This window comes from Arthrobacter pigmenti (assembly GCF_011927905.1).
Taxonomy (GTDB): domain Bacteria; phylum Actinomycetota; class Actinomycetes; order Actinomycetales; family Micrococcaceae; genus Arthrobacter_D; species Arthrobacter_D pigmenti.
Genome location: NZ_JAATJL010000001.1, coordinates 2,749,572 through 2,805,728, shown reverse-complemented (window position 1 = coordinate 2,805,728; position 56,157 = coordinate 2,749,572). Strand labels below are relative to the sequence as shown.

The window sequence follows — 56,157 nt, the reverse complement described above, 5'->3', positions numbered from 1 at the left end:
TCGGTGACCCTGGTGCGTTGACCCGCTGGGGTCTTCCACTGTCCAAGGCCGTGCACAACGTGTCAGTTGCCGCCGTCATCGGTTCACTGATCTTTGCGGTGATCATCCTGCCGAGGCAGGCAGGGAAGCCGGGCCGCAATAGCCGGGACTCGGACGAGCCTGAGCATCCAGCCTTCGCACGGACCATGGCACTGGCTTCGGGAGCAGCGGTTACCTGGACCCTGGCCGCCCTGGCCGTACTGGTGCTCACCTATTCGGACGCGGCGGGCCTGCCGCTGAGCAGCGACCCCTCGTACACGCAGGGACTGGCCTCCTACCTCACTGACTTCGACACCGGGCGCGCGTGGCTGTCCACGACCATGATCGCGGCTGTCGTCGCAACCATGACCTTCGGGGCCCGCTCCAGCGTCTGGCTAGCCCTCACAACTGTTCTCGCCATCGGGGGGCTGGTGCCGATGTCGCTGATCGGTCACTCGGCCAGCGGTGACGACCACAACGCCGCCGTCAACTCGATCGCGCTGCACCTCGTCGGTGTCTGCCTGTGGGTGGGTGGAATCATTGTCCTCGCTGTGATCGGCGGAAAGCTGGGAACGCAGACCTCCACGGTGCTCAAACGCTTCTCGGCCCTGGCCGGGTTTGCGTTTGCGCTCGTGTTCCTCTCGGGCATCATCAATGCGAGCCTGCGCATCGGCAACCTCTCCCAGCTGAGCTCCGAGTGGGGCCTGCTGGTGACTTTCAAGGCGATCGCCACCATCCTGCTTGGCGGGATCGGCCTCATGCACCGGCAGTGGATCATCCCGCAGCTGGACACCAACATGTCCGCGCGGCGCGTGCTGTGGCAGCTCATCGCCGTCGAACTGGCCATCATGGGCGCTGTCTCGGGTGTCGCCGTCGCACTCGCACGGACCGCGCCGCCACGCTCCGAAGAGCTTCAACCCGATGCCACTCCCGCCCGCATCCTGACCGGGTACGAACTTCCACCGGAGCCGACGGCGATGCGCTGGCTTACAGAATGGCGCCCCGACTGGCTGTGGATCGCTTTCGCCGTAACCGTGGCCGTGGCCTACATCCTCGGCATGGTCAAACTCCGGCAGCGCGGCGATTCGTGGCCCGTGCTGCGGCTGGTCTGCTGGCTCGTTGGCCTCATAGCACTCACGTACTTCACCTCCGGCGCTCCGGCGATCTATGGCATGGTGCTGTTCAGCGCCCACATGATCGATCACATGGCCCTCACCATGGTGGTGCCCCTCTTCCTGGTGCTCGGAGCCCCGGTCACACTCGCGCTGAAAGCCCTGGTCCCACGCCGGGACGGCACCCGGGGTATCCGTGAGTGGATCCTCGTCATCGTGCATTCGCGTTTCTCGGCGATCGTTACGCACCCGCTCTTTGCGGCAGCGAACTTCGCCGGGTCTATCGTGGTGTTCTACTACTCGCCGCTCTTCGGCTTCGCCCTCCGCGAGCATGTTGGCCACGAGCTGATGAACCTGCACTTCCTGTTGACCGGCTACATCTTTGTCCTGACGATGATCGGCACGGATCCCATTCCCCGACGCGCGGCCTACCCGCTCCGCCTGCTGCTGTTGTTCGCCACTATGGCCTTCCATGCCTTCTTCGGCGTGGCGCTGACCGGCAGCACCTCGTTGCTCCAGGCCTCCTGGTTCGGCAACATGGGCAGGGAGTGGGGGCCGTCCGCGATCGAGGACCAGCAGATCGGCGGTGCCGTGACCTGGGGAATCGGCGAGGTGCCAACGCTCCTGCTCGCGATCGGCGTCGCCATCATGTGGTCTCGAAGCGATGCACGGGAGTCCCGGCGCAAGGACCGCGCGGCTGACCGGAATAATGACGCCGAGCTTGTCGCTTACAACGACATGTTTGCCTCGCTCGCCGCACGCGACGGGTCGCATTCTGCAGGACATCAGCCGGAAGCTGGACGGCAGGCGAAATCAGACCGGTCAACGAAATCCGGACCGCACAATCCTTCGACAGGAGATCCTGAATGACCGAAACCCCGCTCCGCGTCGGCTACCGGGTCCGCGCCTCCGAACTTGTCGGACGCAACTGGCTCAATACCGGCGGCAAGCAGCTCCAGCTTGAGGACCTGCGGGGCAAGATCGTTCTTCTGGACTTCTGGACCTTCTGCTGCATCAACTGCCTGCACGTCCTGGATGAACTCCGCCCACTCGAAGAGAAGTATGCGGATGTCTTCGTCACGGTCGGCGTCCACTCGCCCAAGTTTGAACATGAAGCAGACCCCGAGGCCCTGGCCGCTGCCGTGGAACGGTACGAGATCCATCACCCCGTCCTGGACGATCCTGACCTCACCACGTGGCAGGCATACACGGCCCGCGCGTGGCCCACCCTCGTGGTCATCGATCCCGAGGGCTATATCGTGGCGCATCTGTCCGGTGAGGGCCACGCAGCGGGACTTGAGTCCCTGGTCGAAGAACTGGTAGCGGAGCACGAAGCCAAGGGCACGCTGCATCGTGGTGACGGCCCCTACGTACCCGCCGAACCCTCCGCCGGCGACCTGCGGTTCCCCGGCAAGGTGCTCGCGCTGCCGTCAAGCGGCACGTTCCTGGTCGGCGACAGCGGACACCACCGGCTGGTCGAGCTCGAAGCCGACCTGACCACGGTCCGCCGCACCATCGGATCCGGTACACGTGGTTTCGCGGACGGCAGTGCTGCAGATGCCCAGTTCAACGAACCGCAGGGGCTGGCGCTCCTCCCGGCCCAGGTGGCCCGGAGGGTTGGGTACGACGTCGTTGTCGCGGACACCGTCAACCACCGGCTGCGCGGTGTGGCGCTGGAAAGCGGCACCGTGAGGACCATCGCCGGAAACGGCATCCAACGGCTGCTCGACGCGGAAAACCAGGTGAAGGCCCGCCCGGTCGAGTTGCAGGAGACCTCGCACGATCTTGGCGGCACCTCCGAGGACATCCCCGACGACGCCGCGCCCCGCCTTGAGGACACCCACCTCGGCATGGACGCCGTCAACATCTCCCTCTCTTCACCCTGGGACGTGGTGTGGTCCACCACCCTGCAGCGCATCGTCATTGCGATGGCCGGCACCCATCAGATCTTCACAGTTGACCCGGTCAGCGGATCGGTGGACATCCTTGCCGGCACCGGGCTGGAGGGACTGCTCGACGGCGATTCCACCGCAGCCTGGTTTGCCCAGTCCTCAGGGCTCACCGAAGACGACCACGGCAACCTGTGGATTGCGGATTCCGAAACGTCGGCTGTACGGGTGCTGAGCTTCCTCACGGTCAACGGCCGCAACCGCACCCAGGTGCAGACCGCCATCGGTACCGGCCTGTTCGACTTCGGCTTCCGTGACGGCGAGGCCGGCCAGGCACGCCTGCAGCATCCCCTCGGGGTGACGGCCCTCCCGGACGGTTCAATTGCCATCGCCGATACGTACAACGGTGCGGTACGGCGCTACGATCCTGCCACCCGCCAGGTTTCCACCCTCATGCGCGGGCTTTCGGAGCCCTCCGACGTGCTGGTCGATACGGCTCCGGTGGAATCCGGCGGCGAACCGCTGCTCATCGTGGTTGAGACCAACAAGCACCAACTGGTCCGTCTGCCCATCCCCAAGGAAGCGCTCGCCGTCGATGAAGGTGCGTCGCAGACGCAGCGGCCGAAGACCGCCGTCGTACCCGGCGATCTGGCCGTAACCGTACGATTCAGTGCGCCGAAGGGCCAGAAGCTCGACGACCGGTGGGGCGACCCGACCCAGCTGAAGGTCTCCTCCTCGCCGGAGTCGCTGCTGGTTTCCGGCGGTGGCACCGGTATGGGCCTTCAGCGGCAGCTTGTCCTCGCCGGTGACGTGCCCGAGGGTGTCCTGCACATCACCGCGCGGGCTGCGGCGTGCGACGGGGAACCGGGCGGGGAGATCCCCGATCATGCCGCATGCCACCTGTATCAGCAGGATTGGGGCATTCCGGTGACGCTCAGTGCCGACGGCGAAACGGAACTGACGCTCGACCTCCGCGGCCTGGACTGACGCTACCTCCGCGGCCCGGACTAGGGCTGCCGGGGGAAGGCCCGCCGCGAGCGAAGCGAGCATTGGGAGCCAGGTAGGCCCTAGCGCGCTGAACGTGAGCAAGCTGGACACGAGCCGGCCCAACTTGGGCCCAGGTGAGGGAAATTCTGCTCACCGGCGTCTGGTTTGCTCCATGTGCACGATCGCGCCTAGTACTCCACAACCGGCGTGACGACGATTTCCTCGTCAGTGACCGCGAGGCGTGCAGCGAATTCGAAGTCCTGCGGCACGCTGATGGGCTCGATGGCGCCCGTGAAGAGGTCCTGCAGGCTCGTCTCCAGCAGAACCGTGCCACGCAGCGTGGAGATGACCCAGTTGCCGTTGTACGGCTCGATGCTGGCTGAGGGGTATTCGGCGATGGACCAGTTGATCGGCGCGGCAACCCGGTTCTCGGTCTGGAAACCGAACGGGCAGTTGGTCGGCTGGAAAACTGCCTGTTCCGCGCAGGAGTCGAGGAAGCTCTTCAGTTGTGCGTTGACCGCTTCGACCAGGGCAGGCGTAGCTTCGGTCGCCAGGTTCAGGCTCACGGCGCCCTGTTGCCGATTGGTCACGGCAACGGTCTGGGCGGGTGCGGCGAAGTACTCGCTCGTGTAATGGGCTTCGACTTCGGCCGGATAGAACACTGCGAACTGGCTTCGGCCTTCCGGCACCACCACGCGGGTTCCGTTGAGCGTTGCCTCGTTCTCATTGATGACGGACACCTCAAGCGTGGGCAACGCTGCCGGCACAAATTCCCACCGATTGAAGAACAGCCACTCCGTGCCGGTCTTCTCAAGCACGTACGAGGACGTGTGCTCCATGTCCCGGATGGTGTACGTGACGTCGACCTGCATGCGGTTCTCGCCCGAGCGTTGCGGATCACCGACCTCAACATTCTCCATCCCGTCCACTGAACGCTGGAGCGCCGGCCCGTCGAGAAGAGCCGCATTCACATCCGGAACCGTGGCGTTGAGGAGCCCCAGCGCCCGCTCTCCGTCACCCTCCCTGAGTGCCTCCAGGTAGCTCTCCACCTGCTGATGCGGCCCGAACACATGGGTGTTCACGAGGATCACCGTTGCGATTGCCGCGACCACCGCGAGCATGAGCCCAAGCAGCCAGGCAGCCAGGACTCGTATCACGCGGGAAGAATGCACCCTCTTACGTTACCCAATGGGGGTACTGGTTCTACTAACGGCGCTTAGCACCATGACGCCGCGCCGCCGGCGTCAGCCCGAACTACCAACGACGACGGCGCCGCTTGCGTTGGGTGCCGAACAGTCCCCGGACGAGTTCCACGCCGATCGTGCCCGCGACCTTCAGGGCAGCGTCAACCATCTCGCGGTTCTCCTGACGCTGCTGGCTGGCCGGAGGAGCCGGCGGTTGTGTCCCGGTGCGCTGTGACTGCCCCTCGCCGGAGTGGGAGCGTTGCGGGGCCGAGTCGCCGCGCGGCGCAGTGGGAGGCCGCATACTGGGTCGTCCGAGAATTTCTTCCTCGATCCGTCTCGCCTCGGCGTCGATCTCCGCCTGCGAAGGGGCCCGGCGCTCGGAAGGAGCCCCGCGTCCGGGATCTTGCTCCGAACCGGCACCCTCGTCTGTGCCGGCACTCCGGTCTGTGCCGGCGCGCGGGCCGGACGTCGTCGTCGTGCGTGGCACCGGTCCGCTGTCCCGCGACCCGGAAAGCTTTTCGTACGCCGAGTGGCTGTCGATCGGTGTTCCGTACTCGGCGAGCAGCGGGGAGGCGGCCACAATCCCCTCGACCACAGTGGCGGGAGAGGGGCCCATGGTGGAGGTCGGGGAGAACATGCGCGTCCAGGCGACGGGCGTCGGGGCACCGTTCTCGTTCATCACCGTGACTACCGCTTCGCCGATGCCCGCTGAGGTCAGGACCTCCTCAAGGTCGTACGGGCTCGTGGGGAACGTCGACACTGTGGACTTGAGTGCTTTCGCGTCATCAGGCGTGAAGGCACGCAGCGCATGCTGAACCCGGTTCGCCAGCTGTCCCAGCACCTCCGCCGGAACGTCGCGCGGCGTCTGGGTGACGAAGAAGATCCCGACGCCCTTCGAGCGGATGAGCCGGACGGTTGTCTGGATGGACTGCAGGAACGCCTTCGACGCACCGTTGAAGAGCAGGTGCGCCTCATCGAGGAAGAAGACCAGCTTGGGTTTCTCGATGTCGCCAACTTCCGGTAGATCGGCGAAGAGATCGGCGACCAGCCACATCAGGAAGGTCGAGAACAACTGCGGTTTCTGCTGAAGGGTGGGCAGCTCGAGACAGTTGATCACGCCGCGCCCCTCGGTGTCGGTGCGGAGCAGGTCATCCGTGTCGAACTCCGGTTCACCGAAGAACCGGTCCATTCCCTGTGCCTCGAGCGTGATGAGTTCCCGCAGGATGACGCCGGCCGTGGCCTTCGACAGCCCGCCTAGTTCCTGCAGCGCCGGCTTGCCGTCGTCGGAGATGAGGAACCCGATGACCGCGCGCAGATCCGCCAGGTTGAACAGTTCCAAGCCAGCCCGGTCCGCATAGTGGAATACCAGTTGCAGGCTGGATTCCTGCGTTTCGTTCAGGTCCAGGACACGCGCCAGCAGCAGCGGCCCGAAGTCCGAAATGGTGGCGCGGACGGGCACACCCACACCGTCACCGCCGAGGGAAAAGTACTCCACCGGGAAGCTTGCCGGTTCCCACTTCTGGCCCACCGACGTCGTGCGCTTGCCAAGCTTCTCGGATGCTGTCCCGGGCGTGGAGAGTCCGGTGAGGTCTCCCTTGATATCGGCCAGGAAGACCGGGACGCCCTGCGCGCTGAGCTGTTCGGCCATGACCTGCAGGGTGATGGTCTTGCCGGTGCCGGTCGCGCCGGAGACCAGCCCGTGCCGGTTCATCATCGCGAGCGGCAACCGCACGGCCGCGCCCTGGTGCAGTTCACCTCCCACCAGCGCTGCGCCCAACTGGATCGAGGGCCCCTCGAAGGTGTAACCCGCAGTTATCCGTGCCGCATGATCCGCATCGTTGCCCGCCATGGTCACAGCGTACACACGTAGTTCAAGGGGCGTCTGGAACTACAAACAAACGACGACGCCGGCACCCAGGTTGGGTGCCGGCGTCGTCGTTTGTTTGGCGCTGGTCTCGCGCCCCGCGTTCCTAGCGCGTCGGAACTTCCCCCCACTCGCTCCGCTCGCGCGGGTACCCCGCGTTCCTAGCGCGTCGGAAATTCCCCGCACTCGCTCCGCTCGTGCGGGTACCCCGCGTTCCTCAGCTGGCGGCGGCGTGGCTCCCGCCGTCGGCGGCGCTGTTGCCGGCGCGGGCTTCGTCGTCGGCCGCTCGTGCGTTCGCGATCTCCTCAGCCCGTTCCTCATTGGCCTCAGCCGTCAGCGCGGCGCCCGCTTCGGCGTCCCGCGTGAGGTTCTCACCGGTTTCGGCATCGAACAGGTGGAGCTTGCGGGTGTCCACCCAGATCTCCGACTCCCGTCCGCCACGGATACGGCTTGCGGCGTCGAGCGTGACCACCACCTGGGGCCTGAGCTCGTCGGCATCCATTTCGCGCGCGAGGTTGTTGAGGAGCTCCCGGACCTCGGGCGACGGGTCGAAATTGATGTACCCGTACTGCTCGTTGCCCAGCCACTCGGTGTGGGTGAGCGTAGCCGTGAAGGTGGATCCGTGCGGCTTCTTCGCATCATCCACCAGTTTCGCGTCCTCGAAGAACTCCGGCCTGACACCCACCAGGACCACCTTGCGGCCCTCAGCCTTTGCAGCGCGATCCTCGGGAATGTCCAGTTCGCCGAGGGACGTCTGCAGCTTCCCGTTCTCGATCGTCGCGGGGAGGAAGTTCATCGAAGGCGATCCGATGAACCCGGCAACAAACAGGTTCACGGGCTGTTCGTAGAGTTCCCGCGGAGAGGCAATCTGTTGGAGCTCGCCCTTCTTCAGGACAGCAACGCGGTCACCAAGGGTCATGGCCTCGGTCTGGTCGTGAGTAACGTAAACCGAGGTGGTGCCCAGGCGGCGCTGCATCTGCGAGATCTCCGAACGCATCTGCCCGCGCAGCTTCGCGTCCAGGTTGGAAAGCGGCTCGTCGAAGAGGAACGCGTCCGCCTGCCGCACAATCGCCCGGCCCATCGCCACGCGCTGCCGCTGGCCGCCGGAAAGGTTGGCGGGTTTCCGCTGCAGGTGATCGGTCAATTCCAGTGTGGCAGCCGCCTCCGTGACGAGCTTCTGCACCTGGTCCTCGCTGTGCTTGCCCTTCGCGAGGCGCAACGGGAACGCGATGTTCTCGAACACCGTCAAATGCGGGTACAGCGCATAGTTCTGGAACACCATGGCCAGGTTGCGGTCACGTGGTGCCTTGGAGTTGACCCGCTCCTCATTGATGTAGAGGTCACCGGAGGTGATGTCCTCCAGGCCTACGATCATGCGCAGCAGGGTGGACTTTCCGCAGCCGGACGGGCCGACCAGGATGATGAACTCGCCGTCCTCAATGTCGATACTGATGTCATTGACGGCAGGAAAACCGTCACCGTACTTCTTGACGAGGTTCTTCAGCGTTATCGAAGCCATGTTCTTCTGGTCCTCTTCCTTCAGTTTCTTCGGGTCTCAGCCCTTGACTGCGCCCTGGGTAAGGCCTGAAACGATCTGCCGCTGGAACAGCAACACCAGCAGCACAACCGGTATGGTCACAATGATTGCCGCCGCCGAGATGGCGCCGGTTGGAGACTCGAACTGCGAGGCCCCGGTGAAGAACGCAAGGGCCGCAGGAACCGGCCGGGCGGCTTCCGTAGACGTGAGCGAAATGCCGTACACGAAGTCGTTCCAGGCGATGAAGAAGGCGATAATCGCCGTCGTAAATACGCCCGGTGCGGCAAGCGGCACGATCGCCTTCCGGAACGCCTGCCAGGTGGTGGCGCCGTCAACCTGTGCGGCTTGCTCGAGTTCCCAGGGGATCTGGCGGAAGAACGCCGCCAGCGTCCAGATGGAGATCGGCAGGGTCAGCGATAGGTACGGAATGATGAGGCCGATCCACGTGTCGTAGAGACCGATGTTCCGCCACAGGTTGAACAGCGGCGTCACGATGGAGATGACCGGGAAGATCGACACGGCCAGCGCCGTCGTCAGGATGACTTTTTTGCCGGGAAATTCGAGCCGCGCAATCGCGTAGGCGCACAGGGTGGCCAGCACGACGGCGATGGCCGTTGCGATCAGCGAGATACCTATCGAGTTCCAGAGCGCGGTGAGGAACAGTTCCTGTGCGTCACCGACCAGGATCTGCTCGTAATTGTCCAGCGTGGCAGCGCCGGGGGAGGGGAGGAAGTTGCCGTTGGTGAGATCGCCCGCCGATTTGAACGAGGTGGCGAAGATCGATGCCACAGGGAAGAGCGCGTAGATCAGAACCGCAATGGAGATGATTGTCCACCAGAGCTTTTCGCGGCCGGTCGATTTCATCGCTTTCCTCCTGTCGTTCCGGCGAGGTCAACCTTGAACACCTTGATCGCTACGAAGCTGATCAAGAGCACGCAGACGAAGAGCAGAACCGAAACCGCTGAACCGAGGCCTATTTCCAACCTGGTGATGGACGTCCGATAGGCGAGTAATGAGAGCACTTCGGTGCCATATTGGCCATTGGTCATGATGAACACGTTGTCGAATATTCGGAACGCGTCCAGGGCCCTGAACAGGACAGCGACCATGATCGCCGCCTTCATGTTCGGGATGATGACCTTGCGCATCTGCTCCCACCATGTGGCGCCGTCCACCTTGGCGGCTTCCGTCAGTTCATCCGGAACCTGTGCGAGGCCAGCCAGCAGAAGGAGCGAGATGAAGGGCGTGGTCTTCCAGATCTCAGAGGCCATAATCACCGGTAACGCGGTGCTCGCCTGGGCGAACCAGTTAAGGTCCTGGTCAATCCCGGGGACCCAGTCGAACCAGCTATTCACATAGCCCGAGCTGATGTCGAAGGCGTAGAACCATGCATATGCCGAGACCACGGTGATGATGCCGTAGGGCACCAGGATGGCGGTCCGTAGCCAGCCGCGCACTGCCTTGAGTGCCCGGTGCATCACCAGCGCCAGCGCGAAGCCGAGCACCAGTTCGACGGCGACGGTCACGATGGTGATCAGGACAGTGGTCCAGAGGTCGCGCCACCACACCGGGTCGCTGAGGATTGTCACGTAGTTCTGCAGGAGGATGAATTCGCGCTCATCCGGTGCCGTCAGACGGAACGCGTAGAGCGAATCGAAGAATGCCTGCAGGATCGGATACAGGGTCACCGCGAGCATAATGATGAATGCCGGACCGGCGAGCATCCAGCCCAGCCGGCGTTCCGCCCTGGCACGGTCGCTGTAGTCGTTGTTGCGGTTGTTCTTGCCGTTGGCTTTCATGGCCTTCGGGTTTTTGGTGATCGTGCTGGTCACAGCAGTCTCTCCCCTCTCAGCACAGCGGTGATGAACTCCGCCGATTCCTCCGGTGTGGTTTCCGGATCCACCTCATCGGGCGGAGTCCAGGTTTGCTGCAGGCCGCTGGAGATCTCGTTGTAGAAGGGGGTCTGCGGACGGGGTGCTGCGATTTCGAGCGATTCGCGGATGGTGTCAGCCATGGGGAACTGTTCTTCAATCCGCGGATCCTCGTATGCTTCCGAGTTCGAGGGCGGGTTTCCGTTGGTGAGGAAGTACTCCGTCTGGTTCTCGGGCTGCACGATGCACTCGATGGCCTGGTACGCCAGTTCGGGGTTGTCACTTCCCGCGCCGACCCCGAGGTTGATCCCACCCAGCGGCGGGGCTGTCTCCGTATCCTCGGAGACCCGCGGATACAGGGCCCAACCGATGTCGTCCAGGACCGACTGGTCCAATGTGCCGTCCTCCACAGCTCCCTGCGTTGCAGGCCAGACGAACGGATAGTTGACCATGAAGGATCCGCTCTCGCCCTGGAAGAGGGTCAGCGACGTATTCTCCGTGGACGTCGCGAGGCCTGGGCCGCCAAGGCCCTCGTCGCCAATGGTTCCGATGATGCGTGCCGCCTCGCGGCCGGCGTCGCTCACCAGGCCAAGCTCGATCTCATCAGCCTCCGCTTCAGGGTTCTCGAGGATGGTGCCGCCAGCCGATTCGATCAACGAGTTGATCCAGACCGTCATTGACTCCGCCTGCGAGCCCTGCACACCCAATTCCACATCCTGTGCGGCGGCAACTTCCATCAGCTGATCCCAGGTCACAGGCTGCGACATGTCCAGTCCTGCTTCCTCGGCAACGGACTCCCGGTACCAGAGGATCTGCGTGTTCGCCCAGAACGGTACGGTGACCAATTCGTCTTCGTACATCGCACCCTGCAGTGCGCCCTCGAGGGTGTTCTCCGTGGTGGCCTGAGCCGTTTCCTCGGGAACGGGCGCAAGGAACGTTGCCAGCTCGGGTACGAACGGCGGGTCGATGCTCATGATGTCCAGCGAGTCATCGCCGGCCGCGAGCCTACGCGCCAGTTGTTCGCGCTGCGCTGCGGCGTCGTTCGGAAGGAGGGACGTTTCGATCCGGTATTCGCCATTGGCCTGCTCGGTGCAGAGCTGGGCAATCGCAGCCTGCCCGCCGGCGTCGGGATTGATATACCAGGTGAGCGTCGGGACACCGGAATTCGCTGGTCCGCATCCGCTCAGCAGGAGCGAAGCGAGCCCGAGCGACGCCGCCGCAACCGCACCCGGCCGCCTCCTGGTCCGGTTCTTTTCCTGCCTCATACCCTTGCGGGTCCCGCGATTTCCCGGCATACGTACCTCGCCTCCACATCGAGCCTTGCCAGCCTGCGGCCCTGGGACTGATGCAGTCGCTGGGACCGGAAGCATACTTGTCTTCCTGACCATATGCCTTGAGTGGACAATTCGCTAGGACGTGGTTGGCGCGCCTGGGAAGCGTTCGGCGGGAGGTATAACGAAGACAAGCGAGTCCGCAGTATGCGCGGACCCGCTTGTGCAGGAAGGTGGTTGCGGGAGCTAGAGAAGCGCTGCGTTGTTCAGCGCGAACGGTGGACGTTCAAGGCCCTCCGTGAGGCCCTCAGCGGGATCATTACCGAGTTCGATGATCCGGTTGTTCGAATCCACGTGCACGATCGTGGGTGTGTACGCGTGTGCCTCTTCGGTGGTCATTGCCGCATAGGTGATCAGGATGACCGTGTCACCCTGATGGACCAGATGGGCTGCCGGCCCGTTGATGCCAAGGACGCCCGAGCCGCGCTCACCCGCGATGGTGTACGTTTCCAGCCGCGCGCCGTTGGTGACGTCCACAATCGAGACCATCTCGCCGGGCAGGATATCCGCTGCCTCAAGCAGGTCCAGGTCAACGGTTACTGAACCCACGTAGTGCAGATCTGCGTGGGTGACCGTTGCGCGGTGGATTTTGGACTTGAACATTGTGCGATTCATCAGCGTCCAGTCTACGCTTGCCCCTCCCGTGCTGCCATGTGGGGTTGAGCACGCCAATCCGCCTACGCGTCCGGTGCCTTTCGCAGCGCCCGGCCGAGGATCGCCGAGCTCAGCGCCTCGACCAGTTCCTGGTTAGCCAGCGGGTTGCTGAGCAGCGTGAAGTCGACGTCGCCGAGGGTCGGCAGGTCAAACCGGTTGGTGACCTGCACCAGGTCCTCGGGGATGAGTGATTGCGGAAAGACCGCCAGCCCGATTCCCGCCCGCGCAGCAGCGAGGACCCCGTTGATTTCACGGGTGTTGCAGGTGATCCGCCAGGTCCTGCCCGCCCGCTCGAGCGCATCGATCGCCATCTGCCGGCTCAGGCTCGGCGCCTGGTAGGCGATCAGGGGGACCGGGGCGCCGTCGTCGAGCGTTGTTTTTCCGTGGCCCGCCCAGACGAGACGATCGCGCTGGACAAGGGTGCCTTCGCCCGTGCCGGTCATGTACTTGATGAAAATAAGGTCGAGCTGCCCCGCCCGCAGCCTGCGCAGGAGGGGAGGGCTCTGGGAGACGGTGAGTTCGAGGTTGATCTGTGGATAGAGCTGCCGGAAGTGGCGGAGGATGCGGGGGAGTTGCGTGATGGCGAGGTCATCGGCCACACCGAATCGCAGCCGGCCGCGCATTGCGGAGCCGGAGAAATAGCTGAGTGCCTGTTCCTGCGCGGCGAGGATGGTCCGTGCGAAACCTGCCATGGCATCGCCGTTGTCGGTCAGGCGAACCTCACGGGTGTCGCGCGCAATCAGCATCCGTCCGGCTGCCTTCTCCAGTTTGCGCACATGCTGGCTGACGGTCGGCTGACTGAGGCCCAGTTGGGTCGCCGCACCGGTGAAGCTCTGGGTCTCAGCGACGGCAAGGAACGTCTTGAGCTGTAGGGAATCGAACACTTACTGTCCTTCGACGGGAGTCATTACGTTCTTCAATAGTACTTATAGTCTCAATAGGCTTCGTGAATGCGCACGGTGATGGCTAGCGTTGAAGGTGCATCTCAATCAGGTAACAGTCCCATCAATTCAGGAAGACACCTTGGCACCCCCACCCCCCTCCGCGCCCGCCGGAGATCCCACACTGACCGCACCGATCCCCGTAACCACACAGCGCCCAGCCTGGCGCGACACCTTCATCTCCCTACGAATCCCCAACTTCCGTCTCTTCGCAATCTCCCACCTGGTTGCTGTCGTCGCACTCTGGATGCAGCGCATTGCCCAGGATTGGATGGTTCTGCAGCTCTCCGGCTCCGTCACGGCCGTTGGAATCACTGTGGCGTTGCAGTTCGCTCCCATGCTTCTGCTTGGTCCGTGGGGCGGGGTGGTGGCCGATCGCTATCCGAAGCGGCTGCTCCTCATCATCACCCAAAGCATCGCCGCGCTCATGGCAACGGCAATGGCCGTCCTGGCCCTCACCGGACTCATCCAGGTGTGGCACGTCTACGTCATCGCTTTTGTGATCGGCCTCGTTACCGTCGTGGATGCTCCGGCAAGGCAGGTCTTCGTCAATGACCTGGTTGGTCCCACCTACCTGCGCAACGCGATCAGCCTCAACTCCTCGGTCTTCCAGCTCGGCGCCATGGTCGGACCTGCTGTCAGCGGCATCCTCATCGTGGCGGTTGGCGGCGGCTGGGCGTTCGCCATCAACGCGCTTGCCTGCACCTATACGGTGTTCACCCTGTACAGGCTTCGCACCGACCAGCTGAACACCGTGGCACCTGCGCCGAGGACCAAGGGGCAGCTCCGGCAGGGCGCCCGCTATCTGGTCAGCAAGCCGCCCATCCTCTGGTGCACGGTCGCCGCCGGTTTCGTGGCCATTTTCGCGTTGAGCACGCCAGTGCTCATGGCAGCTTTTGCCGACAGCGTGTTTCATTCCGGCGCCGGAGGTTACGGGCTGCTCAACACGGCGCTGGCAACCGGAGCCCTTGTGGGTGCACTCGCCTCCACCCGGCGCACACAACTTCGGCTTCGCGGCGTGCTGGGCGGTATGACGGCCTTCGGCGGATTCATGGCACTGGCTGCGTACGTTCCGAACCAGTTCGCCTTCACCGTGCTGATGTTCTTCGCCGGAGTCGGAAGTCTCTGGTTCGTCACCGGCGCCAACCAGTTGGTCCAGGTTTCCACGAACGTGGCGATCAGGGGCCGGGTGATGAGCCTCTACATGATGGTCCTCATCGGAGGGCAGGCCGTGGGCGGACCGATGATTGGCTGGCTGGCCGAGAACATCGGGGCGCAGACTACCCTGCTGATCGCGGGAGGCGTGCCTGTACTCGCAGCAGGGGCTATCGCCGTCGTGCTTGCCCGGCGCGGCCAACTCACCGTGCGCTTCCGGTGGACTCCGGCACCACACGAACGACGCCGGCTGGTTGCCATCGTGCCGAAGGTGCAGGCCGGTTAGTTCGGGCCCATTCCTGCGAACTTGATGGATATCCCGTCGAACCCGGATTCTCAATGGGACTGTCCGGACTATCCCGGTGAACCGCCGATTTCGCTGGGATATCCCGCTGGCGCGGGTTCGGTGGATGTCCCGTCGCCGCGTACGGTGAGCTGCATGAGTGTGCTCCTGGTTGTGGTTCTGTTCGCCGTTGCCGCGCTGGCTGAGATTGGTGGCGCCTGGCTCATCTGGCAGAGCGTCCGCGAGGGCCAGCCGTGGTGGTGGGCGGGACTCGGCGTCATGGCCCTCGGCGCGTACGGTTTCGTGGCTACGCTGCAGCCGGATGCGAATTTTGGCCGCATTCTCGCAGCCTACGGCGGCGTCTTCGTGGTCGGATCGCTGGTGTGGGGGATGGTGCTCGACGGCTTCCGCCCCGACCGCTGGGACGTGATCGGGTGCGCCATCTGTGTGGCGGGTGTTGCGGTGATCATGTTTGGGCCGCGCTCAGGAGTTGAGTGAGTGCCTGAGCTGATGCAAGTAATCGTGGAGCGGGCGACGGGAATCGAACCCGCGTATCGAGCTTGGGAAGCTAGCGCTCTACCATTGAGCTACGCCCGCACAGCGGCCTGAACCGCTCCATAAACACTACAACATCCCAACGGCACTCACGCTCCATGACCGACGAGCACGACCGGCGAACATAACCGGCCAAACGGCAGGCCGCTACTACTCGTCATCCCGCCAGTCCGCACCCTGTGACCCTGCAACGGATTCATCCTTGACGCGCTCAACTAGCTCCTTCCACGGCCCCTGAACGGCGCTTTCGGTCACCGTGACTTCCCGGTACCCGACGCTGATCCGGTACACGTAGCGGTCACGTTGGGCATCATCGTCGAAGTCCTCCACCTGGTCCAGCAGCGGCAGCCACCGCTCCTGCGCTTCGTCGCTGCTCACGTCAACGCTCCAGGTCCGGGTGATGCCCGCAAATCCGCCGGAACGCGAGACCACAATCCGGGTCACAGCACGCCCACCTCCCGCCATGCGTAGTCCACAACCTCAGCTTCGGACGAGCCGTCGCCGTAGCGCTGCACCGCGGCATCGACCGTTACCTGCGCGAACAGTGCGAAATCACAGTCCACTGGCACTTGTCCCCCGGTCGCGGCGTCGTACCAGACCCGGCCAACGCCCTCCCAGGCGCGCCCGCCGAGCCGCGTCGCAGCGATGTAGAAAGCGTGGTTCGGAATGCCGGAGTTGATGTGCACGCCACCGTTGTCCGAGGTTGTCTCCACGTAATCGGCCATTGTGCCGGGTTGAGGATCCTTGCCCAGCACGTCGTCGTCGTACGCTGTGCCCGGCGCCTTGAGCGAGCGAAGCGCGCGGCCCTGCACCTTGTCCGTGAAAATTCCTTCACCCACGAGCCAGCTCGCGGCATCAGCCGACTGGCCCAGCTCGCGCTGCTCCACCAGCACGCCGAAGACATCCGAAATGGACTCGTTCAAAGCCCCCGCCTGGCCCTGGTACCGCAGGTTGGACGTGTACTGGGTGAACCCGTGCGTGAGTTCGTGGCTGATCACGGTGATCGAGGAGGTGAAGCGGCCAAACACCTCTCCGTCGCCGTCCCCGAAGACCATGCGGGAACCGTCCCAGAACGCGTTGTCGTACGCTTCGCCATAGTGCACAGTGGCGTTCAGCGGATGCCCGGCGTCGTCGATCGAGGACCTTCCGTACACCTCGCCGAACAGGTCATAGGTGGCGCCCAGGCCAGAGTAGGCCTCGTCCACCGCGACATCGCCGGTGGGTGGATCCCCCTCCCGCCGCACAGCCTCGCCCGGCAGCGTCTGGGTGCCGCCGGCGTCGGAAATAGTGCGGCGAAGGGCGAGGACGACGGCGGTGCCCGCTCCGCGCGGAGGCTCAGTGGGCGCGGCCGCACGGGCGGCACGCAACGGATCAAGCTGTACCAGTGCCCGCCGCGCCGCGGCAGCCGCCGCCTGATGATCGGGATCCTCCAGACTTGCCAGCCTCGCCAGCAAATACGGTGGAACGATGCTGCAATGCACCTGCTGTGGTTCTGTTCGGCCTTCGCCCATGCGTCCTCCTGAGGTTGGGTCAAACGTAGTGGCCGCCACTGACGGTTTCAATGGACCCCGCTAAACCGGCCGGGTCGCTACGCTGATAACCATGAGCGTCGAACGGAACACCAGAGAACTCGAAGAGGGCATCGAGAAGGATTTCTCAGGGAAGATGACCTACGGCTCCTACCTCGCGCTCGATCAACTGCTCAGCGCGCAGCATCCCGTGAGCCGGCCCGAGCACCACGACGAGATGCTGTTCATCATCCAGCACCAGACCTCCGAGCTCTGGCTGAAACTGGTGCTGCATGAGCTGGGTGCCGTGCGGAAGCGCCTGCGGGAGGACGATCTGCGGGCAGCGATGAAGGGCATCGCCCGGATCAAGCACATCCAGCGCTCCCTCACCGAGCAATGGTCAGTGCTGGCGACGCTGACGCCGTCGGAATACGCGGATTTCCGCGGTTCGCTGCAGGCGGCCAGCGGTTTCCAGTCCTACCAGTACCGCGCGGTGGAGTTCCTGCTGGGTAACAAGAACGCCGGGATGCTGCAGGTGTTCGAGAGCGATCCCCAGGCACTTGAGCTCCTGTCCGGCCTGCTGGGTGAGACAAGTATCTACGACGAGTTCGTCCGCTACCTGCACCGCCGCGGGTACGCTGTTCCGGACGAACTGCTCCACCGCGACGTCACACAGGCTCACGAGTTCAACCCCGGTCTGGTCCAGGTGTACAAGCTGGTGTATGAGCACGCCGCCGAGCACTGGGACGTCTACGAGGCGTGCGAAGAACTGGTGGACCTGGAGGACAACTTCCAGCTCTGGCGGTTCCGCCATCTCAAAACCGTGGAGCGCACCATCGGCCACAAGAGCGGCACCGGCGGATCATCCGGCGTCGGATTCCTGCAGCGGGCGCTGGAGCTGACCTTCTTCCCGGAGCTGTTCGCCGTAAGAACGGAGATCGGGAAGTAGCCGGTGCGGTATTTTTAGACGGTGCTGATCTCCGACCGCGACATCCGAACCGAAATTGTCAACCGGCGCATCGCGCTCGATCCGTTCGATCCCGAGATGGTCCAGCCCTCGAGCGTGGACGTGCGCATCGACCGGTTTTTCCGCCTGTTCGACAATCACAAGTACGCGCACATCGACCCGGCAGAGGACCAGCCGGAACTGACCAGGCTCGTGGAGGTCGCCGCGGACGAGCCCTTCATCCTGCACCCGGGCGAGTTTGTCCTCGGCTCCACCTATGAGCAGGTGACACTTCCCGACGACGTCGCCGCCCGCCTTGAGGGCAAATCATCCCTTGGGCGGCTCGGCCTGCTGACCCACTCCACCGCCGGTTTCATTGACCCGGGGTTCTCCGGCCACGTCACGCTCGAGCTTTCCAACATGGCAACCCTCCCCATCAAGCTGTGGCCGGGCTCGAAAATCGGGCAGCTCTGCTTCTTCAAGCTCACCTCACCGGCTGAGCACTCCTACGGCACGGGTGCGTACGGCAACCGTTACCAGGGGCAGCGTGGCCCGACGGCGTCGCGGAGCCACCTGAACTTCCACCGGACCTCTATCCGCGACGAGGAGGCCGGCGCCGAGGTACCCGCGTCAGTGCCTCACGCCTAGATTCCTCACGTTCCGCCGTCGCCGTGGGGGAGTAATCTGGACAAAGGTGAGGGGCATTTCCCTCACCCTTTTCCAGGTTACTCCCGGGCCTGTCCAGCTTGTTCCCGTGTAGTCAGGGCGCGGGTACGACGGCGGGCGCCACCTTCGCGGGCGGCTTCACCGGGAGCAGCACCAGCAGTCCGGCGAACAGCACCACGAGGATGCCGATAATCCCGAAGCGCTGTTCACCGTAGATCCCGATGAAGAGCGAGAACAGGGCCGGCGCGAGGAAGCTGACGGCGCGGCCGGTGGTCGCGTAGAGCCCGAACATTTCACCCTCCTCGCCCCGCGGGGAGAGTCGGGCCAGGTATGCCCGGGAGGACGCTTGCGCCGGACCCACAAACAGGGTCAGCATCAACCCGAACACCCAGAACGTGGTGTCGCCGGTCCACTGGACGCCAAACACCTCGTAAGTCGATGCGCCCAGCACCAAGACCGCGGTCCCGGCGATGAGCAGCCCGATCAGCGAGACGATGATGACCAGCTTGGGGCCGACGCGGTCATCGAAGAATCCGCCGATCACCGCACCGATTGCGGCAATCACATTTCCCACGATGGCGAAGAGGATCACCTCGCTGAGCTCGAATCCGAAGGTCCCCGCAGCGATGATCCCGCCGAAGGTGAAGACTGCCGCCAGGCCGTCGCGGAAGATCGCACTCGCGAGCAGGAAGAAGATGGTGTGCGGGCTGGTGCGGTAGATCGCCTTGATGCGGCGGAAGAGCAGCTCATAGGAGGCGAGGAACCCCAGTTTGTCCGCACGTTCCTGGCGCGGAATCTCGGGCACCGCAAACATGACCGGAAGCGCGAACGCAAGGAACCAGAGCGCGGAGAACACGGCAACCAGGCGGATGTTCAGGCCGTCGGCAGTGTTCGATCCGAACCAGTCAACCACCGGCTGCACAAACGCGATCAGCACAATAATCAGCGCAACAATCCCGCCGACGTAACCCATCGCCCAACCGAACCCGCTGATTCGCCCCACGCTGTGCGGTGTGGAGATCTGGGCGAGCATGGCGTTGTAGTTCACGCCGGCAAACTCGAAGAAGATGTTTGCGGCCGCGATGAGGGCAACGCCGAAGATAAGCAGTTCGGGCCTCGGGAAGACAAAGAAACACATCGCGGTCAGGAGCGCGACGACGAGGCTGTTGACTCCCAGCCAAAGCTTCCGGCGGCCTCCGACGTCTGAGCGTTGACCGGTCACCGGCGCAAGCAGGGCAATCAGCAGGCCGGCAACCGCAAGACCCCAGCCCAGAACTTCGGAAGCGTAGGTCTCGCCGCCGAAGGCGTCCGAGGTCAGGTACACGGTGAAGACGAAGGTGGTCATTACGGCGTTGAACGCGGCCGATCCCCAATCCCAGGATGCCCAGGCGAGCACAGGCTTGGTGAGAAGACGTGCCGTGGGCTTTCGCGATGCCGTGCTCATAGGCTGCATGCTATCTGCTGCAGGCGTACAACAGGTTGAGATTCGGCTTTATTCCCCGTACCTACCTCATCAGCGATGGGCGGAACCGGCCGCGGCACAGCGTATTCCCCGGGTAGAATAGACGCAAGCCCTTGACCGTCAGCTGACCGTCTCGTCTTGAAGAGAGATCAGGAGATCATCGTGCTCATCGTACTCGTCGCGTTGTTTGCGATGGCTACGATCGCGCCCTTGATCTTCCGCCGGCTGGGCCGCTCGGCGTTCTACATCCTGGCCGCAGTGCCGGCCGCCGGATTCGCCTGGCTCATTGCCACCTTCCCTAATTACACCGCGGCGGTCCAAACTGCCGCTAACGGCCAGCCCAACGCGCCGCCGTCCGTCGTCGTTCCCTGGATTCCGCAGCTGCAATTGGAACTGGCCTTTCGGATGGACGCCCTGTCCGCTGTACTCAGCATCCTCGTCCTCGGTGTCGGCGCGCTGGTCCTTTTCTACTGCGCGCGCTACTTCAAGCAGGATGAACCGAACATCGGTCCGTTCGGCGCGCAACTGCTTGCCTTCGCCGGCGCCATGTTTGGCCTGGTCATCGCCGACGACCTCATCCTGCTCTTCATCTTCTGGGAACTGACCACCGTGCTGTCCTACCTGCTGATCGGGTACTCAAGGCACCGTCTGGCCGCCAGGCGGGCAGCACTGCAGGCCCTGATAGTGACAACCCTCGGCGGGCTGACCATGCTGGTGGGGCTCATCCTGCTAGGCCAGTCTGCGGGAACCTACCGGCTCTCGGACATCCTTGCCCGCGCGGAGACGCTCACCGGAACGGCTGTGGATGTCGCGATCGTGCTGATACTGGTCGGTGCCGTGTCCAAGTCCGCGCTCGTGCCGTTCCACTTCTGGCTTCCCGGAGCCATGGCGGCGCCCACCCCGGTCAGCGCCTATTTGCACGCCGCGGCCATGGTCAAGGCCGGCATCTACCTGATTGCCCGTCTCGCGCCCGGATTCTCGGACAGCACGGTGTGGTTCGTCCTCGTGATGACGCTCGGACTGGCCACCATGATCCTCGGCGGTTGGCGGGCCCTGCGCCAACACGATCTCAAGCTGCTGCTCGCCTACGGGACAGTGAGCCAGTTGGGCTTCCTGACCATGGTGGTAGGGCTCGGCGGGCAGGACGGCGCGCTGGCCGGCCTTGGCCTCCTTCTTGCCCACGGATTCTTCAAGGCCACCCTGTTCCTGGTGGTCGGCATCATTGACCACCAGTCGGGCACCCGTGACATCCGCGGACTGTCGGGGCTTGCCAGGTCAGCCCCCATACTCGCCGTCGTCGCTGCCATAGCCGCAGCATCAATGGCCGGCATTCCACCGCTGCTGGGCTTCGTCGCCAAGGAATCGGTCCTCGAAGCGTTTGTCCATCGAGCTGAGGAAGGCCCGGTGGGTGTAGTGCTGCTGGTCGGCATTGTGCTCGGTTCCATCCTGACCTTCGCCTATAGCGCGCGCTTCGTGTGGGGAGGCTTCGGCGCCAAAGGCGGCGAGCCTACGCCGTTCAAGCGGGTCGAGCCGTCCTTCCTGTTCGCGCCGGCACTGCTTGCTCTCGCATCAGTGGTTTTCGGGCTCTGGCCCGCATTGCTCGACGCCGCAGTCCAGCCTTACCTCACAGCCTTCCCGCCGGGGGAGCAGACGCCGCACCTGTTGCTCTGGCACGGCCTGAGCCCGGCGTTGTTCCTCTCGCTCGGGACCATCGCCGGCGGCACCGTCCTGTTCCTGCTGCGTGAGCGGTTCGAAGCAGTACAGCTTCGGCTGGCCCGGAAGACCGACGCGGAGAAGACCTACAAGGACGTCATCGGGGTGCTTGACGATGTCGCGGTGTGGATCACGGGCCGCACCCAGCGAGGTTCGCTGGCGTTCTACCTGTTCGTCATCCTGTCCATGGCGATCGTCACGCCACTCTCGGCACTGATCTTCTTCGACGCGCCTGTGCCCGATCAGTGGCACCTGGCTGACTCGCCCGCCCAGGCCATTGCCGGCGTCGTTATTGTTCTCGGTGCCTTCGCCGCACTCCGCGCGACCAAGCGGTTCATGGCCGTCATCATGGTGGGGCTGACCGGCTACGGAATTGCCCTGATCTTCGCGCTGCAGGGCGCACCGGATCTTGCGCTGACCCAGTTGCTGGTCGAGACCATTGTGATGGTGGCGTTCGTGCTCGCCCTGCGCTCGCTGCCGGCGCGGCTCTGGCAACGCGAGCCGGGGCGGAAGTACCGGGTGCTGCGCGCGGTGCTCGGGATCTCGTTCGGCCTGGTGATGGCGGCAATTGCGATGTCGGCGATGGCCTCCCGCGTTGCCGAGCCCATCTCCCTGAGTTTTCCGCAGTTGGCGTACGACGACGGCGGCGGCGCGAACATTGTTAACGTCACCCTGGTGGACATCCGGGCCTGGGACACCTTCGGGGAGATCAGCGTCCTCGCCATTGCTGCGACCGGCGTTGCCAGCCTCATCTTCGTGCGCGGCCGTAGCGACGGGCGGGTGCGTGCGGACAACATCGAGACCGGTTCGGTGGACCGGAACCAGGAACCGATCGCCGAGTACGGCCGGGAGGCGGCGGCACTCGAGTTGGCCAAGAAGTTCGCGACGTCGGCCAGGGACGCCTGGCTGGTCGCGGGCCGGACACTGGCGCCTGAACGACGCTCCATCATCTTCGAAGTGGTCACACGGCTGCTGTTCCATTCTGTGATCATCTTCTCGATCTACCTGCTGCTGGCAGGGCACAACCTGCCCGGTGGAGGCTTCGCCGGCGGGCTGATGGCCGGGCTCGCGCTCACCATCCGGTACCTGGCCGGCGGACGGTTCGAATTAGCCGAGGCCACGCCGATCAGCGCCGGGCTGCTGCTCGGTGCGGGGCTGGCAACCGCGTCCCTGACGGCGATTGTTCCGGTCTTCCTGGGCGGCGAGGTGTTCCAGAGCGCGATCATCGAGACAACCTGGCCGGTCTTCGGCGACATCAAGTTCGTGACCTCCACCATCTTCGACATCGGTGTGTACATGGTGGTGGTGGGACTGGTGCTGGACGTTCTGCGCAGCCTTGGATCCGAGATTGACGAGCGCAGCGAAGGCAAGAACATGACCAGGCCGGTAGGCATCGACGCCCTCAAGGAAGAACAGCATTCCGAGCCGGGAGAAGAGGTGGCCCGGTGAGCGTCAACATCACCTTGCTGGTAGTCATGGCAGCACTCTTCGCCGCAGGCATCTACCTGCTTCTCGAACGCAGCCTCACCCGGGTACTGCTCGGGCTGATCCTGCTGGCGAACGGTGCCAACATGCTGCTGCTCTCAGCCGGCGGATTTGCCGGGAAAGCGCCGCTGTACGCCGCCGATATTCCGGCCGAGGAATACAATGACCCGCTACCGCAGGCCCTCATCCTCACCTCGATCGTGATCTCCTTCGCGGTCACAGCGTTCATGCTCGGCATCATCTACCGGTCCTGGGTCCTCGGCCGCCAGGACGAAGTCCAGGACGACATCGAAGACCGGCGCGTTGCATCCCAGAGCAGCTTCGATGCTGAGGACGACGCCGAGGTCCCCCTGGAAACCACAGAATTCACGCCGGTCGAAGAAGCAGAGGAAGCGCCCGGCGCGCAGAGGCACCTGACCACGAGCACCGAGGAGGAGCGATGAACATAGCGAACCTCGCGCCGCTCGCGGTGGTCCTGCCGTTCCTCGGTGCGGCGCTGGCCTTCGTGCTTATCCGCCACTCCCGCTCACAGCGGGCCGTCAGCATCACCACGCTCAGCGTCACCCTGCTGATTGAAGTATTCCTTCTCGTGAATACCAGCACTCAGGGCACCACCGCGGTGTTCGTGGGGAACTGGGCAGCGCCGTTCGGCATCACTATGGTCGTGGACCAGTTCTCGGCCCTGATGCTTGTGGTGTCCTCCGCGGTGAGCCTGGCGGTCCTCATCTACGCAACGGGTCAGGGCATGACAGATGGGGATGAAGACGGTCCCATTTCGATCTTTCACCCGACATATCTGATCCTGGTGGCAGGTGTTTCCAACGCTTTCCTCGCCGGGGACCTGTTCAATTTGTATGTCGGGTTCGAGATCCTTCTGACCGCGAGCTACGTCCTCATGACCCTTGGCGGCACCACCCCGCGCATCCGCGCGGGGGTGACGTACGTCGTCGTCAGTGTGGTCTCCTCGATGCTGTTCCTGATCAGCATCGGCATGATCTATGCGGCGACGGGCACCATCAACATGGCAGACCTTTCGCTGAAACTGGCGGACATCGACCACGGCACCCAAATGATCCTGCACCTGATGCTGCTGGTCGCGTTCGGCATCAAGGCCGCGGTGTTCCCGTTGTCCTTCTGGCTGCCGGACTCCTACCCAACGGCGCCTGCACCGGTGACCGCGGTGTTCGCCGGACTGCTGACGAAGGTGGGCGTCTATGCGATGGTCCGCACCGAGACACTGCTATTCCCCGGTGACCGGATCAACACGCTGCTGATGGTGGTTGCGCTGCTGACCATGGTTGTGGGCATTCTTGGTGCGCTCGCGCAGTCGGATATCAAACGTATGCTTTCCTTCACCCTGGTGAGCCACATCGGGTACATGGTGTTCGGCCTGGCCGTGTCCACCGTGATCGGACTCGGGGCGGCGGTGTATTACGTCGCGCACCACATCACCGTGCAGACCAGCCTCTTCCTCGTCACGGGGCTCATCGAGCGCCGCGGCGGAACCGCCAACATGGACAGGCTCGGTGGCCTCGCAAAGATTTCACCGGTGCTCGCGCTGCTGTTCTTCATTCCGGGAATGAACCTGGCCGGAATACCGCCCTTCTCGGGCTTCCTCGGCAAACTCGGCCTGCTGCAGGCCGGCGTCGAACTCGGAACGCCGATCGCGTACGTGCTTGTCGGAGCGGGTGTCCTCACTAGCCTGATTACGCTGCTGGCCATCGCACGGGTCTGGAACCGTGCCTTCTGGCGCAGGCCGGAGGACGCCACCCACCCCGATCCGATCCTCCTCGTGAAGAAGGAGGACGGCTCCGCGATCAGGACGTCAAGCCGAGTCACTGCGCACAGCACCGGCCGGTTCGCAGGCCGCAAGCCGGTCCACCTCCTGCCGCGCACCATGGTGGGTCCGACGATCGGGCTGGTTGCCTTGGGGGTTGCTCTGACGGTACTGGCCGGGCCGCTGTTCACGCTCAGCGACCAGGCAGCGCAACAGATGCTGGAACGCACGCCCTATGTCGACGCCGTCCTGGGCGAGGGCGCAATGGAAGAAGCCGAGGCGACCCCATGATCCGCCAACGAATACCGCTGCGCGTTGAACTGCCGCTGCTGATCTGGCTGGTTCTGGTCTGGGGCGCGCTGTGGCAGGACTTCAGCCTGGGCAACCTGGTCTTCGGAGCGATCATCGCGTTTGCCGTGGCGAATCTGCTCTACCTGCCTCCGGTGGAGCTGAGCGGCCGGTTCAACCTCTTCTACGCTGCCGGTTTTGCGGGACGGTTCCTGTACCAACTGGTGGTTGCCAGCTTCCAGGTGTTCTGGCTGGCAATTACCAAGGGTCCGCGCCTCAAGAACGCGGTAGTGGCGGTACGGCTACGCAGCCTCTCGGATTTGCTGGTGACGGCAACCGGACACGCGATCTCGCTCATTCCCGGCTCGCTCGTGGTGGAGGTGGACCGATCGACCTCCACCCTCTACCTGCACTGCCTGAACGTGGTCACGGCCGAAGACGCCGAGGAGATCCGCCGGAACGTCCAACGGACCGAAGAGTGGCTGATCCGCGTCATGGGATCCCGCGAGGACCTCGCGAACCTGCGCGCGGGTAGTGCGCCCGTCAGGGATGGAAGGGAGCATCCGTGAGTGTTGTGGTCGGCATCATCGCCGTCATGCTCGGCGTTGCAGCGCTGTGCGCCATCTACCGGGCGGCCGTGGGCCCGTCGATCCTCGACAGGGTGCTCGCCGTCGATGTTCTCCTCGCGATTGTGGGCGGGGCGCTGGCTGTCGACATGGTGTTCAACCGCCACACGGACAACCTGGTGCTTCTCGTGGCGATCTCGATCATCGGATTCATCGCCTCCGTGACTGTGGCACGGTTCGTGACGGACAGGAAGTAGTGGAACCGATGGATACCCTGCTCAATGTCATCACTGCCATCCTGCTGCTGGGCGGGGCGCTCATGTCCCTGGCCGCCGCCGTCGGGCTGTTGCGTTTTCCGGATCTGATGAGCCGGATGCATGCCGCAACCAAGCCGCAGGTGCTGGGCCTGCTGCTCTTTTTGCTGGCCATCGCGGTGGAACTGCGCAGTTGGGCGCTGGTTCCCGTACTGATTGTGTGCTGGATCTTCCAGCTCCTGACCGCGCCCGTTTCTGCCCACATGGTGGGGCGCGCAGGCTACCGGACCAAGCACCTGCGAAAGGATCTGCTCAGCATGGACGAGCTCGACGAGGTGGTTGAACGCGCAGCCACCCGGCGTCGGGAAGAAAACGGTCCGACGCCGGGGGGCTGATGCCTTCTAGGTGAGGTGGCGGGTGCGCTGGTAGCGGTGGATCGCCTTCTGCGTGGTGCGGTTGGTCAGCACGCGGATAGTGGTGCTGACGGCACCTGAGATCACAGCGAAGACCAGCGCCGAACGAAGACTGTTCTCAAGCCCTTCCTTGTCCTTGGGCGGCTCATTGCCGGTGACGCGCTTCCAGATGAGGTCGACCACCTGGGTACCGATCAGCCCGGAGACAATTCCCAGCCCTACACCCATCAGTTTGAAGATCGAATTCATGGTGCCCTCCTTCAGTAGGCTTAGCTTTTGTCATAAGCGTACTGGCAGGGGCCCGCGCCGAGCGAAGCAAGGAGTCGTTTGGGTAGGCGCAACGACGACGACGGCCAGCGCCGCACGCGTGATGCCCCGTCCGGGTGTAATGTGGGTATCGCTCAAAACAACGACAGGGGAGCGCCGCCACTTGTGGTGGGCGCTGAGAGTGCGGAACACCGCAGACCCTCGAACCTGATCCGGCTAGTACCGGCGAAGGGAGTCGAGTTCTCAGGGCTGCCGGCGGCTTGCCGGGATGCCTTCCCCTCCTGTACTCAGGAGGATTCCACCATGACTACTGCACAGTCATCGAAATCATCATCAACATCCCGCCGGCGCTACGAGTGGCGCGTCGTGGACATCGTCGTCGCCTCAGTGATTGCGGTCGCGGTCGGCGTCGTGTTCTTCGCGTGGTCCGCCGGTTACAGCGGAATTTCCGCCCTGACCCTTGCGTATCCGCCGCTTAATGGGTTGTATTCGGGCGGCTGGCTGATTGCCGGCGTGCTCGGCGGCCTCATCATCCGCAAGCCGGGAGCGGCGATCTACTGCGAGGTTGTCGCCGCTGCGGTCTCTGCTCTGATCGGTACCCAGTTTGGCGTTGCCGTCCTGCTGTCCGGGCTCATCCAGGGCATCGGCGCAGAGCTGATCTTCGCACTCTTCCTCTACAAGCGGTGGAACATCGGGGTGGCGCTGCTGGCCGGGCTGAGCGCGGGCCTCTTCCTCGCAGTGAGCGAGAACATCATGTACAACTCCGTCTGGACGCTGGATCACAAGCTCATGTACGGGGTCTTCGCGGCCATTTCCGGTGTGGTTCTTGCCGGCTTGCTGCCCTGGCTCGCCACGCGCGGCCTCGCGAAGACCGGCGTGCTTTCGTCCTTCGCTTCCGGCCGGACAGCCGACGTCTAAGGTGGGCGCTTCCATCTCAGCCAGCGGGTGGGGCTGGCGGCATCCGGGACGTGCCCGCTGGGCTGTGCGGGACATTGATCTGCGCATCGAGCCCGGCGAGCGCGTCCTGCTGCTCGGTGCTTCCGGCGCCGGGAAATCCACGCTTCTGCATGGTCTGGCCGGTGTGCTGGGAGATCAGGATGAAGGGGAGCAATCGGGCGAGCTGACGATTGATGGCAACAACCCGGCTGATGCGCGCGGTCGGTCAGGCCTCGTGCTGCAGGATCCCGACACCCAGTTGGTCCTCGCACGGGTGGGGGACGAGGTGGCCTTTGGCGCCGAAAACCTGGCCGTACCGCGGGACGAGATCTGGCCGCGCGTCACCCGCGCACTGGACGACGTCGGCCTCGACGTCCCCCTCCACCACCCCACGACGGCGCTCTCCGGGGGACAGAAGCAGCGGCTCGCCCTGGCCGCAGTGCTGGCCATGCAGCCGGGACTGCTGCTGCTCGATGAGCCGACCGCCAACCTGGACCCAGCCGGCGTGCTGGAGGTGAGGGACGCCGTCGTACGCGTCCTTGACCGTACCGGTGCCACGCTCGTGGTGGTGGAACACCGCGTGGAGGTGTGGGCCGACGTCGTTGACCGTATCGTGGTGCTCGACTCGAACGGCGGCATCCTCGCGGACGGAAGTCCCGACGTCGTCCTTCAGCAGCAGGGCACCCGCGACCGCCTCATCGAAGCCGGTGTCTGGGTGCCGGGCCACCATCCCGCCGTGCCGTTGGTGGAAACGAACACCGGTGTGGATCTGCTCGAGGCCCGCAACCTTTCGGTGGCGCGGGCAAAGCGCGGACCGACAGTGCTCGACGGCGTGGACCTCACCCTTCAGGCCGGTGCTGCGCTTAGCGTGCTCGGCCCGAACGGAGCGGGCAAGTCAACGCTCGCGCTCACGCTGGCCGGGCTGCTCCGGCCGCGCGGCGGAACCCTCTCGGCGCTTGATCCGCTTTCACGCGGCGCCGGGCAGAGGCCGCACGCGTGGAAGTCGGCCGAACTCGTCAGCCGGATCGGCACGGTCTTCCAGGAGCCCGAACACCAGTTCCTCACCCACACGGTGCTTGAGGAACTGGAGTTCGGGCCGCGCCGGGTCGCGCGCTCCGATGAGGCAGAGGTACGACGCCGGGTGGACCCGATCGCTGAACGGTTGCGTCTGACCGGGCTGCTCAAGGCCAACCCCTTTACGCTTTCGGGCGGTGAGAAGCGGCGTCTCTCTGTTGCCTCGATGCTCGCCAGCAGCCCCGACATCCTCATCCTCGATGAACCCACCTTCGGCCAGGACGCGAACACGTGGGCGGAACTGGTGGCACTGCTCGCCGAAGAGATAGCGCGCGGAACCAGCGTTGTGTCGGTCACCCACGACCGCGACTTCACAGCCGCGTTGGGGTCCCGCACGTTTGTGGTCGGCGGATCTGCGGCGAAGGTGTCAGCATGAGCACGGACGTCCTCACCCCGGAACTGACCGGGCGGCTGCTTCCGAAAGCCAACCCGCTCTCCAAGTTGTTCGCGGCAACGCTGATCACGGTGGTCGTGATGCTCAGCGTGGACTGGGTGAGCGCCGGCGTCGTACTCCTCAGTGAACTCCTGCTGCTGCCGCTGCTGGGGATCAGCGCGCGGAGGCTGTTCTTCCGCGCCTGGCCGTTTGTGGTTGCAGCGGTTGTCGGGGCGTACGGAACTGCGCTGCTGGCCGAGAAGACCGGCCGCGTGCTGTTCGAAGCCGGTCCAGTCCTGTTCACAGAGGACTCCGTCAACGCCGGGCTGGCGATCGGACTCCGGGCACTGGCCATTGCACTGCCGGGCCTGTTCCTGCTCACCACCACCGATCCCACCGATCTTGCGGACGCCCTGGCACAGCGGCTCAAGGCCCCGCACCGTTTTGTCCTCGGGGCGCTCGCCGGGATGCGGCTCGTCGGGCTTCTGTTCGAGGAATGGCGCACTCTCGGCCTCGCCCGTCATGCCCGCGGTGTGGGCCACGAGGGGAACCCGGCGGCACGGTTCGGGAACTTCCTCGGGCAAGCCTTCGGCCTCATGGTTCAGGCCATCCGAAGAGCCACCCGGTTGGCTGTGGCGATGGAAGCCCGTGGTTTCGGCGCCGGCCCGCGCACGTGGGCGAGGGAGAGTACCTTCAGCAGGATCGACGTCGGAGTTGCACTGTGCGGTCTGCTGATTGCGGCCGTAGCGGTGATCGCTGCGGTGCTGGCAGGCACCTGGAACTTCATCCTCGGCTAGCTCGAGGAGGGCCCGCCCTGTTCGGATGGCCCGTACAGGTGCATCATGAGATGAGGCCGCAGGCTTTTCCCAACCTCGCCGCGCATGAATAGGTTGCGGATGGTCCAGCAGAGTCCAGGGGCGGGAACCGACGATGGGCAATGGTCAGGCAGATTGGCTGAGCAGCATCAACGACAATCACCTGCGCGCCTTGAGGGGGTTCGTCCGGAGGCTCACGGGAGACGCTTTCCTTGTCGACGAGGTGGTGCAGCTGACCCTGCTGCGGGCCTGGGAGCATCCGGTCATGCGGGGTCGCACCGAAATGGAGATCCGCGCATGGTTGTTCGCGGTAGCGCGGAACGCGCTGGTGGATTCCTTTCGTTGTGCCTTCCGCCGGCATGAGTTCGACGTTGACGTGCTGCCGGAAACGGCCTCGAACGACGACGTTGAGCAGTTGCTCACCTCATGGCTCGTCTCGGACGCGCTCAGCGAACTGACGCCCGAGCATCGCGATGTGGTGCTGCACTTCTACTTCCGCGGCGAAACGACGGCCGAGATTTCACGTGCCCTCGCCATTCCTGAGGGCACCGTGAAATCGCGTTTGCACTACGCTCTGCGGTCCATGAAAGCTGCGCTGCTCGCCCGGGACGTGGTGTCGGGAAGCTAGGGCGACTACTGAATCATGGTGCCGTCCGGTGCCACCACGTACCAGACCTCGTTGACGCCCTGGCCGTTGGTGTCTCCGGGGGCCTCGTCGTTGGCGAAGTAGTAGATCGGCATACCGTTGATGGTCACCTGCAGTTCGCCGTCGGGCGTTTCGATGGTGCCGAGTTCGCCGGTGACTCCTTCCGCCTCAGGCGTCTCGCTGTCGGTCAGAACCGGCGGCCACGCCTCCAGGCACCCTCCCTCACAAGCGCTGACGCCGGAGTTCGCCTCATCGTTGGTGAAGTAGTAGACCACCATTCCTTCAGCGTCGACAACCACCTCACCGAGGTCCGTCTCAGCGATTCCGAGCGGCGTGCCCATGGTCCCGCCGGCCTCGCCCCCGCCTTCGGTCGGCTCCTCGCTGGTGGGCTCCTCGGACGGTTCCTCACTGGTGGGTTCCTCCGACGGCTCTTCGCTGGTGGGCTCCTCGGCCGCGGGAGCGCTGGTGGGCTCCTCGGAAGGCGAACCGGAGGAACCACAGCCGGTCAGCGCCAGAAGACAAATGGCGACGACGGCGAACAGGACGCGCATTGCTTTACTCATGTTGATACCTCCCGTGATCACCCCACCGACACCCGGGGGATGGGAGCGGCCACTCGGCCCCTCTGCTCTCTAGACGCGGGCAAGGGCCGAAATGGTTCAACGCTGAGACAAACTCACAGCCGAATCACAGCTTCAGGACGCGGCGAGCGCCTTTCCGAGGTCGTTCTGCAGGTCGGTGACGTCCTCAAGGCCCACCGACAATCGGATCACGCCGTCGGACAGCCCGATCGCGGCGCGTCCTTCCGGGCCCATGGCACGGTGGGTGGTGGTCGCGGGATGGGTGATCAGGCTCTTGGAGTCGCCGAGATTGTTCGAAATATCGATGATGTCGAGGGCATCCAGCAGCGCGAACGCGGTTTCCTTGGCACGGCCAACCGGTGCATTCAGCTCGAACGTGAGCACGGTGCCGCCGCCGGACATCTGCGACGCTGCGAGGATGAATTGCGGGTGCGATTCCAGCAACGGATACCGTACCCAGTTCACAGCGGGCTGCGCCTCAAGCCAGCGTGCAAGCGTCAAAGCTGACGAGGAGGAGTGGTTCACGCGCAGCGACAGCGTTTCCAGCCCCTTCAGCAGCGTCCACGCGTTGAACGAGGACAGCGCGGGCCCGGTATGGCGCATCAGCGTCTTGACCGGACCCTCGATGAACTCTTTCCGGCCGAGGATCGCCCCACCAAGCACACGGCCCTGCCCGTCCATGTGCTTGGTTCCGGAATAGACGACGACGTCGGCACCGAGTTCGGTGCACCGCTGCAGCAGCGGGGTGGCGAAGACGTTGTCCACCACCACCTGCGCGCCGGCGGCATGCCCGAGTTCGACGACGGCGCGGATGTCGACGATCTCCTGCATCGGATTCGACGGCGATTCGAAGAACACCGCCGTGGTGGGAACGCTCAGGGCTTCTTCCCACTGGGCAAGGTCCCAGCCGTCCACGAATACCGTTTCGACGCCCCAGCGCGGGAGAACCTCATTGAGGATCACAAAACAGGACCCGAACAGGCTTCGTGAGGCCACAACGCGGTCGCCGCTGGCCAACAGCGCTCCGAGCGCGGTGAAAACGGCTGACATGCCGCTCGCCGTGGCGAAGCAGGCTTCTGCGCCCTCAAGCAACCGGAGGCGTTCCTGGAACATTGCGACGGTGGGGTTGCCGTACCGGGAGTAGACAAACCGGTCCACATCGCCGGTGAACGCAGCCTCGGCAGCAGCCGCGGAGGAATACACGAAACCTGAGTTCAGGAACAGTGCCTCCGACGTCTCCTCGAAGTTTGAGCGGGCCAGCCCGCCGCGCACGGCGAGGGTGTCGGACGCCCAGGCGGCGACGTCGTCGTCCGGGCGCTGGACAACGGGGTAACCGCCATTGCCGGGGATCGGCTCGGAAGGGGTTGCGGGGGAGAACGACGACGGCGTGGACTCAGTCATCTGCCTTCCCTCCCTTGACCCCGGCGGACTGGGCATGAACCGTGGTCGCCAGGCCGCTGGCGCGCCAGCCGCCGTCAGCCTCGAAACCGTGGAGCACGTTATAAACCGTGTGGCCTGCGGCGGTGGCACTCTTTGCTGCTGCAACCGAGCGGACTCCGGAACGGCAGATGAACAGCAGTTCGCGGCCCTTGAGACCGTCCAGTTGGGAGACGAAGGACTCGTTCCGGGCGCCGTCCGCGCGGTTCCATTCGAGGAACAGGGGAACGGTCCCGGCGTCGGTGAGGTCCGGGACGCCAACCGTGCGCCACTCTTCGGTGGTGCGGACGTCAACCAGGACCGCGCCCTTGCTGACCCGCTCCACCGCCTGACGGGGTGTGACGTCGCCGGCATAACCATTGGCAGGCCGGGGCGTATGTGCTGACTGTTGTGACACTGTGTCTCCTCACGCGTGCACGCTGTTGATCCTTCGAAAGCTGATCCTTGTGCCGAGTATTCACCTGAGGCACCCCGCCGTGATAGAGGGTTGCCGGCCAGCAAGTCAGGGCTTGGCGCTGGCGCTCGTTACTCCCGACTGAACGTAGCACCGGCTCCGGCGACTCTGCCACGCGCCGTCGTAATGTGCAGTAATGCGGCGTCGCGCGTCCGCAAAAGTGCCGCTGTTGCGCGGGTTCGTGGTGACGTCCCCACGATCGTGCGAATCGTCGGCGCGTTTGTGGGGCTAGGAGACGGATTCCACCAGTGCGGACAGCTCGGCCGTGAGGTCCGGCGACATGGTTACAGGTTTACCGTCGAGCGATGCCACTTCCGCCAGGAGCCGCACGCTCGAGATCAGCCACACGCCGTCGGAGGCGAAGAGATCAGCCGGGATGAGCGGCCCGTAGCCGAGTTCCCAGCCCGCATCGCGAGCTGCAGCGAACAGCGCACTCTGCGAGGTTCCAGCCAGGATTCCGCTCTCAAGTTGCGGTGTGATCAGGTGCTTGACGCCGTCGATTACCCGGGCGATGAGGACGGTTGACGTCGGTCCCTCCAGCACCTTGCCGTCCGAGGAGGTGAAGATGACGTCATCCGCACCCTGCGACTTGGCATAACGCAGTGCCGCCATGTTGACGGCGTAGGAGAGGGTCTTCGCGCCTATGAGCAGCCAGGGGGCGCGCTGGGCAGCGGTGCTGTCGTAGCCGCGGTCGAGGAGGAGGACGGCGAGGCGTTTGCCCCGAAGGCCCTTCGGAACGGGAGACACTTGGACCCAGGCGGTGGCTTCCGTGCCGCCCTCGACGCTCTCTTCAACCCCACGGATCGCGACGAGCTTGACCACAAGATCGCCGTCGTCGTCCGCTTCCTGCAGGGCCGTGCCAATGGCACGTTCCCACGCGTCCGAGGCTGGGACGTTCAATGCCAGCGCCTCCGCCGAGGACGCCAGCCGGGCCAGGTGTGCCTGCAGCTTCCGGGGTGCGCCGTTTACCGCGAGCATCGTCTCGAAGATCCCGTCGCCGCGAGTAATGCCGGTGTCGGTAACTTTCAGCTGTGGCTGGGAGGCGTCGGCGATGCGGCCGTCCGGCATTGCGGGGTCGAGGAACACCAGAACTGTCATGCGGTCCAGCCTAGTGCGGCGAGCCCTCATCGAGCGGCCGGATATAGCCGGTTCACGACTGGAAGTCGGTCATAACTGGCCGCTCGATTCGGAAGAATCAGTCCGGGAACGTCGAGCCCAGCGCCGAGAGCACCCCGAATGCCTTGGTGCGCACCTCGTCCCACTCCTCGGCGGGGTCTGAGTCGGACGTGATGGCCCCACCCACGCCGAGCGTGAGCCGGGTGCCGTCGTCGTCGTTCTCCATCACGAGCGTACGGATGACGACGGCGAGATCCGCCGCCCCATCCAGCGAAAAGTATCCCGCGGCACCTGAATACACCCCGCGCGGCGCAGCTTCGAGCCGGTCGAGGATCGCCATGGTGCTGATCTTCGGTGCGCCTGTCATGGATCCGGCGGGGAACGCCGCTGCCACAGCCTCCGCCCGTGACGACCCTGGCCGGAGCCGGGCGTCGATCGTGCTGACCATCTGGTGCACGGTCGCGTAGGTTTCGATGTCACACAAACGGCTTACCATGACCGTCCCCGGGACTGCGAGGTGGGAGAGGTCGTTGCGCAGCAGGTCCACGATCATGATGTTCTCGGCGCGGTCCTTGGTGCTGGTCTGCAGCTCCGCCCTCAAAGCGGAGTCCTCAGCGGGATCAGTGGAGCGGCGGCGCGTGCCCTTGATCGGCTCGGCGCGCATGCCCCCACCTGAATCGAGCCGCAGAAAACGTTCCGGCGACGTACTGGCAACGGCGAAACCGGGAAAGGCGAAGTAATGCGCAAATGGTGCGGGATTTGTGCTTCGGAGCTGAAGGTAGGCCGCGAAAGGATCCAGCCGTTGGGTGCGCGCGGTCAGAGCGGTGGTCAGGCATACCTCGTAGGAGTTGCCCTCCGCGATCTCCGCCTTCGCTTCCCGGATTTTCGCGAGGTACTCCTCGCGGGTATCCCTGACTGTGAATTCGGGTGCGGGCAGTGGCTCTCGGGTATCCAGCGGCACACCGCTTTCCAGTACGACGGCGCGCGTCCGTTCCAGCCAGGCGTCGGCTTCGGGATCGCGGGAACCGTCGCGGAGCGTCAGTAGGTAGACCCGCCGATCTTCGTGATCCAGTACGACGGCGCGGCCCGCGAACAGGAGTGCCGCGTCCGGCAATGAGCCGGTCCTGACGATGCGACCACCGGTTTCGCGTTTGAGTTCGTACCCGAGATAGCCCAGCCAGCCGAGCGCGAACGGGCCCGGATAGTCCGACGGCGGGCGGACGGCACGCCGGCCCCACACCCCGTCCAGCCAGCGGAAGAAGGGCCCGGCGCTTCTCGCGGTGACCGGGCCGCTGCTCACGCGGGTGATGCCGTCGGTGTGCTCTGCGACCTGTCCGAAGCGACCGCCGTCGTCGGCCAGGACCGAAAAGCGGCTCCGGTCCTGCGGGTCTTCCAGCGTGGAGCTGTCCAGCCAGACGGCCGCGTTGGACGCCCCGTAGAGGCCGGCGAACAGCGCGGCGCCGTCCGGGTAGGCGTCCACCATCTCCACCTGCAGCGTGAGGCCGCGCCGCGCGGCACGCTCCATGGACATCAAGGACTCACATTGCGGAAGGCCGGTCAGGGCAAGCCGCACCCGTTGCGGAAGTGAGTCTGCCGTGTGGCCGTGCACCAGGATGTCCGCACCAGCGGACGGATTGTCAGCTCGTAACCACCGCTCCTCCTGGTCAGCCCAGCGCTGCCAGAAAGGGGCGTAGGCATCGCCGTCGCGGTTCAGCGCGCTGGTCCGGCGGACGTCGTCGTCGGCGTCGATCCAGATCGCCACGTCCAGCAGGTTCCGCGCGGCAGCGCAGGAGGCGCCAACCCCTTCCACGATCACAATGTCTGCCGGGTGGGTGAGCCGGGTGTCGCCGTCGTCGTTCTTCGTCCAGTCCCAGGCGGGCCACTGCGCAGTAGCTCCCGCCGCGAGGGGAGTGAGCACGGAACGGACATAGCGATCCATTCCATCAGCCAGTCCGTCCCAGCCAGGGTAGAGGTCCTCAAGGTGGAAGAGACTGACGCTATGGTGTTCGCGCAGCAGCGTGGCAAGCTCAACGGCCAGCGAGGTTTTCCCCGCACCGGAACGGCCGTCCACCGCGACGATCAGCGGGAGATAAGCGTGTGCAGGCGTGGTTAGCATGGGCGGCCTTAATGGGATGGGTCTCAGGCGAAAGCCAGCATCACGCCAACCGCAATGAACAGTACGCCGAAGATCCGATTGAGGATCTGCTGCCCGCGCGGCCCGCTGGTGAAACGGCTGAACGAGCGGGCGGCGGCAGCGAAGAACAGCCACATCACCAGCACATCGATGGCGATGACCGTTCCTGCGAGCACACCGTACTGTCCCAGCAAGGGTTCATCGAGCCGGATGAACTGCGGAATGAATGCGAGGAAGAAGACGATCGCCTTGGGGTTCAGGAGGTTGACCCACAGACCGCGACGGAACATGGACGCTGCGCCCTCCACGTAGAGCGGCCCTGCCTGCTCGGTGGGGACGGGCGGCTGCAGGAACTTCCGGATGCCCAGGTACACAAGGTAGGCGGCGCCCGTGTAGCGGATGACGTTGAATGCCACGGGGGAGCCTGCGACCAGCAGTCCGACGCCGGCGGCCACAACCGCGATGTGCACCAGCAGCGCCGCCTGCTGGCCGAGAACGCCCCAGATCGAGCGGCGGAAACCCACGGTGAGCGAGTTGCTCATGGTGTTCACAGCCCCCGCTCCGGGAGTGAAGCTGATGAGTGCCTGCGCGCCAACCAGCGCAAGCCAAAGCGAAAGGGTCACTGAACAATCTTAGGGGCGGCTGCGCGGGCTGCTTTCCACCAATCCACGGTTGCCGCGGCGCCCTCTGACAAAGGCGTGGGTTCTAGCCCGAGAAGTGCTTCGCTGCGAGTCGAATCCATGATGAACGGATTTTCGAACTGGTAGAGCATCTCCGCCAGTTCCCGCATGCCGACCGATACCGTGCCGAGCGCCCGTACCATCCAGCCCGGAATCGGCTTTATCCGCGGTTCCGGCACGCCGGCAGCGCGCGCGAACTCCCGGGCTATCCCGCGCTGGGTAGGAGCTGCGGTGGTGGGCGCGTGCAATACCGAGTTCCACAGGTCCTCGCGCCGGGCTGCCGCGATCATCGCCGCCGCCAGGTCCGGAACGTACGTGAATGAGTGCGGTACGTCAGCGTTCCCCACCGGCCGGATGGTCTGGCCCGCCAGCACCCGCGGAACAACACGCTCGCCCGCATGCGACATCCGTACCCGCGGACCATAGAAGTCCGATGCCACCACACTGACGGTCACCGCACCGGACTCACGGCGCTCCTTCAACAGTCTGGTCCGCACGCCGCGCTTGCCTCCGGTAGCGGTGCGGGGTGAATCCTCGTCCATCACCTCGTCCGGGTGGCTGTACGAATACAGGCTCTCCGGAAAAACGACGACGGCGCCGGCATCCTTGGCCGCCTTCAGCACCACCTGCTCGGCTTTCGGGAGTTCGGCTTCCCATGCGAAAGTGCGATAGGCGGACCCGTGGATGCAGTGGAAGACGGCCTCAGCGCCATCCAATGCGTCCTTGAGTTGGCGTGGGTCGGATACATCGAGCCGGACACGCTCGATCCCGGGCAGGTCCGGACCGCTGCCTGAGCGGGTGAGGACGCGCACACTGTTGCCCTCGGTTGCCAGTTGATCCGCCACTGTCCAGCCAACGGGGCCGGCCCCGGTAACCACGTAATTGCTCATCCTGATCGCTCCTGTTTGTACCGGCGTGAATGAGAGCACTGCTCTCTGGATAAGCATGAGCCTGCTTGCCGCGCCTTGTCAAGAGCAGTGCTCTCTAAAGTTGACGCCGCTCTCGAAATCGGACAGCATGAGCATATGGCTCCTACCCCTCGTGAACGCGCGCGAGCCCAGACCATGGAAGACATCATCAGCATCGGCCGGGCGCACCTTGCCGTCCACGGCGCTGCAGCGCTTTCTCTGCGGGCAATTGCGCGGGAGCTTGGGCTCGTTTCATCCGCGGTGTACCGCTACGTGAAGAGTCGTGACGAGCTCCTCACGTTGCTCGTGGTGGACGCCTACACCGAGCTTGGCGATGAGGTGGACGGCGCGGTAGGGCAGGTGCAAGGTCATGATCACGCCGCGAAGTTCGTTGCCCTGGCCAGGGCAGTCCGGGCATGGGCGCTGCGAGAGCCGGCCTGCTATGCGCTGCTTTTCGGCAGTCCCGTGCCTGGGTATCACGCGCCCGCTGAGCAAACCACAGGGCCTGGCACGCGCGTCATCAGGGCACTGGTGCGGATCTACGACGACGCCTACCGGTCCGGGCACAGGGCTGCGGCACTCCCCGGCGGTTCCGAGGACGTGCACGGACAGTTGCCTGCGGACCTCGCGGGCATCCGGGAGGACATGGCGTTGGAGGCGGATGACGAGCATATTATGCGGGGAAACCTCGTCTGGGCTGCTCTTTTCGGCGTTGTCAGCTTCGAGGTCTTCGGGCAGTACGGCGCAGACACTTTCTCTGACCCTGAGCAGCTGTTCGAGCAGCAGTTGCGGGTGCTGAAGGGAGTTGTCGGGTTGTAGGCAACGGTCTGGTGGCCGATGCCGCGGGGGTTTCAGCGAACAGCTACCAGACGGTGCTCAAGGCTTCGAACTCATGCATGGCATTGTCGCTGGTGATAATGGTGGCGCCCTCGACCATTGCCTGCGCCGCAATCAGGCGGTCGAACGGGTCGGCATGATTCCAAACAAGCGAGGCCGCGGTGAGGGCGTGCTCGGTTGTGATGGGAACCGTCAGCGGAGCCACCCGTCGTACGTGATGCTCGTAACCGATGAAGACTCTGTCCAACCCCGGAAGCTTTCCTTTCCGGTACTTGTACGCGAGTTCGTAAGCTGTGGCTGCGGATGCTAGGAGCGTTTCATCCATGCTGCTGATGATCTTGCGCGCCTTGCTGGACAGGGAGCGCGGGCTGGTCATCGCAAGAAGCAGAGCCTGCGAGTCGATCAGATAAGTGGTCGTTCCCATTCGGCCAACTCCTCTCCCGTCATCGGTTCAAAGGCACTCTCGGGTACGTCGAGCGGGCCGAGAAAGCCGAGCGTCCGTTTCAGGGGGCGATCCACTCTCACGAGCTTTGCCACAGGCCTCCCGCCACGTGCGATGATCACCTCGTCGCCTCTCTCGACCATGTGCAGCAGCTCGGACAGTCTGGTTTTTGCCTCTTGAACGTTGTACTGGCCCATGTTGACCAAGTCTACTTGGTCAACCTCTACGGCATAAGGTTCAGGCCAATATTCGAATCCGTCGGATGTGGTCATGAAGTAACGGTATGTATGCCTAAGCTCTCATGACACGAAGCATGCGGCTATGTGGAAAACCCTCCCGATATTGCCCGGCTGGGGAGGGGAAGTGCGATCCTATAAAGGCTCAGCCATGGGCGGCCGCCCGGGCTATTCACGGGTCTGATAGTCGTGTCCATCTCCGAGGATCGCAGCGCTGGTTGATGAGGCGGTGCCAGCTCACACTCTTGCCTCTTCGACGCCGTGCCCCCTTTCGCGTCGTTCTTTTTGGATGAGTAGGGCTGCGCTGAGCGAGCTTGCGAGTGCGAGCCCCGCACAAACAAGCACCGAGACCCGAAAACCGGTTACGTAAGCCTCGTCGACGGCCTGTTCAATGGCAGCGGCAGTCTCTTCCGGCAGCCCGGGAGGAGGCTGTGCGGCTCCGAGATCTACTTTTGCCACCTCCAGTTGAGCTCGTTGTGTGGTGGACAGGTCAAGACCTTCCGTTCGTGCGTCCAAGGCTGGGCTGAAGGCCGCGAACATCAGGCCGCCGAGCACCGCGATGGCCAGGAGCGAGGCCACTCGTGAGAACGCGTTGTTGATTCCGCTTGCCAGCCCGGCCCGGTGCCCGGGTACTGCGTTCAACGCGACCGTGGTCAGGTTCGGTACCAAGATGGATAGGCCCAGCCCGAGCACTACTATCGCGGGGAAGTAGCTGGTCCAGTACGGTCCTGCGTCTACTCCGGGGACAGCCAGCAGGGCGAATCCAGCGGCGGCGAGTGCGGAACCGGCGACGAGTGGGATCTTCGCGCCGATCCGATCAGAGAGCGCACCGGTGTAACGGGACAGAAAGAACATCAGCACGATTGCGGGTACGAATGCCGCACCGGCCGCGGTGGCTGTGTAGCCCTGTACCTGGATGAGGTTGAACGGGAGGAAGAACAAGGCGCCGCCCAATGCGAAGTACAGCAAGAGTGTGAATAGGTTCGCGCCGGTGAAGTTCCGGCTTCGGAACAGGGATAGCGGCATCATTGGTTCGCGCACCCGTTGTTGCACTACCACGAAGCCCGCCAGAGACGTGCAACCGACCAGCAACGAGCCAAGCACTAAGGGCGCGGTGAATCCTGCAGTTGATCCTTCGATCAATCCGAATACGAGGCCGCCAAGCCCGACAGTCGCCAGTACTGCTCCCCATGGATCCAGCCGGCGAGCCGCTTCATCGCGGCTCTCCGGCACTCGGGTCAAAGTGATAACCAGCACCACTGCCGCGAGCGGGATGTTGATGAAAAACACCCATCGCCAGGAGAGCGTATCGACCAGGTAGCCGCCGAGCACTGGCCCAAGAACGGAGGTGATGCCGGAGAAGGCCGCCCATGTACCGATAGCCTTGCCGCGGCGTTCTTCGTCGAAGGCGTCACTGATGATTGCCAGTGACCCTGGGATCAGCAGCGCTCCGCCGATCCCTTGCACTGCTCGCGCGATGATGAGCTGCCCGGGATCCGGGGCGAAGCCGCACCAAATAGAGGCGAGGGCAAACAACCCGATTCCTGCTGCAAAAATCCGACGCCGCCCGAAGTGATCGCCGAGAGAGCCGCCCAATAGGAGCAGAGCGGCCAGGAACAGGGCGTAGGACTCCACAATCCATAGCGCGTCCACTGCTGTGGCGCCCAACTCACCTTGTATGGCAGGCAGGGCGACGTTGACTACCGAGCCGTCTATGAAACCCATCGAGGAGCCCAGAATGGTTGCAGCCAACACCCAAGCGCCCACATGGGGTGAGCACGGAGAGCCGGCCTTTCCCGTGAGCAGTACACCCTCATCACACGGTTGGCGAATGATATTGGACATCGTCCTGCCCCTCATCGGTGCTGCGAACAGTAGCACTTTCAGGTGGACCTCGCACCGGGCAAAGTCAACCGTATTCACGTCAGTGCGAATCCGCCCAGCCCACCTCAGTTTCAGCGTTTCTGGTTCATTGGCAGCGTGTGCTTTGTGCACCGAAGCTGCTGACTCTGCTTGATTACCCGAAGCCGGGCTCAGCTGCTCGCCGCGTGGCCGCGCGCCAACTCTTCCAGGACGTACTGCACAATTCCGGGGACCGCGGCCGAAATCATCTGCCAGGTCTCTTCGAAGTCGGCTTGGTCGCCGTACCACGGGTCGTAAATTCCGAGTTCGGACACCGGAGTACCCGCGCTCGACGGATCAAACTCACGCAACATCCGCACCCTGCCGCGGCACTCGCCGTCGGGCGCTTCAAGCCGCAGGTCCTCGTAGTGGTCCACGTCCAGGGCGAGGATGAGATCCCGTTGGGCGTACCAGGCGGGATCGAACTGCCGGGCGCGGTGAGTTTCGCTCGTCAGACCGAGTTCGGTCAGTTTCACAGCAGCGCGCTCGTCGATCGGGTTGCCGGTCTCCCAACCGGTGGTACCCGCGGAGTCCACAACGACGTCGTCGGCCAGTCCCGCCTCTTCGAAAGCCCGGGTCAGCATGATCTCGGCCATGGGGGAGCGGCAGATATTCCCCGTGCAGACGGTGACGATGCGGTACATGCCTCAATCCTAGGTACTGATCAAAGGAGAGCGCACTGGAGCGACCGAAATCCAAATCGGGATGCGCAAAGTGAAAGCTAATCCTCTTCCAGTAGAGCCATCGCAGCACTGTGTCCGCCCAGTCCGCTGACGCCGCCACCCCGTCGCGAACCCGCTCCGCACAAAAGGATGCGCGGATGGTCTGTCGCGACGCCCCACCGCCGGGCGGGGGTATCCAGCGGATCGTCGTCGTCGGCGAACGGCCACGAAAGCGGACCGTGGAAGATGTTGCCTCCGCTCAGGCCCAGCTCACGTTCGAGATCAAGGGTGGTCTTCGTTTCGACGCACGGTGCACCCGTTGGTCCGGCAAGGATGCAGTCCTCAATCGGTTCCGCCAGCACACTGTTCAACGAGGAAAGCACCGCTTGCTGAAGTGCTGCCCGTTGCTCGTCGTGGTCGGCCTCCCGAAGCAACCTGTGCGGTGTCTGCAGCGAAAAGACCGTCAGGGTGTGGGCGCCCGCTTCACGCAGTTCCGGCGACAGGATGGAAGGATCTGCCAGCGAATGGCAGTAGATCTCGATCGGAAGCAGATCGGGGAACCGCCCGGACTCCGCTGCGCCGTAGGCGTCCTCCAGCTGGGAATACAGCTCGTTGATGTGAAACGTCCCGCCGAAGGCCTGCTCCGGGGTCACCTGCGGATCTTTCAACTGCGGCAACCGCGAGAGCAGCATGTTCACCTTCACCTGTGCGCCCTCAGCGACAGGGTGCGACGACGGCGCGAACCCGGCCGCGTCCGGCCCGCCCATCAGGCTACCCAGCACGCCAGGCGTCACATTCGCGAGCACGTACTCACCGCTGAGGCGCACCGAAGCGCCGTCGGCCTGTTGGTAATGCACGACGCCGTTGGGCGCCACCGCGGTGACCTCCGCCTCAGTACGGATCACGACGCCCGCTTCGCGGGCAGCTTTTTCCAGCGCCCCCGAGACGGCGCCCATCCCGCCCACTGGGACGTCCCAGTCTCCGGTGCCGCCTCCGATGACGTGGTAGAGAAAGCACTTGTTCTGCTGCAGGTTCTCATCGTGGGCCCGGGCGAAGGTGCTGATCAGGGCGTCGGTGAGCATGACTCCGCGAACGAGGTCCTGCTGCGCGAATCGCTCGATGACCTCGCCGATCGGCCTTTCGATGAAGTCCGCCCATACCGAGTCATCGCCTACTAGGGCTTGGGCCTCTGAACGGCGGAGAAGCGGTTCCGTGACGGTTGGCCACAGTTTCTCGGCCAATAGGGACGTGCACGCGTAGAACTCGGCGAATCCGCCGGCGTCGCTGTCAGCGCCAACGCGCCTGAAGCTCCTGCGGGTGGCCCGTCGGTCGGTGTTGTCGATGAGTAGCCCGGCGTCCGATCCGGGCAGCGGTGTATAGGACGAGTAACGCCGGCGCACCAGCTCCAGATCGAGCTGCAGATCTTCGATAATCCGGCGCGGCAGGAGGCTGACCAGGTAGGAGTAACGCGACAATCGCGCGCCGGTACCAGGGAACGCCTCGGCAGACACCGCTGCACCGCCCACGTGGTCCTGCCGCTCAAGCACGACGACGGACCTGCCCGCGCGGGCAAGATACGTTGCCGCGACAAGCCCGTTGTGGCCGCCGCCGACCACAACGATGTCGAAGTGCTCAGAATCAACCGCTTTGGATCGGCTCATCCGCTCACACTACTAGCACGTCGCACCTACCCCGGACTCGCTCCGCTCGCCCTCAGGACCCCTCGGCGCTCGCTCGCCAGGTCTTACACCCGTACGAGGATCTCCCCGCACGGAATGAGGAACCAGCCGTCGGTTGATTCTCCCCAGCGCCGCCACCCCGCAGCCATCCGCTCCAGCGCCGCGCGGTCGGACAGTCCGCGATCGAGGGTCTGCTCCGCGAATGCCGAACTCAGCACCCGCTCGGCCCAAGCCGCAGCATGCCGGCGCCGTCGCTCCGGGGTGGCGTACAACCAGTTCGACGACGATGCCTCCACGTCGGTCAAGCCCGCTTCGTGCGCCCAGGCAAGGAGGTGCCGTCCGGCGTCGGGCTCGGCGCGGTTGCTGCGCGCGAGCTGCTGGTAGGTATCCATCCACTCGTCCAGTTCCGGGGTGGGCGGGTACCAGGCGATCGCGTGGAAGTCCGCCTCGCGAACGGCGATGACGCCGCCGGGCCGGGTGACCCGCCGCATTTCGCGCAGGGCCGCCACCGGGTCTGTCAGGTGCTGCAGTACCTGATGTGCGTGAACAACGTCCACGGATTCGTCAGGCAGATCGAGGTCGTAGACGTTGCCGGTGCGGAAGGACAGGTTATCGATTCCTGCGTAGGTTCTCTCCGCGAGCGCAACGACCTCGGCGGAACGGTCCATGCCGATCACACGGCCGGGATCGAGGAGTGCGGCGAAGTCGGCCGTGATGCTTCCCGGACCGCAGCCGACGTCGAGCAGGTCCATGCCGGAGGTCAGATGGTCGAGCAGGTAGCCCGCGGAGTCGGCGGCCCGACGTTCGGAATGGGCGCTCGTGACGCTTGAATGATGACCGTGGGAGTACACCTCTTCGCTCATGGTCGAAAGGCTACTCCGGGCGCTGGCCGCTGGCCTGTTGACGCGCCTGGACGGTTGCCTCCGTGACCCTGCGCATCATGGCTGCCAGTAGCTCAAGTTCGTCCTGGGGGAAATTCTCAAGTGAGCGTTCAACGCTGCGCGCAAGCGGTGAGAAGAGGGCGGATCCCGTGGCGAGGGCCTTCTCGGTCATTTCCAGGTGCACCTGCCGGCGGTCAACCGAACTGCGGGCACGCCGTACGTGACCGGCACGGTCCAAACGGTCGACCAGGGCCGTTGTGGCCGGCGAACTGAGGTTCAGAGCGTGCCGCAGCATGCCGGGTGTCACTGTCACACCTGACCTGGCGGCGCCCATCATGATCCCGAGTGCGTTGAGGTCCGTGCGGTGCAGGGCATCGCGCGCGCTGACGGTGTCGACATAGCGATCCGTTTCGACCGTGAACTGCTGCAGCAGCGCCATCAGCTCCGGTAGGGCAGTGGGGGACATCTCTCACCTTCTTTGTATCCAGATTAGGACATGCGCCAAATATCTCCATGGTGGATATAGTTGGTTGTAGAGATACTTTGGGAAGGACTGACATGTTCAACAGGAAATGGGTGCGAGCGGTGCTGCCGGCGTTCGTCGTGGTGCTGTGGTTCATCGGAGCGGGCTTCGGCGGTCCGACGTTCGGCAAACTCGATGAGGTCAGCAGCAATGACCAGGCTTCCTTCCTGCCCGCGAGCGCCGAGTCCACGGAAGCCGGGGAGTTACAGAAGGCCTTTACGGACTCGGAGGCGGTTCCCGCCGTCGTCGTGGTTGAGTCCGACACCCCGATCCCGCCGCAGGAACTAAGCCAGTATGAGGCGCTCGCCGATACTCTCGCGGAGGTCCCGGGGCTGGAGGCTGCTGCCGAGGGCAGGCCCGCCGTCGTCGGGCCTATTCCTTCCGGGGATGGCCTTGCCATTCAGTATGTGGCGTCAGTGTCCGACGACGCCGAGCTGGGCGAAGTGGTCAGCGAACTTCGCGCTGTGCTTCAGGCAGAACTACCCGACGGCGCCACGGGTTACGTGACGGGACCTGCCGGGTTCACCGCCGACCTCGTGAGCGCCTTCGGCGGCATCGACGGGATCCTGCTCGCTGTGGCATTGGGCGCTGTCTTCCTGATCCTGTTGGCCGTGTACCGGTCGCTGGTGCTGCCGTTCCTGGTCCTGTTCACCTCGGTCTTTGCGCTCGCGACGTCGATTCTGCTGGTCTATGCCTTCGCCGGTTGGGGGTGGATCCAGCTCAGCGGCCAGAGCCAGGGCATCCTCTCAATCCTGGTGATCGGAGCCGCAACGGACTACGCCCTGCTGCTGGTGGCGCGCTTCCGTGAGGCCCTCACCGAATACGGCTCCAAATGGGATGCCATGAAAGTGGCGTACCGCGGTTCGGTGGAGCCCATAGTTGCCTCCGGCGCCACGGTGATTCTCGCGCTGTTGTGCCTGCTGTTCTCGGACCTGAACTCGAACCGGAGCCTGGGGCCGATCGCAGCCATCGGCATCGTCTTCTCGTTGCTGGCGGCGCTCTCGTTGCTCCCGGCGTTGCTGCTGCTCTTCGGCCGGTCCGCATTCTGGCCGCTACGGCCCAAAACCGGCACTCACCCCGCTGAGGCATACGCGGAGAATGTAACCGGGCTGGAGGGCCTTCGCGGCATCTGGCTGCGGGTTGCGAGGCTGATCTCCCGTCGTGCACGGCCCGTCTGGATCGCGTCCTTCCTGGTCCTGGCGGCGGGATCGCTTGGCTTGCTGCAACTGCAGGCCAACGGCGTGCCCCAGTCCTCGCTCATCCTGGCTCCGTCCAACGCCGTGGACGGTCAGGAAGCGCTGGCCCGCCACTTCGACGCCGGTGCGGGTAGCCCGGTCACGATCGTTGCGCCGGAGGGGACACAGGACGCCGTCCTGGAGGTCCTCGAAGCGCAGGAGGGCATCACGGAGGCGAGTGTCACCGCGGACGCTGCCGGCGTCGTCGTCGTCCGTGATGGCAATGTGCTACTCCGGGCGACGCTCGATTACCAGGCCGACTCCGCCGAGGCCGAGAACGTGGTGCAGCAGCTCCGGACCAGCCTGGATGCGGTCAGCCCCGAGGCGCTGGTGGGCGGTGTGACGGCGGTGGCGCTCGATACGAACGTGACGGCGCAGGCGGACCTGGTGAAGATCATCCCGATTGTCCTCGCCGTCATCCTGGTCATTCTCATGCTGCTGCTTCGCTCGGTGCTCGCGCCGGTGCTGCTGATCGGGTCCGTCGTGCTGTCCTATGCAACGGCACTCGGTGTCTCGGCGCTCGTGTTCAACAACGTGCTTGGGTTCGACGGCGCCGATGCGTCGGTTCCGCTGTTCGGGTTCGTATTTCTGGTGGCCCTCGGTGTGGACTACAACATCTTCCTGATGACCCGGGTCCGGGAGGAATCGCTGCGGATCGGCACTCGGGCGGGCATCCTGCGCGGGCTCGGCGTGACCGGTGGGGTCATCACGTCCGCCGGGATAGTCCTCGCGGCGACCTTTGCGGCGCTCGGGGTCATCCCAATCCTTTTCCTGGCGCAGATCGCCTTCATTGTTGCGTTCGGGGTTCTGCTGGACACGGTCGTGGTGCGTTCGTTGCTGGTTCCGGCGTTGGCCTACGATGTCGGTCGCGCCATCTGGTGGCCCTCGCGCCTTTCAAAGCACCTGCGAAAGCACGACGCCGGTGCGGCCCACGGCGCGTCGGTACCTGCGGACACTTCCTCCCAGTGAGCGCCGCTCTTCGGTGGGAGGGAACAGTTCCTTCCCACTGAACCTGCCCGTCCACTGGGATTAACGGACGCTCCACGGGGAGAGGTATCCATCGACAGCCCCGCCGGCCCGCACCTAGTGTGAATGAGGCAGCGCATCCGGCGCCGCACGGAAGTGCCCGATGGGGGCCGTACAGGAGATCACGTGGGTACCGGCGACGGAATGTTGGGCGCAAACCTTGAGCAGCTCGAACGGTTGGCCGCCGTCATGGGTAGCTCGAGCGACAATATCCGAAACACCACACAGCACTGCTCGTCGATCCTTCAGGGCGTGCCCTGGCACGGGCCCGACGCCGCGCGTTTCCGGGAACGCTGGGCCACCTCGCTAGCGCCGCGGCTGGTGGGTATCGCCGAGGCGCTAGCGCTCGCAGGCAGGACGCTGGTTGAGCAGGCCGCCCAGCAGGCGGGAACAAGCGACGACGACGGCGGCGGCAGCGGATCCGGGTCGACAGGCGCCGGCGGGCTGACGCCGCAGGAAGCTGCCGCCCGGCAGGAGCTGGAATCCCGTCTTGCGGACATGACGCCCGAAGAGCGGGAGGAGTACCTCAAGTCTTCGGAGTTTCGGGAGTGGATGCAGGAGAACCCGGAAGCTGCAAAGGTAGCCCTTGATGCAGCGTTTGATAACGGGGACTTGGTGGCCGACTCGGACGCATACGAGAACTTCCTGATCAACTACTGGAACGACAACGCCATGCGCGAAGCGGGTATCGATCCGGCGGCTTGGCGTCCCGAACTCGGAACCGAAGCCAATGCGGAAACCATCACCGAGGTCTACGAGTACTACGGACGGCTCTTCCTTGAGAACCCGGACCTGCAGTGGGCGGGGATGGCAAACATGATCGGGCCCTCGTTCGCCGGAGGCTTCTATGACCTGGACCTGATGCGTGATATCGCACAGGCTGCAGCCGATATTCCTGATGACATCCCGATGCCCGACGACGTTCGCGAACGGCTGGACCAGTTGGCCGCACTCCCGGACTCCGAGCTTGGGTTCTACGAGACCGAACTGCTGTCCATGCAGAAGGAAATCTTCCTCGACCAGGCGATGATGCACCAGGCTTACACAGAGGGCGGAATGGAACAGATCGAGCGCCTGGTGGAAGCCGGTTCCATGACACCAACAATGGGGCAGGCCTGGGCGGACGTCGACTCGGGAGACCCTGCCCGTATTAGTCGCGGTAACGAAGCGCTTCTGAACCGCGAGCAGAACGAGATTATTGTCGACAACTATCAGGCCATGCAGGACCGTCAGGTTACCGGCGACGTGGTCACATGGGGTTTGAGTCTGGTGGGGGAGCCCTCGATCCCGGGTGCCAGGAGTTACTCGGAGATTTTTCCGGTCGACGGTTCAATTGAATCCCCTGGGCCGGAAACCATCTTCGGCCGCGACAATCCGGTGCAGGGTAGCGTTGCCTGGACTACCGGTCTTCCCGATGGAAACATCGCAAATCAGGAGGACCGCTGGGCGCTCATCCAGCAGGACACCCTGCCTGCCTATCAGGAACTGCTCCGAACCAATCCAGAGGAAGCTGCGCGGATCGTGGAATCGAACTTCAATGACAGGCTCCAGGCCAACCGGCCGATCAACAACATAGATGAGATCACCGCGCGGATACTCGCCGGATTCGACGTTGAGGTTAACCAGTGACGCCTTTGCGCTCGGTTCGGCGGCTTATGGTGCCGTTGCTCCTTGTATTCATCCTCGCCGCCTGCGGCGCATCCGACGCCTCCCCAGGAGAAGAAACGACAGTGAAACTGACAGCAGCAGGTTCATCGCCCATGGACGAGGCGGGTATTGAGGCGATTAAGGAGTCACGCACGGCTACCTTTGATCTCACCGACGGGGAGTTGACGCGGGCAGATGTAGGACTTACTGCGGATGACATCGCTCCGATGATCGCCATGGACGAGTCCGAGCCCATCGCTGTCACGATCAAGGGCGCCAATGGCGAAGCAACCATTGAAACGCCAACCCTGAAACTATTCACGGCTTCCGGTTGGGACACGATCGACTACCTGACGCTGTTCCGCGTTTTCGAAGATGACGAGGCGCTGGTTGCCGAAGTGGGGGAGTCTGTCGAGAAGTATGGCGTTGACCCTTCCAAGGTCGAGAGTTGGACCTCGAACGTGGGGGCCAATCCGGAAGACGCGCACGGTACCAACTTCCCGATCGGTTCCAAGCTAGGCCCGGGCGTTCAGATGGAACTGCATTGGGACGAGGGGGAGCCGCGCAAGGTTCTCGTCTACACGATCACACCGGCGGGATAAGGAAGGCCCCCGAAGGGACTGTCGATCAGAGCGGGTCGGTATGCTGAGCCAGGCCAGGGACGTCGGTCGGTCGGCGATCGAAGGGTGAGAATCCCATTCGCTGTGTAAACCTTCGCTCCCAGCGCACCCGCGCCACGCCGATGTACACGACGAACACGCTGCCACCGGTGAAGAACGCTCCAGCAAGAACTGTCATACCGGCGCTGGCGGGTGAAAAGGACAGAAGCGTGATTCCGATGATGCTCAGAAGCAGGAGGACGCAGCCGCAGAGGAGTATTGCACGCGGCGAGCGGAAGGGGAACGGCACACCGTCAACGTTCGATCGGCGTTGCACGGGGTCGTCCCGATGTGCCCACGGAAAGGGTTCCTTGAGCTCTGCCGGAACGTAGGGGTTCCACTGGCGCGGTGTGAAGTACCGGCTATGCATGGGGTACTCCTGGCGGCGCAGTCTCAGCGGGGTCCGACAGTTGCGTCAGGTGCTCCAACATGCTGAGCAGCTGTGCCGTGCTGGCGGCGGTATCCCGATCCTGATCCCCGGGTTCCCTTACGGTCGCCACATCCCAGACGCCGTTCTCACCGGCTCTCACGAACAGGTTCGCCTCATCGTCGAGCGTGTGCGAACGCAGGAAGACAACGCTGTCCGGGCTTTGGCTGATGGTGGTTTTGATCGACTCAAGGAGGAGCTCCGCGTCGGTTCGCGCTGGATTCCTCACCATTACGAACCAGCTGCTCAGAGCCCTCGGCTGAAATAGCGCGGACATCTCCGGCGCCTGAAGGTAGAGGGCGAAGTCCAGGGAGTCGCCGCGGAATATCCCGAACTGGGTCCACCGCTGGGCTGACGCAAGGGTGTAGCTGACGCCGTTGGCAAGGGCTGTCGGAAGAACCCGGTCGTCTTCTATTCGGACCAGCCCGCGAGCGAGGAGGGAAGAGGCACCAGCTGCAATCAGCCCGGGCGAAGAGGCCTCGACGCCTACAGGCATAACCTCACGGGTTTTGTCTGCGCTCTTTCCCTCCCCCAAAGACATGAGGTACGAAATTTCAGCGATGCCGAACCCGGTGACCGCGTCCTGACCTTGGTCCGTATCCGCTTCAACGGTTGGAACCCGCTCGGAGGAAGGTGTCATCGCAGTGGCCTTTCAGTCGTCCGGTTCTCAAGCTTCATACTAAGGATCTTTAGAAGGGCCATAGTGCTTCGCCGGCCGCTTCCAGCCCGTCGCCGATAGCCTCGACGCCGTCGCTCACAGCTTCTCCGACGTCTTCAACCCGGTCCCCGGTCCATTCCCACGCAGTGCTGATTCCCGACTCGATCGAATCCCAATTGTCATAAACCAGTTGGCCGAGCGCCATCCCGCCGGCAGCAACTCCAAGAACGAGGTTGGCCGGTGGCGGTGTGAAAAGTGCCGCGGTTCCCAGACCCGTAGTGATGGCGTTGTAAACGCCGCGATCGTAATTGCCCTGAGCGAAATCGTTGATGGTGGTGAGGCCGCCGAGGACAACCCCTGCGGGCCCAAGAAATTTGCCGGCCGTGCCTAGGGGGCCGGTGAGCCAGCCGACTCTTCCTGCTAAACCGGCATCGGGGATGACGTTGCTCAGTCGTTGCACTTCATCCGCCCATCCGGCGCCGCTGAGCAGCCCGTCCAGGCGGGTCAGGTTGCGTGCGCGGTCCGCGACCGTCAGTGCGTCCTGCAGTGTGTCGAAGCTGCCGGCGAGTTGTCCCATCGTCTGCAGCCGCGCGATGGCAACCGGCAGGGCGGCAAGCCCGAGAGCCCCGTTGGCTAGATTGATTCCGTTCCAGATGGCATTCAAAGATCCGAGCAGTGATTCGCCGGATGTATCGTCCGACTGGCCTTGTTCTGTCGGGTTTCCCGGCGCTCCAGAGGATCCCCCGGTGCCGCCCGTCGTCGTACCTGTATCGGGTCCGCTGGTGCGCTCCTGCTCGTCAGCGTTCCGGCGGAGGTCGCGAGCAGCGGTACTGAGCAAGGTCTGGGTGCTGAGCAGCCGTGTTCGGTGTCCGTTGTTCCAATCAGTCCGGAAACGGTCGGCGTCGTCGCCGCCCCAATAGCCGGGCTGATTCACGCGGGCCGTTACAACACCGGCAAGCGTGTGAATGCGCGCCTGGGCGTCCTCGAAATGCATTGCCAGATCGCGCAATTGCGCGACGTTCGCACCGATTATCTCGCCAGCCATGTCCCACCCTCCAGGTCTGCTTCTTGTAGATGAGCCTAGGGCCGAAGGTACGCCAGGCGCGATGGGGAGGGCTGCCCACCGGGACACGACGCGCGTTCCGAGTGTTTCGCTGCTGGCGCAACTGCCGCCGTCGTCGATTTGGGCTGGTGTTTCAGGGGGAGTAGGGCGAGGACCCGTCGTTCATTTCGAATACTTGAGCCAGCCCCGCTCAACTTTGGTTTGACACTCAACACCGGCTGAGTACAGTTGAGTGCAGAACGCTCAATCTGGGCGGAGCCAACCCACAACCGTTATCAACGGTTATGTCGAAAGGAACACGCATGTCACGTGCAGTAGGCATTGACCTCGGGACAACCAACTCCGTTGTCTCCGTACTTGAGGGTGGCGAGCCCACCGTCATCGCCAACGCGGAGGGTGCGCGCACCACTCCGTCCATCGTCGCTTTCTCCAAGGGCGGCGAGGTCCTGGTCGGCGAGATCGCCAAGCGCCAGGCCGTCAACAACATCGACCGCACAATCGCCTCCGTCAAGCGCCATATGGGCACTGACTGGGACATCAAGGTTGATGACAAGACCTACACGCCGCAGGAAATCTCCGCGCGCATTCTTCAGAAGCTGAAGACCGACGCCGAGAGCTACCTGGGCGAGAAGGTCACCGACGCCGTCATCACCGTGCCCGCGTACTTCAACGACGCCGAGCGCCAGGCCACCAAGGAGGCCGGCGAGATCTCCGGCCTGAACGTCCTGCGCATCGTCAATGAGCCCACCGCCGCAGCGCTCGCCTACGGCCTGGACAAAGGCAAGGAAGACGAGCTCATTCTCGTGTTCGACCTCGGTGGCGGCACCTTCGACGTCTCGCTCCTCGAGGTCGGTAAGGATGAGGATGACTTCTCCACCATCCAGGTCCGCGCCACGGCCGGCGACAACCGCCTCGGCGGCGATGACTGGGATCAGCGCGTAGTCGACTTCCTGCTCTCGCAGGCAAAGGCCAAGGGCGTTGATCTGTCCAAGGACAAGATCGCGCTGCAGCGCCTCAAGGAAGCTGCAGAGCAGGCAAAGAAGGAACTGTCCTCGGCAAGCTCGACCAACATCTCGCTTCAGTACCTCTCCGTCACCCCTGAAGGTCCGGTGCACCTGGATGAGCACCTGAGCCGTGCCAAGTTCCAGGACCTCACCAAGGACCTGCTGGACCGCACCAAGAAGCCGTTCAACGACGTCATCAAGGAAGCCGGAATCAAGGTTTCGGATATCGATCACATCGTCCTCGTCGGTGGTTCAACCCGTATGCCCGCTGTGTCGGAGCTCGTGAAGGAACTGGCCGGCGGCAAGGAGCCCAATAAGGGTGTCAACCCTGATGAGGTCGTCGCTGTTGGCGCTGCACTCCAGGCAGGAGTGCTGAAGGGCGAGCGCAAGGACGTTCTCCTGATCGACGTCACCCCGCTGTCCCTCGGCATCGAGACCAAGGGTGGCGTCATGACGCACCTGATTGAGCGCAACACGGCAATCCCCACCAAGCGGAGTGAAACCTTCACCACGGCGGATGACAACCAGCCGTCCGTTGCCATTCAGGTTTTCCAGGGCGAGCGCGAGTTCACCCGCGACAACAAGCCGCTGGGCACGTTCGAGCTCACCGGTATCGCGCCTGCTCCGCGTGGTGTCCCGCAAGTCGAGGTCACCTTTGACATCGATGCCAACGGCATTGTCCACGTGTCCGCCAAGGACAAGGGCACCGGCACCGAGCAGTCCATGACCATCACGGGCGGTTCGTCGCTCTCCAAGGAAGACATCGACCGCATGGTGCGTGACGCCGAGGAGCACGCTGCCGAAGACAAGCAGCGCCGCGAGGCCGCTGACACCCGCAATGGTGCCGAGCAGCTCGCGTACTCGACGGACAAGCTGATCGCCGACAACTCGGACAAGCTGCCTGAAGAGGTCAAGACCGAAGTACAGGCCGACGTCGACGCCCTCAAGAAGGCTCTCGAGTCCCAGGACAACGACGATGAGGTGAAGGCCGCCTTCGAGAAGCTCCAGGCGTCCCAGACCAAGCTCGGCGAAGCCATCTACGCGCAGGCCCAGCAGGAAGGTGCAACCGGCCCCGGTGCTGCACCCTCCGGCGCAACTGATGAGCCCAGCGCTGACGGCGCTAAGGCTGACGACGAAGACATCGTCGACGCCGAGGTCGTTGACGAAGACGAGAAGAAGTAGCCATGCCGCACCACGGAAACGAAGAAGAGCACCAGGAACCGGTCAGTTTCCGCGACAACCGGAAGATCGACCCGGAAACGGGCAAGGTCCGTGGGCGGAACGACGGCACTGATGAGGGAGCCGGGACGGGCGCTCCTGATTCGGCACCCGCAGAGGGTGCCGGTCAGGATCCCGAGGCCGGGGCCGAGGGTCAGACACCCGGTTCGGAATCAGCTGACGACGGCGACGCCCTCGCCCAGGCGGAGGCAATCCTCAACGAGGCCGGTGCCGAGGCCCCTGCGACCGACGTCGAAGCCGAACTCCGCAACGACCTCCTCCGTCTGCAGGCCGAGTACGTGAACTATCGCAAGCGGGTTGAGCGGGACCGCGACGTCGCACGGGACATGGCAGTCATCGGAGTCCTGAACTCCCTGATGCCCGTCCTGGACGACATCGACGCCGCCCGGCAGCACGGCGACCTGGCCGAAGGTCCCTTCGCGGCGATCTCCACGAAGCTGGAGAACGCCCTGAAGACGTATGGCCTGACCCGCATCGATGAGACCGGTGTGGAGTTCGACCCGAACATCCACGAGGCCCTCATCCAGCAGCCCAGCGTGGACGTGCAGTTCGACAGTGTCAGCCAGATCCTCCGTGCGGGCTACAAAAAAGAGGACCGCGTCCTGCGAGCAGCTCAGGTGATTGTTGCTGTTCCTGAGTAGCTGAGCTCGCCGTCCCCTCCGAACGGGGGCAACGAAATCCACTTCGGGCCTGGCGGCCCTCGGGATTTACAGCCCCCTTCCTCGGAGGGGACGGCGGCGATGCTTCCACGAACAGGACAACTTAAGATTTAGTAAAAGGAGACGCCGAATGGCTAGTCAGGATTGGGTCGATAAAGACTTCTACAAGATCCTTGGTGTGCCCAAGGACGCCTCCGATGCTGACATCAAGAAGGCCTACCGGAAGCTCGCGCGCAAGCATCACCCGGACCAGAACCAGAGCACGGGCGGTTCGGACAAGATGTTCAAGGACATTTCCGAGGCGTACTCAGTGTTGTCGGACCCTGAGGAACGCCAGCAGTACGACGCCATTCGCGCCATGGGCGGCGGCGCCAGGTTCACTGCGGGTGGACCGGGCGGTCCCGCTGGTGGTGCCGGGTTCGAGGACATCTTCGGCAACCTGTTCGGTCAATCGGCCGGGAGGTCCCGCGGTGGCGGCTTCGGCGGTGGCGGACAGAACATTCCACCTGAGTTCGCCGACCTGTTCGGCGGAGGCGGCGGCTATCCCTCCGGCGGTGGATTCCCTGGATACCAGGCACCACCACGGAAGGGCGCCGACCGCACCGCGTCAACGAGTATCTCCTTCGCTGGATCCATTCGCGGCACCACTATCGGCCTGCGGGAACCCTCAGGTGAGGTCATCGACGTCCGTATCCCAGCGGGTATTCGCGACGGGCAGAAGGTCCGGGTTCGCGGAAAAGGTCAGCCCGGTGCGGCTGGCAACGGTGACCTGATGGTTGCAGTCAGCGTGAAACCGCACCCGTTCTTCCAGCGCGACGGCGACAACATCCGGGTCCACGTCCCGGTGACCTTCCCGGAGGCAACGCTTGGAGCGCAGATCGAAGTCCCGACCCTCAACGGGGAAGCCGTGAAGGTGAAGGTTCCGGCCGGTACTCCGTCCGGCCGCACCCTGCGGGTAAAGGGGCGTGGCGTGCAGACCTCGAAGGCGACCGGGGACCTACTGGTGACCATCGACGTCGTCGTTCCCCAGAACCTGAACAAGGAAGCCTCCGCGGCGGTTGAGGCTTTCGCTGCCGCTACGGGTGACGCTGATCCGCGCCGCAGCCTCGCCGAGAAGGCCCGGCTCTAGGCCATGCGTCGATGTGGATGTAGTAAGTGAAGGAGATCGCGATGGCCGTTGACATCAACATGCCTATCTATGTCATCTCCGTTGCGGCTGAGTTGGCGGACATGCACCCGCAGACCCTGCGCCAGTATGATCGCCTCGGCCTAGTGAAGCCGAGCAGGGCCCCGGGCCGTGCCCGCCGCTACTCCCAACGCGATGTCAACGTCCTCCGCGAAGTTCAGCGCCTCTCGCAGGAGGGTGTCTCACTCGAGGGCATCAAGCGGATCCTGGAACTCGAGAACCAGGTGGCAGCGCTGCAGTACCGCGTCCAGGAACTCACAGACGAGCTCGCGCAGCGGCGTAGCTCGGAGACAAGCCGCGTATTCGCGGCAG

The 56,157-nt window shown here is 64.1% G+C and carries 53 protein-coding genes, 1 tRNA gene and 2 riboswitches (2 of these 56 running past the window's edge); of the genes, 24 read left to right on the top strand and 30 right to left on the bottom strand.

Going from position 1 to position 56,157, the window contains the following annotated elements; all coding sequences use genetic code 11:
* A protein-coding gene (locus BJ994_RS13090; RefSeq protein WP_167994729.1) for a bifunctional copper resistance protein CopD/cytochrome c oxidase assembly protein crosses the window boundary here: on the top strand, positions 1 to 2,000 show its 3' portion. It extends 163 nt beyond the left edge of the window; the window shows 2,000 of its 2,163 coding nt (coding positions 164-2,163); its start codon lies beyond the left edge, outside the window; its stop codon occupies positions 1,998 to 2,000.
* Positions 1,997 to 4,006: an NHL domain-containing thioredoxin family protein gene (locus tag BJ994_RS13085; RefSeq protein ID WP_167994728.1), complete on the top strand. Its 2,010-nt coding sequence runs from the start codon at positions 1,997 to 1,999 to the stop codon at positions 4,004 to 4,006. The genes BJ994_RS13090 and BJ994_RS13085 overlap by 4 nt, the downstream gene beginning before the upstream one ends.
* A gap of 188 nt (positions 4,007 to 4,194) precedes the next feature.
* On the opposite strand, the gene BJ994_RS13080 is transcribed toward BJ994_RS13085, so the two are convergent.
* From BJ994_RS13080 to BJ994_RS13045, 8 genes are all read right to left on the bottom strand, one after another.
* A complete protein-coding gene (locus BJ994_RS13080) occupies positions 4,195 to 5,163 on the bottom strand; it encodes a hypothetical protein (RefSeq protein ID WP_167994727.1) in 969 nt (322 codons plus the stop codon).
* 97 nt (positions 5,164 to 5,260) lie between these two features.
* Positions 5,261 to 7,039, bottom strand: coding sequence for a helicase HerA-like domain-containing protein (locus BJ994_RS13075; RefSeq protein WP_167994726.1), 1,779 nt, complete (start codon positions 7,037 to 7,039; stop codon positions 5,261 to 5,263).
* 232 nt (positions 7,040 to 7,271) lie between these two features.
* Entirely contained in the window at positions 7,272 to 8,573 is a 1,302-nt protein-coding gene (locus BJ994_RS13070; RefSeq protein ID WP_167994725.1) for an ABC transporter ATP-binding protein, read from the bottom strand.
* A gap of 36 nt (positions 8,574 to 8,609) precedes the next feature.
* Complete coding sequence (locus BJ994_RS13065) at positions 8,610 to 9,455, bottom strand: carbohydrate ABC transporter permease (protein WP_167994724.1); 846 nt, start codon at positions 9,453 to 9,455, stop codon at positions 8,610 to 8,612.
* Complete coding sequence (locus BJ994_RS13060) at positions 9,452 to 10,390, bottom strand: carbohydrate ABC transporter permease (RefSeq protein WP_167996019.1); 939 nt, start codon at positions 10,388 to 10,390, stop codon at positions 9,452 to 9,454. The genes BJ994_RS13065 and BJ994_RS13060 overlap by 4 nt, the downstream gene beginning before the upstream one ends.
* 29 nt (positions 10,391 to 10,419) lie before the next feature.
* Positions 10,420 to 11,727 carry an extracellular solute-binding protein gene (locus BJ994_RS13055; protein ID WP_167994723.1) on the bottom strand — a complete coding sequence of 436 codons (1,308 nt, stop codon included), beginning with the start codon at positions 11,725 to 11,727 and terminating at the stop codon, positions 10,420 to 10,422.
* A 252-nt stretch (positions 11,728 to 11,979) separates the two neighbouring features.
* A complete protein-coding gene (gene panD / locus BJ994_RS13050; RefSeq protein WP_209066844.1) occupies positions 11,980 to 12,408 on the bottom strand; it encodes an aspartate 1-decarboxylase in 429 nt (142 codons plus the stop codon).
* Positions 12,409 to 12,470: 62 nt separating this feature from the next.
* On the bottom strand, positions 12,471 to 13,331 hold the full coding sequence (locus BJ994_RS13045; protein WP_167994722.1) for a LysR substrate-binding domain-containing protein: 861 nt from the start codon (positions 13,329 to 13,331) through the stop codon (positions 12,471 to 12,473).
* 139 nt (positions 13,332 to 13,470) lie between these two features.
* Here BJ994_RS13045 and BJ994_RS13040 point away from each other — a divergent pair, with 139 nt between their 5' ends.
* Together BJ994_RS13040 and BJ994_RS13035 are read left to right on the top strand one after the other, a co-directional pair.
* Positions 13,471 to 14,829, top strand: coding sequence for an MFS transporter (locus BJ994_RS13040; RefSeq protein ID WP_167994720.1), 1,359 nt, complete (start codon positions 13,471 to 13,473; stop codon positions 14,827 to 14,829).
* A 153-nt stretch (positions 14,830 to 14,982) separates the two neighbouring features.
* Entirely contained in the window at positions 14,983 to 15,324 is a 342-nt protein-coding gene (locus BJ994_RS13035; RefSeq protein ID WP_167994718.1) for a YnfA family protein, read from the top strand.
* Positions 15,325 to 15,349: 25 nt separating this feature from the next.
* Here the strand turns inward: BJ994_RS13035 and BJ994_RS13030 are convergent.
* The 3 genes from BJ994_RS13030 to BJ994_RS13020 form a co-directional block, all read right to left on the bottom strand.
* Positions 15,350 to 15,423 (bottom strand) — tRNA-Gly (locus tag BJ994_RS13030).
* 108 nt (positions 15,424 to 15,531) lie between these two features.
* The gene (locus BJ994_RS13025) at positions 15,532 to 15,825 is read right to left on the bottom strand and encodes a protealysin inhibitor emfourin (RefSeq protein WP_245192293.1); all 294 of its coding nucleotides are present in this window, start codon (positions 15,823 to 15,825) and stop codon (positions 15,532 to 15,534) included.
* Entirely contained in the window at positions 15,822 to 16,892 is a 1,071-nt protein-coding gene (locus tag BJ994_RS13020) for a M4 family metallopeptidase (protein WP_167994714.1), read from the bottom strand. The genes BJ994_RS13025 and BJ994_RS13020 overlap by 4 nt, the downstream gene beginning before the upstream one ends.
* 91 nt (positions 16,893 to 16,983) lie before the next feature.
* Here BJ994_RS13020 and BJ994_RS13015 point away from each other — a divergent pair, with 91 nt between their 5' ends.
* Positions 16,984 to 17,838: a tryptophan 2,3-dioxygenase gene (locus tag BJ994_RS13015; protein ID WP_167994712.1), complete on the top strand. Its 855-nt coding sequence runs from the start codon at positions 16,984 to 16,986 to the stop codon at positions 17,836 to 17,838.
* A gap of 21 nt (positions 17,839 to 17,859) precedes the next feature.
* Positions 17,860 to 18,483, top strand: coding sequence for a dCTP deaminase (gene dcd / locus BJ994_RS13010; protein WP_167994710.1), 624 nt, complete (start codon positions 17,860 to 17,862; stop codon positions 18,481 to 18,483).
* 112 nt (positions 18,484 to 18,595) lie between these two features.
* Here the strand turns inward: dcd and BJ994_RS13005 are convergent, their stop codons facing one another.
* Positions 18,596 to 19,954, bottom strand: coding sequence for an MFS transporter (locus BJ994_RS13005; RefSeq protein ID WP_167994708.1), 1,359 nt, complete (start codon positions 19,952 to 19,954; stop codon positions 18,596 to 18,598).
* 171 nt (positions 19,955 to 20,125) lie between these two features.
* Here BJ994_RS13005 and BJ994_RS13000 point away from each other — a divergent pair, with 171 nt between their 5' ends.
* The 6 genes from BJ994_RS13000 to mnhG are packed head-to-tail and all read left to right on the top strand — an operon-like array spanning position 20,126 to position 26,441.
* Positions 20,126 to 23,125 carry a Na+/H+ antiporter subunit A gene (locus tag BJ994_RS13000; protein WP_167996017.1) on the top strand — a complete coding sequence of 1,000 codons (3,000 nt, stop codon included), beginning with the start codon at positions 20,126 to 20,128 and terminating at the stop codon, positions 23,123 to 23,125.
* On the top strand, positions 23,122 to 23,604 hold the full coding sequence (locus BJ994_RS12995; RefSeq protein WP_167994707.1) for a Na(+)/H(+) antiporter subunit C: 483 nt from the start codon (positions 23,122 to 23,124) through the stop codon (positions 23,602 to 23,604). The genes BJ994_RS13000 and BJ994_RS12995 overlap by 4 nt, the downstream gene beginning before the upstream one ends.
* Positions 23,601 to 25,229, top strand: a complete 1,629-nt coding sequence (locus tag BJ994_RS12990) for a Na+/H+ antiporter subunit D (RefSeq protein WP_167994706.1) — start codon at positions 23,601 to 23,603, stop codon at positions 25,227 to 25,229. The genes BJ994_RS12995 and BJ994_RS12990 overlap by 4 nt, the downstream gene beginning before the upstream one ends.
* Positions 25,226 to 25,795: a Na+/H+ antiporter subunit E gene (locus tag BJ994_RS12985; protein WP_167994705.1), complete on the top strand. Its 570-nt coding sequence runs from the start codon at positions 25,226 to 25,228 to the stop codon at positions 25,793 to 25,795. Before BJ994_RS12990 ends, BJ994_RS12985 begins: the two co-directional genes overlap by 4 nt.
* 26 nt (positions 25,796 to 25,821) lie before the next feature.
* Positions 25,822 to 26,049, top strand: coding sequence for an MrpF/PhaF family protein (locus BJ994_RS12980; RefSeq protein ID WP_167996016.1), 228 nt, complete (start codon positions 25,822 to 25,824; stop codon positions 26,047 to 26,049).
* A gap of 8 nt (positions 26,050 to 26,057) precedes the next feature.
* Entirely contained in the window at positions 26,058 to 26,441 is a 384-nt protein-coding gene (mnhG, locus tag BJ994_RS12975) for a monovalent cation/H(+) antiporter subunit G (RefSeq protein ID WP_167994704.1), read from the top strand.
* A gap of 6 nt (positions 26,442 to 26,447) precedes the next feature.
* On the opposite strand, the gene BJ994_RS12970 is transcribed toward mnhG, so the two are convergent.
* Positions 26,448 to 26,708, bottom strand: a complete 261-nt coding sequence (locus tag BJ994_RS12970) for a DUF4235 domain-containing protein (protein WP_167994703.1) — start codon at positions 26,706 to 26,708, stop codon at positions 26,448 to 26,450.
* A 155-nt stretch (positions 26,709 to 26,863) separates the two neighbouring features.
* A riboswitch (TPP riboswitch) is annotated at positions 26,864 to 26,977 on the top strand.
* Between the two features lie 52 nt (positions 26,978 to 27,029).
* Between BJ994_RS12970 and BJ994_RS12965 the strand changes: the two genes are divergently transcribed.
* From BJ994_RS12965 to BJ994_RS12950, 4 genes are all read left to right on the top strand, one after another.
* Positions 27,030 to 27,644, top strand: coding sequence for an ECF transporter S component (locus BJ994_RS12965; protein WP_167994702.1), 615 nt, complete (start codon positions 27,030 to 27,032; stop codon positions 27,642 to 27,644).
* A 1-nt stretch (position 27,645) separates the two neighbouring features.
* Positions 27,646 to 29,112, top strand: a complete 1,467-nt coding sequence (locus BJ994_RS12960) for an ATP-binding cassette domain-containing protein (RefSeq protein ID WP_167994701.1) — start codon at positions 27,646 to 27,648, stop codon at positions 29,110 to 29,112.
* Positions 29,109 to 29,906, top strand: a complete 798-nt coding sequence (locus BJ994_RS12955; RefSeq protein WP_167994700.1) for an energy-coupling factor transporter transmembrane component T family protein — start codon at positions 29,109 to 29,111, stop codon at positions 29,904 to 29,906. Before BJ994_RS12960 ends, BJ994_RS12955 begins: the two co-directional genes overlap by 4 nt.
* Before the next feature lie 133 nt (positions 29,907 to 30,039).
* Positions 30,040 to 30,552 carry a sigma-70 family RNA polymerase sigma factor gene (locus BJ994_RS12950; RefSeq protein ID WP_167994698.1) on the top strand — a complete coding sequence of 171 codons (513 nt, stop codon included), beginning with the start codon at positions 30,040 to 30,042 and terminating at the stop codon, positions 30,550 to 30,552.
* A 5-nt stretch (positions 30,553 to 30,557) separates the two neighbouring features.
* On the opposite strand, the gene BJ994_RS12945 is transcribed toward BJ994_RS12950, so the two are convergent.
* From BJ994_RS12945 to BJ994_RS12915, 7 genes are all read right to left on the bottom strand, one after another.
* Positions 30,558 to 31,133: a COG4315 family predicted lipoprotein gene (locus BJ994_RS12945; RefSeq protein ID WP_209066833.1), complete on the bottom strand. Its 576-nt coding sequence runs from the start codon at positions 31,131 to 31,133 to the stop codon at positions 30,558 to 30,560.
* Positions 31,134 to 31,265: 132 nt separating this feature from the next.
* Positions 31,266 to 32,552: an O-succinylhomoserine sulfhydrylase gene (locus BJ994_RS12940; RefSeq protein WP_167994696.1), complete on the bottom strand. Its 1,287-nt coding sequence runs from the start codon at positions 32,550 to 32,552 to the stop codon at positions 31,266 to 31,268.
* Entirely contained in the window at positions 32,545 to 32,985 is a 441-nt protein-coding gene (locus BJ994_RS12935) for a rhodanese-like domain-containing protein (protein WP_167994694.1), read from the bottom strand. Before BJ994_RS12935 ends, BJ994_RS12940 begins: the two co-directional genes overlap by 8 nt.
* Before the next feature lie 6 nt (positions 32,986 to 32,991).
* Positions 32,992 to 33,118: riboswitch (SAM riboswitch) on the bottom strand.
* Between the two features lie 152 nt (positions 33,119 to 33,270).
* The gene (locus BJ994_RS12930; RefSeq protein ID WP_167994692.1) at positions 33,271 to 34,140 is read right to left on the bottom strand and encodes an aminodeoxychorismate lyase; all 870 of its coding nucleotides are present in this window, start codon (positions 34,138 to 34,140) and stop codon (positions 33,271 to 33,273) included.
* A 97-nt stretch (positions 34,141 to 34,237) separates the two neighbouring features.
* The gene (gene pabB, locus BJ994_RS12925) at positions 34,238 to 36,274 is read right to left on the bottom strand and encodes an aminodeoxychorismate synthase component I (RefSeq protein WP_167994690.1); all 2,037 of its coding nucleotides are present in this window, start codon (positions 36,272 to 36,274) and stop codon (positions 34,238 to 34,240) included.
* Positions 36,275 to 36,297: 23 nt separating this feature from the next.
* Positions 36,298 to 36,915, bottom strand: a complete 618-nt coding sequence (locus BJ994_RS12920; RefSeq protein WP_167994688.1) for a LysE family transporter — start codon at positions 36,913 to 36,915, stop codon at positions 36,298 to 36,300.
* Entirely contained in the window at positions 36,912 to 37,862 is a 951-nt protein-coding gene (locus tag BJ994_RS12915; protein WP_167994686.1) for an NAD-dependent epimerase/dehydratase family protein, read from the bottom strand. Before BJ994_RS12915 ends, BJ994_RS12920 begins: the two co-directional genes overlap by 4 nt.
* Before the next feature lie 135 nt (positions 37,863 to 37,997).
* Here BJ994_RS12915 and BJ994_RS12910 point away from each other — a divergent pair, with 135 nt between their 5' ends.
* On the top strand, positions 37,998 to 38,699 hold the full coding sequence (locus tag BJ994_RS12910; RefSeq protein WP_167994684.1) for a TetR/AcrR family transcriptional regulator: 702 nt from the start codon (positions 37,998 to 38,000) through the stop codon (positions 38,697 to 38,699).
* A gap of 43 nt (positions 38,700 to 38,742) precedes the next feature.
* On the opposite strand, the gene BJ994_RS12905 is transcribed toward BJ994_RS12910, so the two are convergent.
* The 7 genes from BJ994_RS12905 to BJ994_RS12875 form a co-directional block, all read right to left on the bottom strand.
* Positions 38,743 to 39,141, bottom strand: a complete 399-nt coding sequence (locus BJ994_RS12905; protein WP_167994682.1) for a type II toxin-antitoxin system VapC family toxin — start codon at positions 39,139 to 39,141, stop codon at positions 38,743 to 38,745.
* Entirely contained in the window at positions 39,120 to 39,431 is a 312-nt protein-coding gene (locus BJ994_RS12900; RefSeq protein ID WP_245192292.1) for a type II toxin-antitoxin system Phd/YefM family antitoxin, read from the bottom strand. The genes BJ994_RS12905 and BJ994_RS12900 overlap by 22 nt, the downstream gene beginning before the upstream one ends.
* 201 nt (positions 39,432 to 39,632) lie before the next feature.
* Positions 39,633 to 41,240: an MFS transporter gene (locus BJ994_RS12895; RefSeq protein WP_167994680.1), complete on the bottom strand. Its 1,608-nt coding sequence runs from the start codon at positions 41,238 to 41,240 to the stop codon at positions 39,633 to 39,635.
* Between the two features lie 188 nt (positions 41,241 to 41,428).
* The gene (locus BJ994_RS12890) at positions 41,429 to 41,941 is read right to left on the bottom strand and encodes a low molecular weight protein-tyrosine-phosphatase (protein ID WP_167994678.1); all 513 of its coding nucleotides are present in this window, start codon (positions 41,939 to 41,941) and stop codon (positions 41,429 to 41,431) included.
* Between the two features lie 77 nt (positions 41,942 to 42,018).
* Positions 42,019 to 43,620: a phytoene desaturase family protein gene (locus tag BJ994_RS12885; RefSeq protein WP_167994676.1), complete on the bottom strand. Its 1,602-nt coding sequence runs from the start codon at positions 43,618 to 43,620 to the stop codon at positions 42,019 to 42,021.
* Positions 43,621 to 43,703: 83 nt separating this feature from the next.
* Positions 43,704 to 44,501: a methyltransferase domain-containing protein gene (locus BJ994_RS12880; protein ID WP_167994674.1), complete on the bottom strand. Its 798-nt coding sequence runs from the start codon at positions 44,499 to 44,501 to the stop codon at positions 43,704 to 43,706.
* A gap of 10 nt (positions 44,502 to 44,511) precedes the next feature.
* Positions 44,512 to 44,985 (bottom strand): MarR family winged helix-turn-helix transcriptional regulator, encoded by a 474-nt coding sequence (locus BJ994_RS12875; protein WP_167994672.1) that lies wholly within the window; start codon positions 44,983 to 44,985, stop codon positions 44,512 to 44,514.
* Positions 44,986 to 45,077: 92 nt separating this feature from the next.
* On the opposite strand from BJ994_RS12875, the gene BJ994_RS12870 reads away from it, so the two are divergent.
* The 3 genes from BJ994_RS12870 to BJ994_RS12860 all read left to right on the top strand — a co-directional run bounded on the left by BJ994_RS12870 (position 45,078) and on the right by BJ994_RS12860 (position 49,552).
* Positions 45,078 to 47,246: an MMPL family transporter gene (locus BJ994_RS12870; RefSeq protein ID WP_167994670.1), complete on the top strand. Its 2,169-nt coding sequence runs from the start codon at positions 45,078 to 45,080 to the stop codon at positions 47,244 to 47,246.
* Between the two features lie 183 nt (positions 47,247 to 47,429).
* Positions 47,430 to 48,932, top strand: coding sequence for a DUF2515 family protein (locus BJ994_RS12865; RefSeq protein ID WP_167994668.1), 1,503 nt, complete (start codon positions 47,430 to 47,432; stop codon positions 48,930 to 48,932).
* 101 nt (positions 48,933 to 49,033) lie between these two features.
* Positions 49,034 to 49,552 carry a hypothetical protein gene (locus BJ994_RS12860; protein ID WP_167994666.1) on the top strand — a complete coding sequence of 173 codons (519 nt, stop codon included), beginning with the start codon at positions 49,034 to 49,036 and terminating at the stop codon, positions 49,550 to 49,552.
* A gap of 25 nt (positions 49,553 to 49,577) precedes the next feature.
* Here the strand turns inward: BJ994_RS12860 and BJ994_RS12855 are convergent, their stop codons facing one another.
* From BJ994_RS12855 to BJ994_RS12845, 3 genes are read right to left on the bottom strand one after another with little or no spacing between them, the layout of a single operon-like run.
* Positions 49,578 to 49,979, bottom strand: a complete 402-nt coding sequence (locus BJ994_RS12855; protein WP_167994664.1) for a hypothetical protein — start codon at positions 49,977 to 49,979, stop codon at positions 49,578 to 49,580.
* On the bottom strand, positions 49,972 to 50,676 hold the full coding sequence (locus tag BJ994_RS12850) for a hypothetical protein (protein WP_167994661.1): 705 nt from the start codon (positions 50,674 to 50,676) through the stop codon (positions 49,972 to 49,974). Before BJ994_RS12850 ends, BJ994_RS12855 begins: the two co-directional genes overlap by 8 nt.
* Before the next feature lie 49 nt (positions 50,677 to 50,725).
* Positions 50,726 to 51,739 (bottom strand): WXG100 family type VII secretion target, encoded by a 1,014-nt coding sequence (locus BJ994_RS12845; RefSeq protein WP_167994660.1) that lies wholly within the window; start codon positions 51,737 to 51,739, stop codon positions 50,726 to 50,728.
* Positions 51,740 to 52,059: 320 nt separating this feature from the next.
* On the opposite strand from BJ994_RS12845, the gene dnaK reads away from it, so the two are divergent.
* The 4 genes from dnaK to BJ994_RS12825 all read left to right on the top strand — a co-directional run.
* Entirely contained in the window at positions 52,060 to 53,943 is a 1,884-nt protein-coding gene (gene dnaK, locus BJ994_RS12840; RefSeq protein WP_167994659.1) for a molecular chaperone DnaK, read from the top strand.
* 2 nt (positions 53,944 to 53,945) lie between these two features.
* Positions 53,946 to 54,641: a nucleotide exchange factor GrpE gene (locus BJ994_RS12835; RefSeq protein ID WP_167994658.1), complete on the top strand. Its 696-nt coding sequence runs from the start codon at positions 53,946 to 53,948 to the stop codon at positions 54,639 to 54,641.
* A 148-nt stretch (positions 54,642 to 54,789) separates the two neighbouring features.
* Positions 54,790 to 55,788 (top strand): DnaJ C-terminal domain-containing protein, encoded by a 999-nt coding sequence (locus BJ994_RS12830; RefSeq protein WP_167994657.1) that lies wholly within the window; start codon positions 54,790 to 54,792, stop codon positions 55,786 to 55,788.
* A 41-nt stretch (positions 55,789 to 55,829) separates the two neighbouring features.
* Positions 55,830 to 56,157, top strand: the 5' portion of a protein-coding gene (locus BJ994_RS12825) for a heat shock protein transcriptional repressor HspR (RefSeq protein ID WP_167994656.1). 92 nt of this gene lie beyond the right edge of the window; only the first 328 of its 420 coding nucleotides appear in the window; its start codon is at positions 55,830 to 55,832; its stop codon lies beyond the right edge, outside the window.

What these genes read in the sequence shown, in the direction of transcription:
- BJ994_RS13085 (WP_167994728.1), top strand. Translation starts at nt 1,997, where the DNA reads ATGACCGAAACCCCGCTCCGCGTCGGCTACCGGGTCCGCGCCTCCGAA.
- BJ994_RS13075 (WP_167994726.1), bottom strand. Translation starts at nt 7,039, where the DNA reads ATGGCGGGCAACGATGCGGATCATGCGGCACGGATAACTGCGGGTTAC.
- BJ994_RS13070 (WP_167994725.1), bottom strand. Translation starts at nt 8,573, where the DNA reads ATGGCTTCGATAACGCTGAAGAACCTCGTCAAGAAGTACGGTGACGGT.
- BJ994_RS13065 (WP_167994724.1), bottom strand. Translation starts at nt 9,455, where the DNA reads ATGAAATCGACCGGCCGCGAAAAGCTCTGGTGGACAATCATCTCCATT.
- BJ994_RS13060 (WP_167996019.1), bottom strand. Translation starts at nt 10,390, where the DNA reads ATGAAAGCCAACGGCAAGAACAACCGCAACAACGACTACAGCGACCGT.
- BJ994_RS13055 (WP_167994723.1), bottom strand. Translation starts at nt 11,727, where the DNA reads ATGAGGCAGGAAAAGAACCGGACCAGGAGGCGGCCGGGTGCGGTTGCG.
- panD (WP_209066844.1), bottom strand. Translation starts at nt 12,408, where the DNA reads ATGAATCGCACAATGTTCAAGTCCAAAATCCACCGCGCAACGGTCACC.
- BJ994_RS13035 (WP_167994718.1), top strand. Translation starts at nt 14,983, where the DNA reads ATGAGTGTGCTCCTGGTTGTGGTTCTGTTCGCCGTTGCCGCGCTGGCT.
- BJ994_RS13020 (WP_167994714.1), bottom strand. Translation starts at nt 16,892, where the DNA reads ATGGGCGAAGGCCGAACAGAACCACAGCAGGTGCATTGCAGCATCGTT.
- BJ994_RS13015 (WP_167994712.1), top strand. Translation starts at nt 16,984, where the DNA reads ATGAGCGTCGAACGGAACACCAGAGAACTCGAAGAGGGCATCGAGAAG.
- BJ994_RS13005 (WP_167994708.1), bottom strand. Translation starts at nt 19,954, where the DNA reads ATGCAGCCTATGAGCACGGCATCGCGAAAGCCCACGGCACGTCTTCTC.
- BJ994_RS12990 (WP_167994706.1), top strand. Translation starts at nt 23,601, where the DNA reads ATGAACATAGCGAACCTCGCGCCGCTCGCGGTGGTCCTGCCGTTCCTC.
- BJ994_RS12985 (WP_167994705.1), top strand. Translation starts at nt 25,226, where the DNA reads ATGATCCGCCAACGAATACCGCTGCGCGTTGAACTGCCGCTGCTGATC.
- BJ994_RS12980 (WP_167996016.1), top strand. Translation starts at nt 25,822, where the DNA reads ATGCTCGGCGTTGCAGCGCTGTGCGCCATCTACCGGGCGGCCGTGGGC.
- mnhG (WP_167994704.1), top strand. Translation starts at nt 26,058, where the DNA reads ATGGATACCCTGCTCAATGTCATCACTGCCATCCTGCTGCTGGGCGGG.
- BJ994_RS12970 (WP_167994703.1), bottom strand. Translation starts at nt 26,708, where the DNA reads ATGAATTCGATCTTCAAACTGATGGGTGTAGGGCTGGGAATTGTCTCC.
- BJ994_RS12965 (WP_167994702.1), top strand. Translation starts at nt 27,030, where the DNA reads ATGACTACTGCACAGTCATCGAAATCATCATCAACATCCCGCCGGCGC.
- BJ994_RS12955 (WP_167994700.1), top strand. Translation starts at nt 29,109, where the DNA reads ATGAGCACGGACGTCCTCACCCCGGAACTGACCGGGCGGCTGCTTCCG.
- BJ994_RS12950 (WP_167994698.1), top strand. Translation starts at nt 30,040, where the DNA reads ATGGGCAATGGTCAGGCAGATTGGCTGAGCAGCATCAACGACAATCAC.
- BJ994_RS12945 (WP_209066833.1), bottom strand. Translation starts at nt 31,133, where the DNA reads ATGAGTAAAGCAATGCGCGTCCTGTTCGCCGTCGTCGCCATTTGTCTT.
- BJ994_RS12940 (WP_167994696.1), bottom strand. Translation starts at nt 32,552, where the DNA reads ATGACTGAGTCCACGCCGTCGTCGTTCTCCCCCGCAACCCCTTCCGAG.
- BJ994_RS12930 (WP_167994692.1), bottom strand. Translation starts at nt 34,140, where the DNA reads ATGACAGTTCTGGTGTTCCTCGACCCCGCAATGCCGGACGGCCGCATC.
- pabB (WP_167994690.1), bottom strand. Translation starts at nt 36,274, where the DNA reads ATGCTAACCACGCCTGCACACGCTTATCTCCCGCTGATCGTCGCGGTG.
- BJ994_RS12915 (WP_167994686.1), bottom strand. Translation starts at nt 37,862, where the DNA reads ATGAGCAATTACGTGGTTACCGGGGCCGGCCCCGTTGGCTGGACAGTG.
- BJ994_RS12910 (WP_167994684.1), top strand. Translation starts at nt 37,998, where the DNA reads ATGGCTCCTACCCCTCGTGAACGCGCGCGAGCCCAGACCATGGAAGAC.
- BJ994_RS12905 (WP_167994682.1), bottom strand. Translation starts at nt 39,141, where the DNA reads ATGGGAACGACCACTTATCTGATCGACTCGCAGGCTCTGCTTCTTGCG.
- BJ994_RS12900 (WP_245192292.1), bottom strand. Translation starts at nt 39,431, where the DNA reads ATGACCACATCCGACGGATTCGAATATTGGCCTGAACCTTATGCCGTA.
- BJ994_RS12895 (WP_167994680.1), bottom strand. Translation starts at nt 41,240, where the DNA reads ATGTCCAATATCATTCGCCAACCGTGTGATGAGGGTGTACTGCTCACG.
- BJ994_RS12890 (WP_167994678.1), bottom strand. Translation starts at nt 41,941, where the DNA reads ATGTACCGCATCGTCACCGTCTGCACGGGGAATATCTGCCGCTCCCCC.
- BJ994_RS12885 (WP_167994676.1), bottom strand. Translation starts at nt 43,620, where the DNA reads ATGAGCCGATCCAAAGCGGTTGATTCTGAGCACTTCGACATCGTTGTG.
- BJ994_RS12880 (WP_167994674.1), bottom strand. Translation starts at nt 44,501, where the DNA reads ATGAGCGAAGAGGTGTACTCCCACGGTCATCATTCAAGCGTCACGAGC.
- BJ994_RS12875 (WP_167994672.1), bottom strand. Translation starts at nt 44,985, where the DNA reads ATGTCCCCCACTGCCCTACCGGAGCTGATGGCGCTGCTGCAGCAGTTC.
- BJ994_RS12870 (WP_167994670.1), top strand. Translation starts at nt 45,078, where the DNA reads ATGTTCAACAGGAAATGGGTGCGAGCGGTGCTGCCGGCGTTCGTCGTG.
- BJ994_RS12855 (WP_167994664.1), bottom strand. Translation starts at nt 49,979, where the DNA reads ATGCATAGCCGGTACTTCACACCGCGCCAGTGGAACCCCTACGTTCCG.
- BJ994_RS12850 (WP_167994661.1), bottom strand. Translation starts at nt 50,676, where the DNA reads ATGACACCTTCCTCCGAGCGGGTTCCAACCGTTGAAGCGGATACGGAC.
- BJ994_RS12845 (WP_167994660.1), bottom strand. Translation starts at nt 51,739, where the DNA reads ATGGCTGGCGAGATAATCGGTGCGAACGTCGCGCAATTGCGCGATCTG.
- dnaK (WP_167994659.1), top strand. Translation starts at nt 52,060, where the DNA reads ATGTCACGTGCAGTAGGCATTGACCTCGGGACAACCAACTCCGTTGTC.
- BJ994_RS12835 (WP_167994658.1), top strand. Translation starts at nt 53,946, where the DNA reads ATGCCGCACCACGGAAACGAAGAAGAGCACCAGGAACCGGTCAGTTTC.
- BJ994_RS12830 (WP_167994657.1), top strand. Translation starts at nt 54,790, where the DNA reads ATGGCTAGTCAGGATTGGGTCGATAAAGACTTCTACAAGATCCTTGGT.